The organism is Enterobacter chinensis, from assembly GCF_034008295.1.
In the GTDB taxonomy this organism is placed as follows: Bacteria; Pseudomonadota; Gammaproteobacteria; order Enterobacterales; family Enterobacteriaceae; genus Enterobacter; species Enterobacter chinensis.
This window is the reverse complement of the sequence record NZ_JARDVI010000003.1, coordinates 402,489-460,159: the sequence shown is the minus strand read 5'-3', so window position 1 is coordinate 460,159 and position 57,671 is coordinate 402,489. Positions and strand designations below refer to the sequence as shown.

The 57,671-nt window shown below is 53.9% G+C and carries 51 protein-coding genes and 1 tRNA gene (2 of these 52 cut by a window edge); 19 read left to right on the top strand and 33 right to left on the bottom strand.

Going from position 1 to position 57,671, the window contains the following annotated elements; all coding sequences use genetic code 11:
• The 9 genes from recC to rppH form a co-directional block, all read right to left on the bottom strand.
• On the bottom strand, window positions 1–3,233 hold the 5' portion of the coding sequence (gene recC, locus PYW49_RS11525; RefSeq protein WP_320386476.1) for an exodeoxyribonuclease V subunit gamma. The gene continues 142 nt to the left of window position 1, outside the view; the window shows 3,233 of its 3,375 coding nt (coding positions 1–3,233); its start codon is at window positions 3,231–3,233; its stop codon lies off the left edge, out of view.
• A gap of 12 nt (window positions 3,234–3,245) precedes the next feature.
• Entirely contained in the window at window positions 3,246–3,569 is a 324-nt protein-coding gene (locus tag PYW49_RS11520; protein WP_320386475.1) for a prepilin-type N-terminal cleavage/methylation domain-containing protein, read from the bottom strand.
• A complete protein-coding gene (locus PYW49_RS11515; RefSeq protein ID WP_320386474.1) occupies window positions 3,554–3,955 on the bottom strand; it encodes a DUF2509 family protein in 402 nt (133 codons plus the stop codon). Before PYW49_RS11515 ends, PYW49_RS11520 begins: the two co-directional genes overlap by 16 nt.
• A complete protein-coding gene (locus tag PYW49_RS11510; protein ID WP_320386473.1) occupies window positions 3,952–4,512 on the bottom strand; it encodes a prepilin peptidase-dependent protein in 561 nt (186 codons plus the stop codon). The genes PYW49_RS11515 and PYW49_RS11510 overlap by 4 nt, the downstream gene beginning before the upstream one ends.
• On the bottom strand, window positions 4,506–4,967 hold the full coding sequence (locus PYW49_RS11505; protein ID WP_320386472.1) for a prepilin peptidase-dependent protein: 462 nt from the start codon (window positions 4,965–4,967) through the stop codon (window positions 4,506–4,508). Before PYW49_RS11505 ends, PYW49_RS11510 begins: the two co-directional genes overlap by 7 nt.
• Before the next feature lie 184 nt (window positions 4,968–5,151).
• Window positions 5,152–5,946, bottom strand: a complete 795-nt coding sequence (gene thyA, locus PYW49_RS11500; RefSeq protein ID WP_320386471.1) for a thymidylate synthase — start codon at window positions 5,944–5,946, stop codon at window positions 5,152–5,154.
• A 6-nt stretch (window positions 5,947–5,952) separates the two neighbouring features.
• Entirely contained in the window at window positions 5,953–6,828 is an 876-nt protein-coding gene (lgt, locus tag PYW49_RS11495; RefSeq protein ID WP_047347987.1) for a prolipoprotein diacylglyceryl transferase, read from the bottom strand.
• A gap of 193 nt (window positions 6,829–7,021) precedes the next feature.
• Window positions 7,022–9,268, bottom strand: a complete 2,247-nt coding sequence (gene ptsP / locus PYW49_RS11490; protein ID WP_320386470.1) for a phosphoenolpyruvate--protein phosphotransferase — start codon at window positions 9,266–9,268, stop codon at window positions 7,022–7,024.
• 12 nt (window positions 9,269–9,280) lie between these two features.
• Window positions 9,281–9,811 carry an RNA pyrophosphohydrolase gene (gene rppH, locus PYW49_RS11485; RefSeq protein ID WP_029883214.1) on the bottom strand — a complete coding sequence of 177 codons (531 nt, stop codon included), beginning with the start codon at window positions 9,809–9,811 and terminating at the stop codon, window positions 9,281–9,283.
• Between the two features lie 683 nt (window positions 9,812–10,494).
• On the opposite strand from rppH, the gene mutH reads away from it, so the two are divergent.
• From mutH to PYW49_RS11470, 3 genes are all read left to right on the top strand, one after another.
• Window positions 10,495–11,187, top strand: coding sequence for a DNA mismatch repair endonuclease MutH (mutH, locus tag PYW49_RS11480; RefSeq protein WP_134348856.1), 693 nt, complete (start codon window positions 10,495–10,497; stop codon window positions 11,185–11,187).
• Between the two features lie 128 nt (window positions 11,188–11,315).
• Window positions 11,316–11,534, top strand: coding sequence for a YgdI/YgdR family lipoprotein (locus PYW49_RS11475; RefSeq protein WP_008499668.1), 219 nt, complete (start codon window positions 11,316–11,318; stop codon window positions 11,532–11,534).
• A 131-nt stretch (window positions 11,535–11,665) separates the two neighbouring features.
• A complete protein-coding gene (locus tag PYW49_RS11470) occupies window positions 11,666–12,706 on the top strand; it encodes an NADP(H)-dependent aldo-keto reductase (RefSeq protein WP_134348855.1) in 1,041 nt (346 codons plus the stop codon).
• A gap of 106 nt (window positions 12,707–12,812) precedes the next feature.
• Here the strand turns inward: PYW49_RS11470 and lplT are convergent, their stop codons facing one another.
• Window positions 12,813–14,006, bottom strand: a complete 1,194-nt coding sequence (lplT, locus tag PYW49_RS11465) for a lysophospholipid transporter LplT (protein ID WP_134348854.1) — start codon at window positions 14,004–14,006, stop codon at window positions 12,813–12,815.
• Window positions 13,999–16,158 carry a bifunctional acyl-ACP--phospholipid O-acyltransferase/long-chain-fatty-acid--ACP ligase gene (gene aas, locus PYW49_RS11460; RefSeq protein WP_134348853.1) on the bottom strand — a complete coding sequence of 720 codons (2,160 nt, stop codon included), beginning with the start codon at window positions 16,156–16,158 and terminating at the stop codon, window positions 13,999–14,001. Before aas ends, lplT begins: the two co-directional genes overlap by 8 nt.
• A 425-nt stretch (window positions 16,159–16,583) precedes the next feature.
• Here aas and galR point away from each other — a divergent pair, with 425 nt between their 5' ends.
• Window positions 16,584–17,600: an HTH-type transcriptional regulator GalR gene (galR, locus tag PYW49_RS11455; protein WP_047347980.1), complete on the top strand. Its 1,017-nt coding sequence runs from the start codon at window positions 16,584–16,586 to the stop codon at window positions 17,598–17,600.
• Here the strand turns inward: galR and PYW49_RS11450 are convergent.
• The 4 genes from PYW49_RS11450 to PYW49_RS11435 form a co-directional block, all read right to left on the bottom strand.
• Window positions 17,561–18,037 (bottom strand): GNAT family N-acetyltransferase, encoded by a 477-nt coding sequence (locus tag PYW49_RS11450; RefSeq protein WP_320386469.1) that lies wholly within the window; start codon window positions 18,035–18,037, stop codon window positions 17,561–17,563. The genes galR and PYW49_RS11450 overlap by 40 nt on opposite strands.
• Window positions 18,034–18,807 carry a GntR family transcriptional regulator gene (locus PYW49_RS11445; protein WP_320386468.1) on the bottom strand — a complete coding sequence of 258 codons (774 nt, stop codon included), beginning with the start codon at window positions 18,805–18,807 and terminating at the stop codon, window positions 18,034–18,036. Before PYW49_RS11445 ends, PYW49_RS11450 begins: the two co-directional genes overlap by 4 nt.
• Before the next feature lie 91 nt (window positions 18,808–18,898).
• Complete coding sequence (locus tag PYW49_RS11440) at window positions 18,899–20,326, bottom strand: glycoside hydrolase family 1 protein (RefSeq protein ID WP_320386467.1); 1,428 nt, start codon at window positions 20,324–20,326, stop codon at window positions 18,899–18,901.
• A 7-nt stretch (window positions 20,327–20,333) separates the two neighbouring features.
• Complete coding sequence (locus tag PYW49_RS11435; RefSeq protein ID WP_134348850.1) at window positions 20,334–21,659, bottom strand: PTS sugar transporter subunit IIC; 1,326 nt, start codon at window positions 21,657–21,659, stop codon at window positions 20,334–20,336.
• 300 nt (window positions 21,660–21,959) lie between these two features.
• Between PYW49_RS11435 and PYW49_RS11430 the strand changes: the two genes are divergently transcribed.
• A complete protein-coding gene (locus tag PYW49_RS11430; protein WP_320386466.1) occupies window positions 21,960–22,997 on the top strand; it encodes a LacI family DNA-binding transcriptional regulator in 1,038 nt (345 codons plus the stop codon).
• Here PYW49_RS11430 and lysA read toward each other — a convergent pair.
• Window positions 22,967–24,229: a diaminopimelate decarboxylase gene (lysA, locus tag PYW49_RS11425; protein WP_045285829.1), complete on the bottom strand. Its 1,263-nt coding sequence runs from the start codon at window positions 24,227–24,229 to the stop codon at window positions 22,967–22,969. The two genes, PYW49_RS11430 and lysA, sit on opposite strands and share 31 nt — an antisense overlap.
• Before the next feature lie 121 nt (window positions 24,230–24,350).
• On the opposite strand from lysA, the gene PYW49_RS11420 reads away from it, so the two are divergent.
• The 5 genes from PYW49_RS11420 to PYW49_RS11400 all read left to right on the top strand — a co-directional run bounded on the left by PYW49_RS11420 (window position 24,351) and on the right by PYW49_RS11400 (window position 30,622).
• Window positions 24,351–25,265, top strand: a complete 915-nt coding sequence (locus tag PYW49_RS11420) for a LysR family transcriptional regulator (protein ID WP_320386464.1) — start codon at window positions 24,351–24,353, stop codon at window positions 25,263–25,265.
• A gap of 237 nt (window positions 25,266–25,502) precedes the next feature.
• Entirely contained in the window at window positions 25,503–26,210 is a 708-nt protein-coding gene (locus PYW49_RS11415) for a fimbria/pilus periplasmic chaperone (RefSeq protein WP_320386463.1), read from the top strand.
• A 28-nt stretch (window positions 26,211–26,238) separates the two neighbouring features.
• Entirely contained in the window at window positions 26,239–26,733 is a 495-nt protein-coding gene (locus PYW49_RS11410; RefSeq protein ID WP_134348847.1) for a CS1 type fimbrial major subunit, read from the top strand.
• A 77-nt stretch (window positions 26,734–26,810) separates the two neighbouring features.
• Window positions 26,811–29,501 carry a TcfC E-set like domain-containing protein gene (locus tag PYW49_RS11405; protein ID WP_320386462.1) on the top strand — a complete coding sequence of 897 codons (2,691 nt, stop codon included), beginning with the start codon at window positions 26,811–26,813 and terminating at the stop codon, window positions 29,499–29,501.
• Complete coding sequence (locus PYW49_RS11400; protein ID WP_320386461.1) at window positions 29,498–30,622, top strand: CfaE/CblD family pilus tip adhesin; 1,125 nt, start codon at window positions 29,498–29,500, stop codon at window positions 30,620–30,622. The genes PYW49_RS11405 and PYW49_RS11400 overlap by 4 nt, the downstream gene beginning before the upstream one ends.
• Window positions 30,623–30,666: 44 nt before the next feature.
• On the opposite strand, the gene PYW49_RS11395 is transcribed toward PYW49_RS11400, so the two are convergent.
• The 7 genes from PYW49_RS11395 to PYW49_RS11365 form a co-directional block, all read right to left on the bottom strand.
• On the bottom strand, window positions 30,667–31,359 hold the full coding sequence (locus PYW49_RS11395; RefSeq protein WP_320386606.1) for an aspartate/glutamate racemase: 693 nt from the start codon (window positions 31,357–31,359) through the stop codon (window positions 30,667–30,669).
• Window positions 31,360–31,449: 90 nt separating this feature from the next.
• Window positions 31,450–32,574 carry an LPS O-antigen length regulator Wzz(fepE) gene (gene wzz(fepE), locus PYW49_RS11390; RefSeq protein ID WP_320386460.1) on the bottom strand — a complete coding sequence of 375 codons (1,125 nt, stop codon included), beginning with the start codon at window positions 32,572–32,574 and terminating at the stop codon, window positions 31,450–31,452.
• 209 nt (window positions 32,575–32,783) lie between these two features.
• On the bottom strand, window positions 32,784–34,217 hold the full coding sequence (gene araE, locus PYW49_RS11385; protein WP_320386605.1) for an arabinose-proton symporter AraE: 1,434 nt from the start codon (window positions 34,215–34,217) through the stop codon (window positions 32,784–32,786).
• A gap of 294 nt (window positions 34,218–34,511) precedes the next feature.
• Window positions 34,512–35,273, bottom strand: coding sequence for a 2-dehydro-3-deoxy-D-gluconate 5-dehydrogenase KduD (gene kduD, locus PYW49_RS11380; RefSeq protein ID WP_320386459.1), 762 nt, complete (start codon window positions 35,271–35,273; stop codon window positions 34,512–34,514).
• A gap of 63 nt (window positions 35,274–35,336) precedes the next feature.
• Window positions 35,337–36,173: a 5-dehydro-4-deoxy-D-glucuronate isomerase gene (kduI, locus tag PYW49_RS11375; protein WP_320386458.1), complete on the bottom strand. Its 837-nt coding sequence runs from the start codon at window positions 36,171–36,173 to the stop codon at window positions 35,337–35,339.
• Between the two features lie 236 nt (window positions 36,174–36,409).
• Entirely contained in the window at window positions 36,410–37,588 is a 1,179-nt protein-coding gene (locus PYW49_RS11370; RefSeq protein WP_134348841.1) for an acetyl-CoA C-acetyltransferase, read from the bottom strand.
• A gap of 93 nt (window positions 37,589–37,681) precedes the next feature.
• Window positions 37,682–38,548, bottom strand: coding sequence for a LysR family transcriptional regulator (locus PYW49_RS11365; RefSeq protein WP_320386457.1), 867 nt, complete (start codon window positions 38,546–38,548; stop codon window positions 37,682–37,684).
• A 105-nt stretch (window positions 38,549–38,653) separates the two neighbouring features.
• Between PYW49_RS11365 and PYW49_RS11360 the strand changes: the two genes are divergently transcribed.
• Window positions 38,654–39,115, top strand: coding sequence for a multidrug/biocide efflux PACE transporter (locus PYW49_RS11360; protein ID WP_320386604.1), 462 nt, complete (start codon window positions 38,654–38,656; stop codon window positions 39,113–39,115).
• 119 nt (window positions 39,116–39,234) lie between these two features.
• Window positions 39,235–40,464, top strand: coding sequence for an amino acid permease (locus PYW49_RS11355; protein ID WP_134348839.1), 1,230 nt, complete (start codon window positions 39,235–39,237; stop codon window positions 40,462–40,464).
• A 55-nt stretch (window positions 40,465–40,519) separates the two neighbouring features.
• Here the strand turns inward: PYW49_RS11355 and PYW49_RS11350 are convergent, their stop codons facing one another.
• The gene (locus PYW49_RS11350) at window positions 40,520–40,972 is read right to left on the bottom strand and encodes an Lrp/AsnC family transcriptional regulator (protein WP_021242030.1); all 453 of its coding nucleotides are present in this window, start codon (window positions 40,970–40,972) and stop codon (window positions 40,520–40,522) included.
• Between the two features lie 115 nt (window positions 40,973–41,087).
• Here PYW49_RS11350 and PYW49_RS11345 point away from each other — a divergent pair, with 115 nt between their 5' ends.
• The gene (locus PYW49_RS11345) at window positions 41,088–41,699 is read left to right on the top strand and encodes a LysE family translocator (protein ID WP_320386456.1); all 612 of its coding nucleotides are present in this window, start codon (window positions 41,088–41,090) and stop codon (window positions 41,697–41,699) included.
• A gap of 27 nt (window positions 41,700–41,726) precedes the next feature.
• On the opposite strand, the gene PYW49_RS11340 is transcribed toward PYW49_RS11345, so the two are convergent.
• Window positions 41,727–41,999, bottom strand: a complete 273-nt coding sequence (locus tag PYW49_RS11340; protein WP_008499687.1) for a GNAT family N-acetyltransferase — start codon at window positions 41,997–41,999, stop codon at window positions 41,727–41,729.
• 10 nt (window positions 42,000–42,009) lie between these two features.
• Window positions 42,010–42,240: a 4Fe-4S mono-cluster protein YjdI gene (yjdI, locus tag PYW49_RS11335; protein ID WP_008499689.1), complete on the bottom strand. Its 231-nt coding sequence runs from the start codon at window positions 42,238–42,240 to the stop codon at window positions 42,010–42,012.
• 368 nt (window positions 42,241–42,608) lie between these two features.
• On the opposite strand from yjdI, the gene PYW49_RS11330 reads away from it, so the two are divergent.
• The 5 genes from PYW49_RS11330 (at window position 42,609) to PYW49_RS11310 (ending at window position 49,098) form a co-directional block, all read left to right on the top strand.
• Entirely contained in the window at window positions 42,609–44,249 is a 1,641-nt protein-coding gene (locus PYW49_RS11330) for an ATP-binding protein (RefSeq protein WP_134348837.1), read from the top strand.
• Entirely contained in the window at window positions 44,233–44,928 is a 696-nt protein-coding gene (locus PYW49_RS11325) for a response regulator (protein ID WP_320386455.1), read from the top strand. The genes PYW49_RS11330 and PYW49_RS11325 overlap by 17 nt, the downstream gene beginning before the upstream one ends.
• 168 nt (window positions 44,929–45,096) lie before the next feature.
• A complete protein-coding gene (locus PYW49_RS11320) occupies window positions 45,097–46,185 on the top strand; it encodes an ABC transporter substrate-binding protein (RefSeq protein WP_320386454.1) in 1,089 nt (362 codons plus the stop codon).
• Between the two features lie 80 nt (window positions 46,186–46,265).
• Window positions 46,266–48,035, top strand: a complete 1,770-nt coding sequence (locus tag PYW49_RS11315; protein WP_134348834.1) for an ABC transporter permease — start codon at window positions 46,266–46,268, stop codon at window positions 48,033–48,035.
• On the top strand, window positions 48,028–49,098 hold the full coding sequence (locus PYW49_RS11310) for an ABC transporter ATP-binding protein (protein WP_134348833.1): 1,071 nt from the start codon (window positions 48,028–48,030) through the stop codon (window positions 49,096–49,098). The genes PYW49_RS11315 and PYW49_RS11310 overlap by 8 nt, the downstream gene beginning before the upstream one ends.
• Before the next feature lie 799 nt (window positions 49,099–49,897).
• Here the strand turns inward: PYW49_RS11310 and PYW49_RS11305 are convergent.
• The 4 genes from PYW49_RS11305 to actS all read right to left on the bottom strand — a co-directional run bounded on the left by PYW49_RS11305 (window position 49,898) and on the right by actS (window position 53,106).
• A complete protein-coding gene (locus tag PYW49_RS11305; protein ID WP_320386453.1) occupies window positions 49,898–50,713 on the bottom strand; it encodes a hypothetical protein in 816 nt (271 codons plus the stop codon).
• 35 nt (window positions 50,714–50,748) lie between these two features.
• Window positions 50,749–51,660, bottom strand: coding sequence for a restriction endonuclease (locus tag PYW49_RS11300; protein WP_094317794.1), 912 nt, complete (start codon window positions 51,658–51,660; stop codon window positions 50,749–50,751).
• A 548-nt stretch (window positions 51,661–52,208) separates the two neighbouring features.
• Window positions 52,209–52,282 (bottom strand) — tRNA-Gly (locus PYW49_RS11295).
• 80 nt (window positions 52,283–52,362) lie between these two features.
• The gene (gene actS / locus PYW49_RS11290) at window positions 52,363–53,106 is read right to left on the bottom strand and encodes an amidase activator ActS (RefSeq protein WP_320386452.1); all 744 of its coding nucleotides are present in this window, start codon (window positions 53,104–53,106) and stop codon (window positions 52,363–52,365) included.
• Window positions 53,107–53,270: 164 nt separating this feature from the next.
• On the opposite strand from actS, the gene idi reads away from it, so the two are divergent.
• A complete protein-coding gene (gene idi, locus PYW49_RS11285) occupies window positions 53,271–53,813 on the top strand; it encodes an isopentenyl-diphosphate Delta-isomerase (RefSeq protein ID WP_320386451.1) in 543 nt (180 codons plus the stop codon).
• A gap of 38 nt (window positions 53,814–53,851) precedes the next feature.
• On the opposite strand, the gene lysS is transcribed toward idi, so the two are convergent.
• From lysS to recJ, 3 genes are all read right to left on the bottom strand, one after another.
• Window positions 53,852–55,369 (bottom strand): lysine--tRNA ligase, encoded by a 1,518-nt coding sequence (lysS, locus tag PYW49_RS11280; RefSeq protein ID WP_023333300.1) that lies wholly within the window; start codon window positions 55,367–55,369, stop codon window positions 53,852–53,854.
• A 9-nt stretch (window positions 55,370–55,378) separates the two neighbouring features.
• A protein-coding gene (gene prfB / locus PYW49_RS11275; RefSeq protein WP_014071648.1) for a peptide chain release factor 2 occupies window positions 55,379–56,477 on the bottom strand; the annotation gives its coding sequence in 2 pieces (ribosomal slippage) (window positions 55,379–56,401 and window positions 56,403–56,477; 1,098 coding nt in all).
• Window positions 56,478–56,567: 90 nt separating this feature from the next.
• Window positions 56,568–57,671, bottom strand: the 3' portion of a protein-coding gene (gene recJ / locus PYW49_RS11270; protein ID WP_134348822.1) for a single-stranded-DNA-specific exonuclease RecJ. 630 nt of this gene lie beyond the right edge of the window; the window shows 1,104 of its 1,734 coding nt (coding positions 631–1,734); its start codon lies beyond the right edge, outside the window; the stop codon is at window positions 56,568–56,570.

The window sequence follows — 57,671 nt, the reverse complement described above, 5'->3', positions numbered from 1 at the left end:
TCGTAGGCCTGCATAAATTTACTGCGCGCTTTCTGCAGTGACGCCTCGTCCGTTAACATCGCATCATTCTGCGCGTCATAACAGGCTTTTATCCAGGCACCGCCGCTTTCCGGCAGCAGCAGGAGCGGTTTGTTCATTCCCTGACGGTAGCCCTCAATGTACAAAGACAGGTAACTTAACGCTTGCTCCGCCTCCATCGGCGGGAAGCGCCATTCGCCCTCTTTGCGCACGAAAATCCGGCTTTCGCCTTTATGACCACCCGCACTGTAGACAAGATGTTCCAGCCAGAGTTGCAACCCCTGAGACACGCTCAGCATAGAAGGCCGCCAGCGCAGCAGCCCATCTGGCTGAACCTGAGTTAACCAGCCCGTGAGCTGTACGCCGCTGCACCTGAGATCGATTTCAATACTTTTTCCGGGCTGTCGGCACTCTCTCACGCGCTCTGCCAGAGCGGTCATCTCAAGGCACTGCGCCTCCCAGACAATCTCCCCGAATGCTCCATAGGGCAGTTGCCCTGCCGCACGGTAGCGGCGGTAGAGTTTGTCAGCATCTTCCTCTTCAACCAGCGCATTCAGCAGCTGCAGATTTAACTGATAGCGCTCCAGCCCTTCCAGGGTGAAGGGTTCTGCATCAGGAATTTCGCTCTCTTCAGAACGGAAGTTAACCTGTAATCGTTGCTGGAAGAAAGCGCGCACCGGATGCGCCCAAAAACGCTGAAGCTGTTCGAAGGTCAGGGTATCAATCGGCCGCGGGTCAAGTTCCTGAATGAAATCGGTATGCGCGCTCCCCTCTTTTTTCGCCGCCGGTAGCCACTCCTGCGCATAGCTCTGGCGCTCGCTGGCAACGTAGTTCACCGGGTCAAACGGCATGCGGCTGTGTAAACAGGTGATATGGGCTTTCACCCTCTGCTCGCTTTCATCACAGTTGCGCTCTTCATCCCCCGGCAGGTAGTGGCTCTGGCCGATATAATCCACCAGTTCCTGCACCAGAACGGAAGGGAAACGCTCGCTGTTGTCCTGAATGGAGCGACCGATGTAGCTGATATAAAGCGTGTTCTGTGCGGAAATGAGCGCTTCAAGGAAGAGGTAGCGGTCATCATCGCGGCGGCTACGGTCGCCGCGCTTTGGATCTGCGCTCATCAAGTCGAACCCCAGCGGCGCCAGGGCACGTGGATAAACGCCATCATTCATGCCCAGCAGACAAACTACTTTAAACGGGATAGAACGCATTGGCATTAGGGTGCAAATATTGATGGGGCCGGCCAGGAAACGCTGGCTGATTCGCTCCTGGTCAAGCCGCTGCGTCAGCTCATCTCTCAGCAGTGATAAAGGAATCGCCTCGTGATAGTGGGAATTTACGCCCTCGTCGGCGATAGCCTGCCACTGCGTTTCAATGAGCGCCATCGCCGCTTCGGTGTCGCTGTCCGGCAGGAAGAAATCAGTGAGTAACGCCCTGCAAACCGGGAGCCACTCTTCAAGCGCACGCGGCTGCATCAGCTCGCGACGCCAGCGGTTAAGCTGCATCAGTAGCGACGCTAAATGCCCCACCAGTTCAGCAATTAACCCACTGGATTCATCGTAAGGCAGTACCTCATTCCACTCGCCCTGGCTGCTTTCCATGGCGTAGCCCAATAACATACGCGTCAGGCCAAACCGCCACGTGTGTTGACCAGTTGGGGGAAGCTCAAACTCCTGGACGTTATCGTCGTCAATACCCCAACGCACGCCAGACTCGTTCACCCACTGGCGAAGGTAACGTAACCCCTCTTCATTGATGTTGAAGCGTGCGGCCAGCACGGGCACATCCAGTAACGCCAGGACATCTTCGGAGATAAACCGGCTATCCGGAAGGGACAGCAAAGTGATAAATGCCTGTAATACCGGATGAGATTGACGGGCGCGGCGGTCCGAGATGGCGTAAGGCAGGTATCGCTCGCCCGTCGCACTACCAAAGACGGCCTGAATGAAGGGGCTGTAGCTGTCGATATCCGACACCATCACCACGATGTCGCGCGGCGTCAGTTCGGGATCCTCCTGCAGCATCGCCAGTAGCTGGTCGTGAAGCACTTCGACCTCACGCTGTGGGCTATGGCAAACGTGAAGACTGATACTGCGATCGTCAGCCTCCAGCTTCCGTTTCTTGTCGCTGCGTTCGAACTCGTTCGCCGTCACGCCCATGACGGCACGGTTTTCCAGATCCAGAATATCTAGCTGAATATTGTGCAGCAGGCTATCCGGAGCGATCTCGACAAAGGCATCCACGTCCCCTTCACCTGAGGACGTGATGTCGGACAACATATGAATATAATCACGCCCCAGTTTCCCCCATGAGGCAAGCAGTGGATTCGGCAGGTTCTGAATACCGTTTTCATCGAAAAGCTGCGCGGCAGAGGCTCCGTCTTTAAACAGGGGCACGGTACGCTCTTCAAAAAGGCGTCGCCTCTGGCGGGTCACAAGCCGGGAAAGCCAGCGACCATCCTGAATATCCCCCCAGTAGTGGCGACATGGATTCGTAAATAAAATATGAATGTCGATATGTTTACCCAGCGCGTTCAACGCCTGCAGGTAAACCGGTGGCAATGCCGAAATACCGCAGATAAACACGCGAGAAGGCAGTCGTGCCGGTCGTTCAGCGCTGTTTTGCAGAATGGAGATAAACCGTTGGTAGAGGTTGGCACGGTGCCACTTAGGCTGGCCAAGTTTCTCCGTATGTTCCACCAGTGCTTTCCACAGGGGAGCCTGCCAGATCTGCGCCTCCGGTAAACCTTCCACAAGCTCGCCGGCTTCCCAGTGAGTCAGCCATTCCGGACGGTATACCAGATACTGGTCATAAAGATCGGCGGTGCGCGACGCCAGCTGGAACAGCTTGCGTTTATCGGCATCGTCATTGAGGTAGTGGCGCAGCATGGCGAATTCATCGTGCTGCAGCATTTCTGGCAGCAGCGCCATCAGCTTCCAGCTCATGCCTTGCTTGTTGAAGGCGCTTTGCTCCGGAATGTCCGGCAACACACGGACAAACATCTCCCAGATAAAACTCGCGGGTAGCGGGAAATCAATATTCGCGGCTATACCAAATTTACGGGAGAGCGACATTTGCAGCCACTGTGCCATACCGGTGCTCTGCACCAGCACCATCTCAGGCTCAAAAGGATCGTCAAGCCGCTCATGCTCAACGATAAATTCCATCAGTGCTTCCAGCACATCCAGACGATTTGAGTGGTAGACCCTTAACATAGACGCTCCCGACTACTGGCTAACCGGGCAATGCAGACGCGTTATCTCACCGCGCCGCCCCAGAGGAGAAATAAGTGTAGCCGTGATGCTGACACATCCGGCGAGCGTTGTCTGCCCCCGACTGGCCTGCCAGTCTTCGGGGAGAACATTTGTTGAGAGCTGTGACTGGTTCCAGGCATGGTGCCAGAGCTGGCGATACTGATTAAACACGGTAAACCGCGCCGCCAGCACCCGGTGATAACCCGACAGTGCCGTTACGACAATCACCAGCAACATCATCGCCAACAGGACCTCAACCATGCTAAACCCTTTTTCTCGGCTCACGGCAACTGACATAACGCGCTCTCCTTTAGTGGACAAAAATCACTCCAGCCGTGAGGCGAAAAGCGAACCTCTCCGTTCATTATTTCTCCTGCGCGCCAGAGCAGCAGGTCGTTGCCGCCCGCAATCAGTAACACATGCGTCTCGCTAAGTCGCCGCAGACACACTCGCCAGGTTGATGCTTTTTTGCACTGAACCCGTGGTTCTGATGACCAGCTCTGAACACGTCCCCACTCAAGCGCAGACTGCACAGATGCCTGTTGCTGAAGTGAGTAGCTCTCACCGCCAACGAGCGCACTAAACGTTGTAAGCTGCTGATTGAGACCGGCGAGGATCAGGCTGCCAAGCACCAGTAAAAGCAGAACCAGTGCCAGCGAAGACATCCCGCGTTGTCGGTTCACAGGTTGTACCCCGTGACCGTATGCCAGGCCTGCCAGGGCTCCCCCTGTTCGCCTTTACGAATGGCAGCCAGTTCGATATTCAGTTCTGGCGCAAAAGCGGCATGCTCAACTTTACTCACCACAAAGTGCGTGATGACAAGCCTGTCCGGGTCTGTCAGCTTTTCCCATCCTTTTCCTTCACACGAGGTTGCGCCACGCAGGGTTTCCAGCGCGCCCGATTCCAGACGAAAACCGGTGCTGTCATTTTCTGATGCTGTGCTATCCCATTTGCCGTTACTGTTGGCGTCCCACCGCACAATGACACAACTGCCCTGCCTTGCCGTCACCAGCGCTTGTCCCTGACAGTTACCCGCGCAGTATCCCGCGCGCTGAAGCTGTTTTCCGAGGGTAAACAGGCGTTGCCAGACCTCTTCTTCCAGCTCTCGCTGGCCGGATTGCAGTAATACAGCCCGCTGTAGCCCTGGCAAAAATCGCGATGCGCTTATCAGCAAAAGGCTGCTTATCGCCGTGGCAATCAGCACTTCAGTCAGTGAGAAACCGCGCTGTCTCATCAACATAAACCGCCCTCTGAGACCTTACACATCCTGATGCGCCCTCCATTTGAGACAATAATCAGCCATTCTCCTGCCCGGCTTTGAACCCGTATCCGTCCTGCCCATGCAGTATCCCTTAATCCATAGAACCCTAAAGACGGCGTTAACTCGCTCACAGTGACGTCAGGCCAGAGTGGAATCAGTGCAAAGGGGTTGCCTTTCTCACAGCTTTGCAAAGCAGAACTCACCAGACAGTCTCTTTCTCCACCCCGCTGAAGGGTAATTTGATGATCGCGGTTATGCTGGTTGGCATGGTTGCGCAGGAACAGCAGGTAATCTCGCACCTGACAGGCGGTTTGCCACAGCTGCTGCTGCCGTTGCCAGCTGTCCCAGCCGTACAGTCCTGAGACGCTGAGGATAACGACAAGCGAAATGGCGACCAGCGTTTCGACAAGCGTAAAGCCGTTCTCTTTTTTCATACCGGGAGTGTGGCGAAGCGCCGTGGACATGACGAGCGACGAATTATCGTTTTACGAGGCGTTATCCGCAGAATTGGGAGAGTTGCAGCGCATTGCACGCTTTCTGGATAGCGTATCGGGAAACGGGATGAAGACGAAAAAAAACCGGCGCTAAACAGCACCGGTTGTGTCACGCTTTATCGCATCAGATAGCAACAGGTGCTTTGATGCCAGGGTGCGGGTCGTAACCTTCAATCTCAAAATCATCAAAGCGGTAATCGAAGATTGACGCCGGTTTGCGTTTGATAATCAGCTTCGGCAGCGCGCGCGGTTCGCGCGTCAGCTGGAGATGCGTCTGCTCCATATGGTTACTGTAGAGATGGGTGTCCCCACCGGTCCAGACGAAATCACCCACTTCCAGGTCGCACTGCTGCGCCATCATGTGGACTAACAGCGCATAGCTGGCAATGTTAAACGGCAGGCCGAGGAACACGTCGCAAGAACGCTGGTAGAGCTGACAGGAAAGCTTGCCATCCGCCACGTAGAACTGGAAGAAGGCGTGACACGGCGCCAGCGCCATTTTATCCAGCTCGCCCACGTTCCAGGCAGAAACAATGATTCGACGCGAGTCCGGATCGTTTTTCAACTGGTTCATGACGGTCGTGATCTGGTCAACATGGCGCCCGTCAGGCGTTGGCCACGCGCGCCACTGCTTGCCGTAAACCGGGCCAAGGTTACCGTTTTCATCTGCCCATTCGTCCCAGATTGAGACGTTATTTTCGTGCAGATACGCAACGTTGGTATCGCCTTGCAGGAACCAGAGCAGTTCATGAATGATCGAGCGCAGGTGGCAGCGCTTTGTCGTCACCAGCGGGAAGCCTTCTTGCAGATTGAAGCGCATCTGGTGGCCAAAAATGGAGAGCGTACCGGTACCGGTGCGGTCGTTTTTTGGCGTGCCCTCATCGAGCACTTTTTTCATCAATTCAAGATACTGTTTCATGGTTCCTCAGGAAAGCTGTTGCTGTGGACGACGACGATACGCCCAAATCATCATAATGGCACCCGCGACAATCATCGGAATGGAGAGGATCTGCCCCATGCTGATGTACTGTACCCATTCGCCGGTAAACTGCGCATCCGGCTGACGGAAGAACTCGACGATAATACGGAATGCGCCATAGCCAATCAGGAACAGGCCGGACACAGCTCCCATTGGACGAGGTTTGCGGATAAACAGGTTCAGAATGATAAACAGCACCACGCCTTCCAGCGCCAGCTCGTACAGCTGAGACATATGGCGCGGCAGAACGCCGTAGGTGTCGAAAAGGGACTGCCACTCCGGATGCGACGGCAGCAGCGCGATATCTTCTGCTCGGGAGCCCGGGAAGAGCATCGTGTACGGCACGCTCGGGTCGACGCGGCCCCACAGCTCACCGTTGATGAAGTTACCCAGACGACCAGCGCCGAGACCAAACGGGATCAGCGGTGCGATAAAATCTGACACCTGGAAGAAGTTGCGTTTGGTGCGTTTGGCAAAAATCACCATCACCAGGATCACACCAATCAGGCCGCCATGGAAGGACATGCCGCCGTCCCACACGCGGAACAGATAGAGCGGATCGTTCAGGAATACCGGGAAGTTATAGAACAGCACATACCCAATACGGCCACCGAGGAACACGCCGAGGAAGCCCGCATACAGCAGGTTTTCAACTTCGTTTTTGGTCCAGCCGCTGCCAGGACGGCTGGCGCGACGGCCAGCAAGCCACATGGCAAAAATGAAGCCCACCAGGTACATCAGACCGTACCAGTGAAGCGAAACAGGTCCTACTGAGAAAATGACCGGATCAAATTCCGGAAAATGCAGATAACCACTGTTCATCTGTCACCACAAGATGTTGTTATTCCGCTGAAAGTGGACAGCGGTAGAAATGCGATTCTGCCGTAAGCAGAGGCTCCAAAGTTGCGAATCATAGCATAAGGCGGGCGCGGAGGATGCGCCAGAGATGTAAAAGATGTGTATAGGGTTTTATGCGCGCTGGTGCCCCCTCCCACAGGGAGAGGGCGAAAGACGATTAGCGGCCGCCGCGGATCAGGCCGCCCATACCGCGCCGTTCCATAAACGCAGCGACCTGATGACGGACCTCAGCGGCCAGCTGCGCATCAAGGCTGCGTTCAGCCAGCTCGCGGGCGTCGTCGATATCGATATGCCGCAACAGATACTTCACGCGTGCAACGGCGCGGCCGTTCATCGACAGGTGGCGATACCCCAAACCAATCAGGATCGCGACGCACATTGAATCCCCCGCCATTTCACCGCACAGGCGTAAATCAATGTCGTGCTGCTCCGCTTCTCGGGCAATCATCGCCAGCGCGCGAATGATCGCCGGATGCAGGCTATCGTAGATACTGGCGACGCGGGTATTGTTACGGTCAACGGCCAGAATATATTGCGTCAGGTCGTTCGTGCCGACGGAGATAAAATCGACACGGTTTGCCAGCTGCGGCAGCATGAAGACCATGGAAGGCACTTCGAGCATCACCCCAATTCGCGGTTTCGGGATCGCATAGCCAATCATCTCTTCCACTTCACGGCCCGCACGTTCGATCAGTCGACGTGACTCGTCGATCTCATCAATGCTGGTGACCATCGGCAGTAAGATGCTGAGATTGCCCGTCGCCGCGTTGGCGCGCAGCATGGCGCGCACCTGGATCAGGAAGATCTCAGGCTGATCGAGCGTAATGCGGATCCCACGCCAGCCCAGACACGGGTTTTCTTCGCTGATCGGCATATAGGGCAGCTGTTTATCTGCCCCGACGTCAAGGGTACGCAAGGTGACAGGTTTGTCGTTAAACATCTGCAGCATTCCCTGATACTGCGCCACCTGCTCCTCTTCGGAGGGAAAACCGCTCTGCAGCATGAACGGGATTTCTGTACGGTATAAGCCTATACCGTCAATGCGGCTGCCGAGCTTTTCTTCGTGCTCGGGGCTTAAACCGGCATTGAGCATGACTTTGATCCGCTCACCGCTCTTAAGCTGTGCGGGCAGGTTAACGTCATCTTCTGCCAGCTTGCTTAATTCATTCTCTTCGCTGATAAGACGCTGGTATTCCTGGAGCAGAACCGGCTCAGGATCGACCAACAGCTCACCGCGGTAGCCGTCGACCACCAGCGTACGGCGATGCAGTACCGACGGCTGGATATCCGCCCCCATAACGGTGGGAATACCCAGCGCGCGCACCATAATGGCGGCATGTGAGTTGGCTGCACCATCGCGCACCACGACACCGGCCAGCCTGTCCTGAGGCAGTTCAGCCAGCGTCGTTGCTGAGAGTTCGTCTGCGACCAGAACAAACCGTTTTGGCCAGGCATTCGCCCCCTGAATGGTGTCATCAAGGTGGAACAGCAGGCGTTGTCCGAGGGCCCGCAGGTCCCCTGCCCGCTCTTTCAGGTAACCATCGGTCAGCGCCGCGAATTGGTCGGCAAATTTTTCGATAACCTTCTTAACCGCCCACTCCGCGACCGAGCCTTTATCCACTTCTGCAAAAAGCTCACGGCGCAGACGCGCATCAGAGAGCAGGTGCGAATAAAGGTCGAAGATGGCCGCCGTCTCTTTTTGCGCGCCTGCGGCAAAACGCTTGCTGTAACGACGAAATTCATTCGCCGCCTCTTCCAGCGCGGCGGTAAGGCGCTCGCGCTCAAGCGCTTCATCAAGCGTAGAGGCTTCGTAAACCTGCTCCATTAACGGCAGCGTGGCGTCCATCCAGCCTTCGGCAATCGCCACGCCTGGCGATGCCGGAAGGGCACGAATGCGCGTATGGCGGTACTGGCCAAAAAGCGCGGCAAGCTGAGACTGGGAGAGGATCGCCGCCATCTGCGTGGCCAGCGTCACGAGGAAAGACTCTTCGCTTTCATCGTACTGACGTAGCTCACGCTGCTGGACAACCAACACGCCGAGCAACTGGCGACGCTGGATAATCGGCACGCCAAGGAAAGCGCGGAAGCGCTCTTCTTTTACGGAAGGGATGTATTTAAAGCTGGGATGTTTTTGCGCGTCAGCAAGGTTGATAGGTTCAGCCAGCCGTCCAACCAGGCCCACAATACCTTCGTCAAATGCGAGCGTGACGGTGCGTCCACGTGGTTTTTTCAACCCACGGGTTGCCATCAGGTAATAGCAGCGCCGATCGTGGTCGGCCAGATATACCGAACAGACCTCGGTCTCCATAGCAAGACAGATGTCAGTGACCAGAATATTCAGCGCCTCGTTCAGACGCGGAGCACTGGCCACCTTCTCGACTATTTCTCGCAAGCGGGTGAGCATGATTTGCGTAGCTTAACCTCTTTTACGTCGCCAGGCAGGTGTGCTCTGCGGCTTAGGCGGGATCTCCTGAAGCTGCATCACCACACTTGCAAACTCTTTCATCACCCTACGGTAAACATCGCGTTTAAATGACACGACCTGACGAACAGGATACCAATAGCTAACCCAGCGCCAGCCATCAAACTCCGGCGTACTGCTGGTTTGCATATTGATGTCTGAATCGTTGCCCACCAACTGCAACAGAAACCACTTCTGTTTCTGGCCGATACAAACCGGCTTTGTGTCCCAACGCACCAAACGTTTCGGTAACTTGTAACGCAACCAGTTGCGGGTCGAAGCCAGGATGCGAACATCTTTACGGCTTAAACCGACCTCTTCAAAAAGCTCCCGGTACATCGCTTGTTCTGGGGACTCTCCCGGATTGATCCCGCCTTGCGGGAACTGCCAGGAGTGCTGACCATATCGCCGGGCCCACATTACCTGGCCCTGACGATTACAAATTACTATTCCTACGTTCGGGCGGTAGCCATCGTCATCAATCACCGGACTACCCCAAACTAAACCTTATATATGAATGATTGTTTCACACTACAGGGAGGCGGTAAACCACTCTCTTACAGGGCTGCAACCTAATAACATTTGAATAACTCACAAATAAGTGCTGAGTTATGAACAGATGAGCGACAGTGAAGGGAATTTTATTCACCTTTTCTGTGGATATAGTTGTGAAGAAGTGTCTAATTACCGATGAACAACCTTCATCACCGCCTGACTCCCTCTTAAATCATATTTATGTAAAACCATTATTTTCATATAGTTATACACGTTTTCATCTACAAAAATCAGAATAGCGTGACGATCATCACATCAGGGATCGTCGTGCTGATGAAAGATCGAACAGCGTCGGTTTTATCCACAGATTGTGCCAATAAGTTAGTCACAATTTGTCTGAAAATTCGATTTTCATCGCACGTCAAGGCTGTAAATTGAAACAGTAGTCAGGGTTATACCCAGTTATCCCATTTTTCTGTGGATAACATGGTGTAAGATCCTGTTCATTGTCAGTGACCAGATTTGAACAACCCGTTTTCTGACGCGAGTGAAACGATTTCAAGCCGATAAAAAATCCTATAAATCATAGAGATGTCATATTGGTACAGAAAAAGTTAAACTCCATCCACAGGGGACAAATTCTTCGTTTATTTTTTAATCAAAAGGTTACCTCCATGCATCCGCTTACACCCTTGCTCTTACCTCCCTCTAGCGAGAACCTGTTGCTACAGCAGGCACAGCGCCTGGCAGGCTTTTCGCTTGGCGAGCTGGCGGCAATAGCGGGGCTTCAGATCCCGAAGGATCTGAAACGGGATAAAGGCTGGATCGGCATGCTGCTTGAGTTGTGGCTGGGTGCCAGCGCAGGGAGCAAACCTGAGCAAGATTTTGCCGCTCTTGGCGTAGAGTTAAAAACCATTCCTGTAGACCGCCAGGGGAAGCCCCTTGAAACCACCTTCGTCTGTGTTGCGCCATTAACCGGCAATACTGGCGTGACCTGGGAAACCAGCCACGTTCGCCACAAGCTAAAGCGCGTCCTGTGGGTACCGGTTGAAGGTGAGCGTCAGATCCCGCTGGCTGACCGCCGCGTTGGCGCACCGCTGCTTTGGAGTCCGAACGACGATGAGGAACATCAGCTGCGTCTGGACTGGGAAGAACTGATGGACATGATTGTTCTTGGGCAGGTTGAGCGCATCACCGCCCGACACGGAGAAGTGTTACAGCTGCGCCCAAAAGCGGCCAATAGCAAAGCGCTCACCGAGGCAATCGGTGCACAGGGCGAGCCAATACTGACCTTGCCGCGCGGTTTTTATCTCAAAAAGAATTTCACCGGCGCGCTTCTTGCCCGCCATTTTCTCTTAAAAACATAGTTTTTTACTTATTTTGCGAGCTCTCAAACATAATCACCTGGTTTTTAAGATTTTACCGCTTTCTCCTCTTGCTATATCGGGTTAAAACTAGACTATGATTTGATACGAGCCAGATGAGGACGATAACGATGAAAAAATGGGCAGTGTTAGTTTCAGCAGTCGGTTTAGCATTTGCCGTATCGGGCTGTAGTAGCGATTACGTCATGGCGACAAAAGATGGTCGAATGATCCTGACTGACGGTAAACCCGAAGTCGATGATGATACCGGTCTGGTCAGCTACCGCGACCAGGAAGGCAATAAAATGCAGATCAATCGCGACGAAGTGTCGCAAATTATCGAGCGATAATCAGAGAGAGGTCAGTAGCTTGCTGGCCTTTTTGATTTTTTTCTTCCCCTTTTGCTTCCCCTCTGCCATGTTTATATTCCTTTGTCGGGTACACCCTGACGCGGTCTATATGTCTTATGAGGAAGCCGGCTATGCATTATCACCGTATCCCCCACAGCGCACTGGAAATAAGCCAACTGGGGTTGGGCACGATGACATTTGGTGAACAAAACAGCGAAGCCGATGCCCATGCTCAACTCGATTATGCCGTCAGCCAGGGCATTAACCTGATTGATGTCGCAGAGATGTACCCTGTTCCGCCACGTCCGGAAACGCAGGGACTTACCGAAACCTACGTCGGTAACTGGCTGGCAAAACACGGTAACCGTGAAAAGCTGGTGATTGCCTCAAAAGTCAGTGGTCCCGCGCGCAACAACGATACCGGGATCCGTCCGAACCAAGTCCTCGATCGCAAGAATATCCGCGCCGCGCTGGATGCAAGCCTGAAGCGTCTGCAAACCGACTACCTCGATCTCTACCAGGTGCACTGGCCACAGCGCCCAACCAACTGCTTCGGTAAGCTCGGCTACAGCTGGAATGAGAGTGCCCCCGCCGTTACGCTACTGGAAACGCTGGAAGCGCTGACCGAGTGCCAGCGCGCGGGAAAAATTCGCTATATTGGCGTGTCTAACGAAACGGCCTTTGGGGTAATGCGCTATCTGCACCTGGCGGATAAACACGATCTGCCTCGCATCGTCACCATCCAGAACCCGTACAGCCTGCTTAACCGCAGCTATGAGGTAGGCCTGGCCGAAGTGACGCAATATGAAGAAGTGGAACTGCTCGCCTATTCCTGTCTCGGCTTTGGCACGCTGACGGGGAAATACCTGAACGGCGCAAAACCGGCCGGAGCGCGTAACACCCTCTTTAGCCGCTTTACCCGCTACAGCGGCGAGCAGACGCAGAAAGCCGTTGCAGCCTATGTGGATATCGCAAAGCGTCACGGTCTTGACCCTGCGCAGATGGCGCTTGCCTTCGTGCGTCGTCAACCGTTTGTTGCCAGCACCCTGCTGGGCGCGACCACCCTGGAACAGCTGAAAACCAATATTGAGAGTTTCCATCTGAACCTGAGTGAAGAGGTGTTAGCGGAGATTGAAGCGGTGCATCAGGTATACACATACCCGGCACCATAGCTGGACGCTTTTGCCGGGTGGCAGCTTCGCCTGACCCGGCCTACGTTTCGTGATGTTTGCTGATTTTGCAGGCCCGGTAAGGCGAAGCTGCCACCGGGCATAGAGATCAACGGCGACGCTGCCAAAGCCATAATCCGGCAATCGCCAGTGCGAACAGCCCACCAAATCCGACGCCAATCCCCACAACCGGCACACCGACTTTTACCGCCAGTGAATAGAGCCCCAGCATCAACAGCATCGCCAGGTTTTCACCCAGGTTTTGTACCGCAATAGCATTCCCCGCCCCAACGGTCTGCTTGCCACGTTCCTGCAGTAACGCGTTCAGCGGTACCACAAAGAAGCCCCCCAGAATACCAATCAGGACAAGGAGGACATACGCAGGCAATAAAGCATGCTGCAGCGAGAAAATAAGCACCACGACGCCAATCAGGATCCCTGCCGGCATGCAGCGCGCTACCGTTTCTAGCGTCACCAACTTCGCCGCAGCACCTGCCCCAACCACAATGCCGATAGCCACCATTGCATTGAGATAGGTCGGCGTCGCGTTGTCAGTGATCCCCAGCGCCACCGGCACCCACAGGACCAGCAGGAAGCGCAGCGTAACGCCCGCGCCCCAGAACATACTGGTTCCCATCAGGGAGAAACGCGTTTCACCGTTACGCCACAGCACACGGCAGGCATTAAAGAAACTGCCGGTCATCGGTTTAAAGCGCCAGGATTGCCCCGGGCGAGCCACCGGGAGTTTCGGAATGAACAGGTTAGCGACGACCGCGCCGCCATATACCACCGCACACACGCCCAGTGCCGCCAGGACATGCCAGTCGGCCAGTACGCCGCCCGCAACGGAGCCGAGCAGGATAGCGGCAATAGTTGACGACTCCATCAGGCCATTGGCTTTCACCAGCTTATCGCCCGTGGTCAGTTCTCCGAGGATGCCATACTTCGCCGGGGAGTAGGCGGCGGCGCCAATGCCCACCAGCGTGTAGCCAATAAACGGATTGAAACCAAAGCAAATACTGGCGGCGCCCAGCAGTTTGAGACCGTTGGCAAACATCATTACCCGGCCTTTAGGGAAACTGTCCGCCACCTGCCCCACAAACGGAGCAAAGACAATGTAAGCGCCCACAAACACCATCTGCAGGATCGGCTGACTCCAGTCGGGGTAAAACTCAGCTTTCAGCAGCGCCAGAGTGGCAAACAACAGCGCGTTATCGCCGAATGCAGAGAGAAACTGTGCGGCAATAACGGCCATCATGCCTTTTGACCGGAGCGATGTGTTAGTGTGTACTGACTCACGCATTTTGCTGTTCCGCCTCTTCAACCATGCCTTTCAGGGTCACGAAATCGGGCTTCCCGCTCCCCAGCACCGGGAGCTGCTTCAGGTAGCGAATATCGCGCGGCACTGCCAGTTCAGGAATACCATGTTCACGCGCATAGCTAAGTAACCTGTCGCGCTTAAGCTCGCTGTCTGTCGTGAACAGCACCAGCGCCTCACCTTTGCTGATATCACTCTTCACCACGGTTGCATGCATCTTATCGGCGGATACAGCTGTCGCCAGTTGCTCAACCATTTCCAGAGAGACCATTTCGCCGGCAATTTTGGCGAAGCGTTTTGCGCGTCCCTGAATCTGAACAAAGCCTTGTTCATCAAAACGGACAATATCACCGGTGTCGTACCAGCCGGTTTCAATCTCGCCGTTGACGTTTTCCGCTGTCGGCACCTCCAGCCGGCCTGGGTTTTCCACGCGCAGATAACCGTTCATCACGTTTGGCCCCTTCAGCTGCAGACGGCCACCGTCCTCAATGCCCGGCACGGCCAGCAAACGCGCGTCCATCCCCGGCAGAATTCGGCCAACCGTACCCGGTTTCGCCGCCATCGGTACGTTAATCGAGACCACGGGCGCACACTCGGTAACGCCATAGCCTTCAAGAATGCGCAGGCCAAACTTGTCCTGCCAGATCTGACGCGTGCTCTCCTGCAGTTTTTCCGCGCCAGCCACCACATACCGCACGCGATAGAAATCATACGGATTGGCAAAACGCGCATAGTTACCCAGGAAGGTTGAGGTCCCGAACAGGACGGTGCAGTTACGGTCATACACCAGCTCAGGCACAATGCGGTAATGCAGCGGGCTTGGATAGAGGAACACTTCTGCGCCGGTTAGCAGCGGCGTAAACAGCCCCACCGTCAGGCCAAAGGAGTGGAACAGCGGCAGCGCCGACATAAAACGGTCATCCGCAGTAAAGTCGGCAATGCTTTTGATCTGCTCAACGTTAGCCAGAATACTCTTGTGGCTATGGACAACGCCCTTCGGGTTGCCCTCTGAACCCGACGTGAAGAGAATAATCGCGTCATCTTCCGGCTGCTGTTTGACCTGGGCCAGACGCGGCATCAGCAGGTGAGCAAAAATCCACAGCTTGTCGCCGGTGGTCACGTCCGCTTTCAGATCTTCCAGGAAGACCCAGCGCACCTGGGTGAGCTGCTCGGGAAGATGCCACAGTTTGCCTTTGTCCAGGAACTGACGGGAGGTAAAGACGGTATTAATCTGAGCGGCGGTAATGGCGCTGGTCAGCCCTTTAACACCCGCCGTATAGTTCATCATTGCCGGAATACGGCCCCGTGAAACCGCACCAAAAATCACCGCCGCGCTGATGCCCGCGTTAGGCAGCATCAGGCCAATCTTTTCGCCCTGCTTGCTGTACTTCTCAAGAATACGGCCCACAAACAGGGTTTTGGTCAGCAGTTTGCGATAGGTATCCGGGGTAAAGTTGATGTCTTCGATACAGTTTTTCTTCGCGCCATAGCGGTGCTGCGCGGAAAGCAGAGATTCGTACAGCGTTTCGCGCGGGCGAACAGCCATACGCGCTTCCATCATAATCTGATGCAGCATTTCCCCGGCGATTTTACGGCGATCGCGGGCACGCGGCGCATCGGGCATCGGTAGCGACGTTGGCGGCAGAAGATGCAGCGTGATTTTTGGGAACAGACGCTGTTTCACCAGCCCCTTCAGACGGCTGAAATGGGTCAGCTCTGCCCCTTCAATACGCAGCGGCACCACGGTCGCTTTTGACTTCGCCGCGACAAACCCCGCGCCATCGTAGATTTTCATCAGCGAACCGGTCACTGAAATGCGCCCTTCCGGGAAAATGACCACCGGACGCCCCTGCTCTACCAGACGCACCAGATGCTTAATCATCATCGGTTTTGTCGGGTCGAGCGGCACAAAATCAATCAACGGCGTGAGCCAGCGCATGTACCACTGCTGGCTAATGGAGGTATACACCGCAAACACCGGACGCACGGGCAAAAACAACGCCAGCAGGATGCCATCGATAAAGGAAACATGATTTGGAGTGATTAAAACGCGTTCGCCACGAAGCGCCTGGGCATCGCCAGTGACGCGGATGCGAAAGAGAATACGGAAAAGTGTACGGAAGAACCCAAATAGCATCTCAACTCCCTTTGCCAGCCAGTGTGGAGGGTTGATAGTAAATGGTGGCAGATTACACGAGAAGTGATACGGGAGCGACAGCAAAAATGGAGGCGAAAAAAAACCTGCGCATCCGCGCAGGTTGGTGCAAGAGATGAGTACGAAACCGTACTAAGAATTCTCACCAATCAATACCTCTGGGATCTCGACTGTATCAATCTCGTTAACATCCTCGCTATCGGATAATCGCAACAGCCTGAGGCAAAGTGTAACTAAAGGTTCAGAATGACATTTTCCAGACATGACTACGCGTGTAACGATTACACTATCAGGGTTGTCCTGCGTCACGTTTGTGGAGAACGGAAATCCACTCCCCTTGAATGCGCGCCACTTTTCCGCAACACTATTTGGTGTGTAAACGCTTACCCCCAATAAGAAGGTAATGAATGGCGACAATAAAGGATGTGGCCCGTCTGGCAGGTGTGTCGGTGGCAACCGTCTCGCGTGTGATTAACAACTCCCCAAAAGCCAGTGACGCATCACGCCAGGCGGTACAAAGCGCCATGGAATCCCTGAACTATCATCCCAATGCCAACGCCCGCGCACTCGCCCAGCAGTCCACAGAAACCATTGGGCTGGTGGTGGGCGATGTTTCTGACCCCTTTTTCGGCGCGATGGTAAAAGCGGTTGAGCAGGTTTCTTATCAGACAGGTAATTTTTTGCTGATCGGCAATGGCTATCATAATGAACAAAAAGAACGCCAGGCCATCGAGCAACTGATCCGCCACCGCTGCGCGGCGCTGGTTGTTCACGCCAAAATGATCCCGGATGCCGAACTGATTCATCTGATGAAGCAGATCCCCGGGATGGTAATCATCAACCGTATTATTCCCGGGTTTGAAAAACGCTGCGTAGCGCTCGACGACCGCTACGGCGCGTGGCTTGCTACCCGTCATCTGATTCAGCAGGGGCATACCCGGATTGGTTATCTCTGTTCAAATCACCCAATTTCTGATGCGGAAGACCGCCTGCAGGGCTACTACGATGCCCTGCGTGAAAACGGTCTGCCGTGCAATGACCGTCTGGTGGCCTACGGTGAGCCAGATGAGAGCGGTGGTGAACAGGCCATGACCGAGCTGCTGGGCCGCGGACGGAATTTCACGGCGGTGGCAAGCTATAACGACTCCATGGCCGCTGGGGCAATGGGGGTGCTGAATGACAATGGGGTCGAGGTGCCGGCAGAAATCTCGCTGATTGGCTTTGATGATGTGCTGGTCTCCCGCTACGTACGCCCTCGCCTGACCACCGTACGCTACCCTATCATCACGATGGCGACACAGGCCGCAGAGCTGGCGTTAGCGCTGGCAGAGCAACGCCAGCCGCCGGATATTACCCATCTCTTCAGCCCAACCCTGGTGCGCCGTCACTCCGTTGCGTCGCCTGCAGAAGCGCAGAGCGAATAGCGGTAAAGGTGTACCGTCTTGTTCGGGTATTCGAGCGCATCGCCAATGTACTGCCAGCCGTAACGTTCATAGAAGTCACGGCAGGCAGACCACAGGTAGAGCTCCTCGTACCCGGCCTGCCCGGCGCAGGTCATAACATGCTGCTGAAGCTGCCCCGCCAGCCCTTTTCCGCGCGCCGCGTCGTCGACGTACAGCGCCGCCAGCCACGGAAAGAGATCCTGTCGGGTGATTAAATCGCAGCGCCAGAGCCCCACAGTGCCGAGAAGTTGTTCGTCTTCTATGGCAATAAATGTCAAAGGTAATGCCCCCGGCGTCTGGCTGTGCTCTATGATGCTGTGGAAAAATTCCCGAGGAAGCCCCTCGCCAAAGGCCTGCCAGATCCAGTCTGTCACCTGCTCCGCATACTGAGGCGCGGCGTAAAGAGGCACAATCGTCATACCAGTTTCCCCTGGAAAATCGGTACGGACTCAAACAGATAGCCGTCAAAATCTGGCGCATCTTCATCCGAGAGTTCAAGTAAGCTCTTTTTGACATTTTCGAGATGCTGGAACATCGCCTGCCAGGCCCCCATCACGTCACGACGACGGAGCGCCGCAAGGATAGTTTGCCTGTCGCCCAGCCATTTCAGACGGTATGCACGGCTGGCGATGTGTACATTAAACTGCTGCCATAGCGGGCTGCTGTCCATGTGGTGCCAGATGCTTTCCACCGTCGCCAGCAGCATCTGGTTTTGCGTTGCGCCCGCCAGCACCAGGTGGAACATCTTGTTGTTATCCTGGCTGTTATCGTCGGCGGCTATCGCGCGCTGCTCCTGCTCGATGATTCGGCGCAGGTTGTCGATATCGGCGCGCGTCGCCATTTTGGCGGCAAACGCGGCAATGTTGCTCTCAAGAAGCTGGCGCGCCTGCAGGATCTCAAACGGCCCCACGTCGCTGTTAAGAAAACGCTCTTCTTCGTCTTCGTGTTCTTCCGGGATGCGCATGACATACACGCCAGACCCCTGACGGATATCTACCGTACCCTGTAACTCCAGCATCAGCAGCGCCTCGCGCACGATGGTGCGGCTCACGCCATACGTCTCAGCGATATTTCGCTCCGGCGGCAGACGGGAACCAACGGGGTAGTGCCCCTGGATAATCTGCGCCCGCAAATCCTCGCCAATTTCCTGGTACTGTTTTTTTTCCGGCAGGATGACAGCCTTATCCACGTTACCACCTGTTTTTTTCAGTTAATGCGCAGGCCGGGCGTCCTCCCGGCCAGTTTGTGCACTATTTTACCAGAACCCGCATGGTTTTCGCTTACTTCGATTCATCGTCAACGCTGAGCGTGAGGACGCGCGTATCGCGCAGCTGACGAAACCAGGTTGCCGATTTTTTCGCGCGCCGGGCGCGGTTGTTCCCGAGGTCGATCTCAATCAGCCCGTAGCGGTTTTTAAAAGCATTCATCGGTGAGACGTTATCCGTGAACGCCCACAGCATATAGCCGTGGCAGTTCGCCCCCTCCTCCCGCGCCAGCAGCGCGTAGTAAAGGTGCTCGCTGATAAACACAATGCGGTAGCTGTCGTCGATGATGCCGTCATCGTTGCGAAACTGCGCTTCGTTTTCCACGCCCATCCCGCTCTCCGCCACGAACCAGTCGATGTTGCGGTATTCCTGTTTAATCCGCATCGCCATGTCGTAGATAATGCGCGGGTAAATTTCCCAGCCGCGGGAGGAGTTCATCCGCCGCCCCGGCAGCTCAAACGGCTCGTAGTAGTAGGCCGGGTGGAACGGGGTTTCCGGGTGCCAGGCACGGGAAGGCGCTTTCACGCGGTGCGGGTAATACAGGTTGATTCCCAGCTCATCAACGGTGTTTTCCGCTATTAGCGCCAGCTCGTCTGCCGTGTAGTCCCACTGAACCTGATGCTGTTCCAGCAGGATAAAAAGCGCCGATGGATAATGCCCGTGCACCAGAGGATCGAGAAAAACGCGGTTGTAGAACAGATCGTACATTTCTGCCGCCCGCACGTCATGCGGCGCGCGGGAGCGCGGATAGGTCACTTCCGGATTAAGGATACAGCCCACCGAGCCGCGGTAGCCTTTGGCGCGAAACAGCTTCACAACTTTCGCCGTCGCCAGCACCTTGTGGTGATTCCACTGCATCCAGGTGCTGGTGTTCTGCTCATACGGCCAGCGCAGCGCGTCAAGATAAACACGGGTCTGGACCACAATCGGCTCGTTGAAGGTAAACCAGCGGGTCACTTTGCCGTGGAAGCGTTCAAACACCTTCTCCGCATAGTGGACAAACAGCTCAACCACATGCTTCGACGCCCAGCCGCCGTATTTTTCAAGCAGCACGCCGGGAAGTTCGTAATGCTCCAGGCAGATCATCGGCTCAATGCCCTGACGGTGCATTTCATCGAACAGGGCGGCGTAATACGCGGCGTACTCCTCATCTACCGTCACGTTTTCATAATCGGTCAAAAAACGGGACCAGTTTATCGAGGTCCGGTAGTGCGTCAGCCCTGCCTGTTTCATCAGCGCCACATCTTCGCGAAAGCGGTTAATAAAATCGGTTGCCACCGCCGGGCCATAACCGTTGTGCCAGACGTGACGATCGTTCTTGTACCAGAGGTCTATCCACGAATCCTGGCCCGGTTTTTTGCCGCTCCAGCCTTCGGTTTGCCAGGCTGACGCCGCCGCGCCGAGAATAAAGTCCTGCGGAAGAGTTATCTTTTTTATGCTCATTGCATCCTCACACGTTATCGGTGGCTTGCTGCAGCGCGGCCTGTTCTGCGCGGCGTGAGGCAATCTTCACAAACGGCAGATAGATAATGACGGCAGTGACGATGCAAATAAGCTGGGTGATCACCGCCCCCATCGACCCTGCGGTGGAAAGCCAGGCGTTAATCAGCGGCGGTGTAGTCCACGGCACCATCACCACGGCTTTACCGGCAAAACCGGTTACCGTCGCAAAGTAGCCAATAGATCCGGTCACCAGTGGGGTGATAATGAAGGGAATAGCGAGGATCGGGTTAAGCATGATTGGCATGCCGAAGATCACCGGCTCGTTGATGTTAAAGATGCCGGGGCCGATAGAGAGTTTGGCAATCTCCTTCATCTCTTTACGTTTGGTGCCGATCATGACCGCAATCAGCAAACCGATAGTGAGCCCCGAGCCACCGATGCTCATATACACGTCCCAGAACGGCATGGTGATGATGTTAGGGACCTCTTTACCCTGCTCAAAGGCGCTCATGTTGACGGTGATCGCCCCCAGCAGCAGCGGCTCGCGAATAGGCTTAATCATCTGGTTGCCATGGATCCCAATCACCCAGAACAGCTGAGCCACAAACATCAGCAGCAGAATGCCCGGCAGACTTTGCACCACGCGCTCCAGCGGCTGTTGCACCACCTGATAGACCGCATCGTAAAGATACATGCCCGTGATTTGATGGAATACGAAACCAAATGTGGCAATGGCAGTGGTCGTGATGATCGCCGGGATCAACGCGGAGAACGACGCGGCCACGTTAGGCGGCACGGTATCCGGCATTCTGATCTTTAGCCCTTTGCGGTTTTCCAGCCAGCAGTAGATTTCTACAGAAAGAATGGCGATAAACATGCCGAGGAACAGGCTGCGGGTATCGGAGAACTGACGCAGAAGGACATCCTTCACCACGTGCATTTCGCCATCCACCAGCATTTCTACCGTAGTCGGCGTCACGCAGATAAAGCAGATCACCGCCAGGAGACCGGGGAACAATGATTTTATGCCGTTAATACGTCCCAGTTCGATGCCAATTAAAAACACCGCGCCAATATTGAGGAAATTCAGGGTCGCGTAATTAAGCGCACTGGTTATGGGTTTTAGCACCGCGAGGAATGACAGGGACTGGAAGCTCGCCAGGCCGTTTTTCGGATCCAGTACCATGTTGGAGATCAGCACAGAAAATGCGCCAACGATGATGACCGGCATTAAGGTAATGAAGGCAGACTTGATCGCCATAATGTAGCGATAGCTGTTGAACCTGGTGGCGAAACTGCCCAGAGCGTCGATCAGTTTTTCCTGTAATGCCATAGGGTAATACCTCAGTAAAAGGGCTTTTATGGAATAAGAGGGTCAGCCGGATACTATTGGCATACCAAAAATAGCTTTAAGGGGCTTTACGTTCTGTGATTAAGCTCTCAACGAGGCAAGAGGTATTCCAGATGAATATTTTTGACCATTTTGGCATACCACTTAAAGACGTTTATCCCGCGCTGAACGATCCTTACCAAAAAGCGTGATCGTGGCAGAATTTTTGCGCCTCCCGCGTCGCTTATACGCCGTGAGGTCTGTGTTAAACTGCAGACCATTACGTGGAATCAGGAATGTAGAATGGCAACAATGCTGGATGTCTCACTGCGTGCGGGCGTGTCAAAGGCCACGGTATCGCGCGTGCTGAACGGCACAGGTCAGGTTAAAGAGAGTACGCGCCAGCAGGTGTTTGCTGCGATGGAAGAGCTGGGCTACCGCCCAAACTTTCTCGCGCGCTCGCTGGCCAACCAGACCAGCAACAGCATTGGTCTGGTCGTCTCCACCTTCGATGGCTTTTATTTTGGTCGCCTTCTGCAACAGGCGTCGCGGCAGACCGAAACCCACGGGAAGCAGCTTATCGTCACCGACGGCCACGACGCGCCGGAACAGGAAGAGCAGGCGGTGCAGATGCTGGCCGATCGCCAGTGCGATGCCATCGTGCTTTACACGCGCTATATGAGCGAAAAAGCGATCATCAAACTCATGAACACCGTGCAAACGCCGCTGGTGGTCATTAACCGTGAAGTCAGCCTGGCACCGGATCGCTGCGTGTTCTTCGAACAGCAGGATGCCGCGTTTAAGGCCGTGGATTACCTGATCAATCAGGGCCACCGGGAGATCGCCTGTATCACCGTCCCCATCCACACCCCCACCGGGAAAGCGAGGCTGATGGGCTATCGCAAGGCGCTGGAAAAGCACGGCATACGTCTTGACGAACGTCGGATAAAGTACGGCGATGCGGGAATGACGCGGGGATATGAGCTATGCAAAGAGTTGATTGCCGACGGCGTTTCGTTCAGCGCCCTGTTTGCCTGTAACGATGATATGGCGCTGGGTGCGTCCAAAGCGTTGCACCAGGCGGGGCTGAAAATCCCGCAGGATATTTCACTGTTCGGCTTTGACGATGCCCCAAGCGCGAAATGGCTGGAGCCTGCGCTCTCATCGGTGTATCTGCCTATCGACAATATGATTGTCACAGCCATCGATCAGGCGATCCGGCTGGCAAAAAACCAGCCGGTCGATGCCATCCCGCCGTTTACCGGTACGCTGGTATTACGCGATTCGGTCACCATCGGGCCCTACTTTACTCAAACAAGCTCCAGCGCCAGCAGCTCCTGAATGGTCTGGCGACGTCGGATCAGCCGTGCCTTGCCGTTATCAAACAGCACTTCAGGCAGCAGCGGGCGGCTATTGTAGTTAGATGACATAGACGCCCCGTAGGCTCCGGTATCATGCAGCACAAGATAATCACCCGGTTTGACCTCTGGCAGCGCGCGGGTTTCTACCTTGCCGCCTTCCTGCTGGGTAAACACGTCGCCCGACTCACACAGTGGCCCCGCAACGACCGTCTCAACGCGCGGCGCCTGCGTTAAATCGCGGCCGTCGGCAGCCAGCGCGGTAATGTGATGATAGCTGCCGTACATCGACGGACGCATCAGATCGTTAAAACCTGCATCAATCAATACGAAGTGGCGAGACCCCATCTCTTTCACGCTGCGCACCTGCGAAACCAGTACGCCGGCCTCGGCCACCAGGAAACGACCCGGTTCAATTTCCAGCTTCACCGCGTGGCCCAGATGCGCGGCGATTTGGTCACGCGCGGCGCTCCACAGGCCGTAATAGTGATCGGTATCGATCGCCTCTTCCCCTTCGCGATAAGGAATAGAGAGACCGCCGCCGGCAGAGATCGCCTCCAGATCCTGACCAAAATCAACCACCTGGCGTACCATCGCACCGCAGACCTGCTCAAGGTGGCCATAATCCACGCCTGACCCGATGTGCATATGAATGCCCACCAGCTTCAGGTTGTAACGCTGGAGCACCTCCAGCGCGGCAGGCATATCGGCATACCAGATCCCATGCTTGCTGTTTTCACCGCCGGTGTTGGTTTTTTGGCTGTGGCCATGGCCAAAGCCCGGGTTCACGCGCAGCCAGACGCGGTGGCCAGGGGAAACCTGTCCAAGCTGCTCCAGCATATCCACAGAACCCGCATTCACCGGGATCTGCAGTTCGTGGACGCGTGCCAGGGTGGCATCGTCGATGACGTCGGCGGTAAAGACGATCGCATCGCTGTCGGCTTTCGGATCGAATCCGGCCGCCAGCGCGCGCTCGATTTCGCCGAGCGAAACAGAGTCAACCTTTACCCCCTGCTCACGCATCAGGCGCAGAATATGAATATTGGAGCATGCCTTCTGGGCAAAACGCACCACGTCAAACTGATGCAGTGCCGCAATCTTCTCGCGAACGATCTGCGCGTCGTAGACCCATACGGGGCAGCCAAACTCGGCAGGCAGGCGCAGCAGGTTATCGGCGTTCAAATCTGTATCAGTCTGGTTCAGCGGGCGTGGCATGGTCTTCTCCGGGTAAATGCGTTTTGATGATTACGCCACAGTGCGAAGAGAATAAAAAATATCGTTTTATCTCGAGTCTATGCAAAAATGATATGGATGTAATTACATTTTCAGGTGCCCTATGCCCGCCGTCAACTTACGCCATATCGAGATTTTTCATGCCGTCATGACCACCGGCAATCTCACGGAAGCCGCGCAGATGCTGCATACCTCGCAGCCGACGGTCAGCCGCGAGCTGGCGCGCTTCGAGAAGGTGCTGGGGCTGAAGCTGTTCGAACGTACCCGTGGCAGGCTTCACCCGACTGTACAGGGGTTGCGCCTGTTCGAAGAAGTGCAGCGTTCGTGGTACGGGCTGGACAGAATAGTGAGTGCAGCGGAAAGCCTGCGCGAATTTCGCCAGGGCGAGTTGTCCATCGTCTGCCTGCCCGTCTTTTCGCAATCGTTCCTGCCCATGCTGCTGCAGCCTTTTCTGGCGCGATATCCGGAGGTCAGCCTCACCATCGTGCCGCAGGAACCTCCCCTGCTGGAAGAGTGGCTTTCGGCACAGCGTCATGATTTAGGCCTGACGGAAACGCTCGCGACGCCTGCAGGTACGGAGCGCACGGAGCTACTCTCTTTAGATGAAGTCTGCGTGTTACCCGTCGGACATCCGCTTGCCAGTAAAAGCGTGCTGTCACCGGCAGATTTCCATGGTGAAAACTACATTAGCCTTTCGCAGACCGACAGCTATCGACAGCTTCTGGATACGCTATTTGCCGAGCATCAGGTGAAGCGCCGGATGGTGGTAGAGACGCACAGCGCGGCGTCGATTTGCGCCATGGTGCGTGCAGGCGTTGGAATATCGATCGTCAACCCGCTGACGGCTCTGGACTATGCACAGAATGGAATTATTCTTCGCCGCTTCAGTATATCCGTCCCGTTTAACGTCAGTCTTATCAGACCATTACATCGCCCTTACTCGGCGCTGGTGGCTACATTTTCAGATTTTATGATTAAGGAAATCCCTAAACTAATCTCACCCTTAATCAAAATATAATTCATATTGAGTGTTTTACGGTTACATTTAGTTATCCTGTTGAAATTATTATAACAACATGTAATTCAAAACATCTTGCATTAAATTATCTTAAACATAATATTATTTTAATTAAACCCATCCTTGTTTTTTATCTATATACTTCCTCTATCGAACTTACCGGGTGAGCATATAATATTATTCACCCTATTATTCATCATGGATATGAATAATAAGCAGCATCTACAGGGAGCGTTTATGAAACTTTACTATCTATTCGGGTGGATTCTGGCTGCGACTATCGTGCCAGCCGCTCACGCCAATATGTCTGTCTACCCTATGGCTGTGGATATGAACGACCAGGGCGAAGGCAGTGTCCGAGTTATTTCCAGAACAAATGAAGTTCAATATATTAAATCGACTGTACTCAGCATCTCCGGCCGCAATACACCGCAGGAAAAAGAGATTGAAGCCCCTGTTGGCGGTGCTACAGGTCTTGTAGTCATGCCACCAAAGTTCGCGCTTCCAGCAGGCTCCAGCAAAATGGTTCGTCTGGTATCAATGGAACCCGTACAGGAAGAAACCACCTGGCGCGTAAAATTTGAAGCGGTACCACAATTGGATGATGAAGCAGTTGCGGATAAGAGTGTTAAAACGCAACTGACGTTAAATTTGATTTGGGGTGTATTAGTTAGTGTGCCCCCTGCACACCCTCAACTTAAAATGAGTTTGCAATCTGCGGGGCAGATCAGAAACGACGGTAATCAACGTTTTAAAATATTAAAAATCGGTTTGTGTAAAAAGTCACAAACTGAAAAAGATTGTGTATGGCAAGAAGTTAATCAGAATATTTATCCTCGTGCCAGTTTTACACCAAAGAACATATTGAATTATGACAAGGTCGTTATTCAATATTGGGACTGGATTGGCAAGTCAACCAATAAAAAAGACTTTGCAATTCGTTAATTTGTTTTATTAAATGGAATATTAGTAAATGAATCGTGTTATTACCAAATCCTTACTCGCGCTGGCAATGTTTTCTGTGATGGGCTCTGCAATGGCGGTCCAGAAAGATATCACCGTTACAGCTACAGTTGATGCGGCGCTGGACATGACCCAGTCAGACGGAACTGCACTGCCAAAAAATATCGACATGCAGTACTTCCCAGGAACAGGTCTGGCACCCGTTTCACTACAGACTAAAATCTGGGCAAACGATGTTGCTAAAGACGTGAAAATGCGTCTGGCAAATGACTTCACTCTGGTGAATAACCTGGGCGGCGCAACTGTACCGATGTCGGTGAAATGGGGCAACCAGGTTCTGACTACGACTGATGCGACAATGAAAGCAACCGATCTGTTCCCTAATACCAGCACAGCGCTGAAAACTGGCTCAGTAGCCAAACCACTGCTGATTTCTCAGGCTACACAAGAAGCCCTTGAAACCGGTACATATCAGGGTGTTGTCAGCATCTATCTCTATCAGTAATCCGTGAAGCAGTACCCTAATGAATCGAAGGGCTACCTTCGATTCATTTTTTTTCACATCAGGGACGATGACTAGCCATGAAAAAGACAATTTTGGGTTTATTAATTTGTTCTATTATCAGTAGCGCAAATGCCCGCACAGATAAAATACCACCAGGGTTTGAAGTTATCGTTCTGGGTCAGAAAGAGTACGTCGACGTGTATTTAGCCGGTCGCAATCTGGGTAAATACTACGCAACAGTGAATCTTGATACTGTAAAATTCGACCAGCCTGAAAAGATCCTTGATGCGATGGATCTTAGCGAAGATAACGCTACCAAAAAACAGATCGCCGCTAAGCTAATGCTGCCGCTGGAAAGACATGGTGAACTTTCATGTTCAGCTGTAAATACCAGTGCAGGTTGCGACTATCTCAAAACAAACGATGTCGCCCTCATTTATAATGATGAAAAGAATGCAGTGAATCTGTTCCTGAATGAACAGTGGTACCCCAATAAAGCAGACTCTTCTCTTTATCTCAAACCAGGCAATGACGAAAACGTCGTCAACGCATTTATCCACCAGCAAGACATTAACGTTGCGGTCGATCAAGACTTTAAATCAGCCTATTTGCAAGGAACCGGCGCACTGGGTGTGACGGAAAATAGCTACATCGGGGCTTACTGGAACCTTAACGGTTATGAAAGCGACGGTGAAACCCAGACTGACGCCGAGGTTAATGAACTTTATTACCGCCATGACATTCTCAGCCGATTTTATGTCCAGGGCGGACGCATGGACAGTCGAAGCCTGTTCAGCGCAGATGGTGGCAACTTCAATTTTTCATTCCTGCCACTTAGCGCGATGAACGGCGTGCGTGCAGGTTCAACGTTAAGCTATTTGAACAAGGAGCAAGCCAGCCAGGGTACGCCGGTTAGCATTTTGCTCTCTCGTAGCTCGCGGGTTGATGCGTATCGCGATAATCAACTACTGGGCTCTTTCTATTTGTCAGGTGGCAACCAGTCGCTGGACACCTCATCTTTTCCGTCAGGGAGCTACTCCCTGCAGTTAAAAATTTATGAGAGCAACCAACTCTCCCGTACCGAAGTGGTTCCGTTTACTAAAACGGGCAGCTTAAATGATGGTCACATTCAGTGGTTTATCCAGATGGGTCAACTTGCAGATGATTCATCCTCAATGGCTGATGATAAAAATGCGTCATCGGCGCAGGCCGGGGTTCGCGTCCCGGTAACCGCTCAAAGCGAAATAACGCTCGGCGCTGCCTCTGTGGATAACCATTTTTCCTCGGAAGTCGGTGGACGCCTTGTACCAACCCTCGGGAAGTTTGGCAATGCCGAATTGCAGACTGGTCTCTTCTATAACGATCAGGGCGGTCGCGGTAATCTTCAACAGGTAAACTGGAACGCAGAAAACTGGCCGTCTTTGAGTTTCTATCGCAAAGACACCCAAGGGGGGCAGTGTTCAGGTGACACCGATTCGAACGACTACGATCTCAACTGCTTTGAAAGCATAAGTGCAGGGATATCGCAAAACATCCTGAGCTGGAACCTCTCGCTGAACTGGAACCGAACCCGCAATCATGCGGATTACCATACCCGCTGGGATGAAGAAGAAAACTTTGCCGACAACTTTTTTAGCCAAACTGATGCAAACACGACATCAGATAACATTCAACTCAGTGCTACCCGTGCGTTTAGCCTGACAAACTGGATGGTAAACACCAGTATTGGCCTCTTTACCCGTGACGACAACAGCAGTAGCGGGAACGACCACGGTGCCTATGTGATGCTCACATTCAGTGAAACACCACGGTTGGATTCTGATGCGCGTAGCCGGACAACGACTTTGAGTGCAGATTATCGTACCAGCAAAGACGCAGCCGATCAGACCGCCTGGAACCTCTCCCGTACCTGGTACGATGACAACGTTAATCACCGTGAAATGGGTATCAACCTTGGTGGAATTAACACCGATACGCTGGACAGCGGTATCAATGGTCGTATAAACGGTCTGTATGGCAATCTCAGCGCCAACCTTACTGATAGCTATGACCGCAGAAATCAGGAGCATTCAACCGCCTTTACGGGGAGTTACAGCTCAACGTTGGCAGTAAGCCGTTACGGCGTGCAGATCGGCCAGCCAGGTTACGGTGACCCTTCGGCCGCAGTTCTGGTTGCGGTGAAAAATATTGATGATGAATCAACCGAACCGCTTTCTGTCGACGCAACCGCGAATGGAAATAGAGCCAATCTCACCGGGAATGAATCCGTACTCTTCCCGTATACAGGCTATGAAATGGGCTATGTCGAAATCAGCGACAGTGCCCGTAAACACCAGAGTGGTACAACCAACCTGATCGCCGGTTCGGGTAAAAATAGCCTGATGCTGTTGCCAGGCAAGCTGCGTTATCGCGAAGTGTCAGCGACATTTAGCTACAACTACATTGGCAAATTGATATTGCCAGGGGACGTGAAGCGATTCCCGGTCATTGGGCTGAACAGCACCATGCTGCTTTTGGCAGAAAATGGTGGATTCACGCTGGAAATGCCAGGTTCATCGCGCGATCTCTACGTACTTGCCGGGCAAACATTCCTGAAATGCCCGCTGAAAGTTCTGAAGAAACGCGCAAGTATTCGTTACACCGGAGATATCCAGTGTTCGACCGTTGCCTATAACCAATTACCTGCGCCAATACAGGTTCAGGCCCAGCTAAAACAATCGCTGCGTAAACAGGCGCTAGAAACCGCACAAAGGGAGAGTGTGCAATGAAATTAAAGACTTTTTTGCTCATGTGTGCGTTAACCGCGAGCAGCCATGTACAATCACAAACCCTTGTGGGTCCTACGCCTTCGGTAACCACCTCTCAGGACTATGAGCTCCCTTCAGGCGCGCCGGCCGACTATTACTTATGGACTGAGGATTATCCTGGCCAGCAAGGTTACGGTCCTTCTTACGGATATTATGTCTGTTCATACCCAAATGATGGCCAAACATGTACGCATCAAAATTCAGGCTCGACAATATCGCTGACGTTGACTGAAAAACGTAGTGGAATGAAACATCAAATTAAAATTCAGGGTTATCAGGAAGCTTTTTATAATGATCCTAACAACCCTGATGCCGCAAAGAGTTGTGCAGGAAAAAAACCGCTTAATAACCAGAACAGTTGGGCTTGCGGCGGTAGTAGTAGTTCATTTTCAACAAACACGAAAGCATTGACCGTCTGGATACCTCAGAGCGAAATGAACAATCTTCCCGTTGGTGGTGTATGGGAAGGGAAACTCAAATTAAAATTTACTTCATATTCTGGCGGGACCCCTGTGAATTACACAGCCAATATTACCCTCAAAGGCAAAACCATTGGCAAACAGGATATCTACTTCCCGGAATTTAACGGCGCTAACCCGCTAGTCCAGCTTGATCTGCACCCAACCGGTTCGGTTACCGGCAACAGCTTTGTCGAAGATGTAACAACGCTGGATATGTGCCTGTATGACGGTTTTAACTCTAACAGCGACAGCATGCGGCTGTCGTTTAAAGATGAAGGGCGCGCGGGCGCGGGTCGCAAAGAGGGGTATTTCTCTATTTATAATACTGCCTCAGCTGCGACAGAAGATAGCGAACGTATTGATTACCGTCTGGAGATGTTTGATCCTCACAGTAAAGGCTGGATGTCGGTTAAAAATAACGATGCCTTCACCTTATCCGCAGGGACAAATGGTCAGGATCAGATACGCCCGGTACGGTTACCCTCCATTAATTATCCTGTGCTTTGTGCCCCGGCACCGCTGCGGCTGATTGTGGATAAATTCCGCGTCGCGGACAAAACCGCCGGGTACTATAAAGGAATACTGACCGTTGAATTCAGTCCGAGTCTGAACAGCCTCTAAGAATACAGGCCGGATAAGTGCGCGCGCTATCCGGCCTGTATTCCTCAGGAGAGCATAAACGCCACGGCATCCGCTGCATGGATCGCTGTGGTATCAAACACAGGAATTGGGCTTCGCTCAACCGGCACGAGTAAGCCAATTTCCGTACAGCCGAAGATCACCGCTTCAGCCCCTTGTTGTGCGAGTTTTTCAATCACGCTGACGTAATACGCCCGGGAAGATTCGCTGAAGGTGCCGAGGCAGAGTTCGTCAAAAATAATCTGGTTGATGCACGCCCGGTCAGCTTCCTCCGGGATCAGGCTTTCGATACCAAACTCATCCTGCAAACGCCCGCGATAAAAATCCTGTTCCATGGTGTAGCGTGTGCCCAGCAGCGCTACGCGGCGCATCCCGGATGCCGCAATCGCACGTCCGGTCGCGTCAGCGATATGCAGGAACGGCAGCGAGCAGCGGTCCTCAATATGCGACGCCACTTTGTGCATGGTATTGGTACAGAGCAAAATGCCCTCGGCACCGGCACGCTCCAGTCCCAGCGCCGCCTGGGCCAGTATCTCCCCGGCTTTATCCCACTCGCCGCTCGACTGGCAGGCTTCTATTTCATGAAAATCAACGCTGTGCAGCAGCAGGCTCGCGGAATGCAGACCACCCAGGCGCTGCTTTACCCCTTCGTTAATCAGACGGTAATACGGGATTGTTGATTCCCAGCTCATTCCACCTAACAGGCCAATCGTTTTCATCATCCCTCCTTATCTCTGGTCTCTCTTTCTAGCACAACCAACGCCAATAAAAAAAGGCGCTGTATTCAGCGCCTTTTTTAAACTGAGAGTTTATTCCGTCACCGGCTCCGGCAGAGGATTACGGGTGAGCATCGCTTCACGCAGTAAAACGCTACCGCAGGCAAACAGCCCACCCAGGAGCGCCGCCAGAAGGACAATCAGGGCTTTGCCCGGGCCATCTTTTTTCACCGGCATGGAAGGAGAAAGCTGGTACCTGAATGGCTCAATTTTGACGTCGGCAAAGGAGAGTTTTTTCAGCTGCGCCAGATAGTATTCCCGGTTCTGGAACTCCGCATTCAGCTCGGTCACGTCCTTCAGGTTTTTTTCAATCTGCAGTTTTTGCGCGATCCCGTCAGCGCCGAGCGAAACAGAGTAGTCCGGGTCATCTTTTACCGCCTGTCCGTTGCTGTAGACCGGCTTCTTGATGCCAGCGGCATTCGCCACTTCCAGAGAATAATTCAGTCGTTGCAGGTTGGTATTGTGAATATTGGTCAGACGGACGCGATCCAGTTCCAGCTGCTGCTCAACAACGTTCGTTTTCAGGGCGATCTGGTTGCGGATATTCTGCACCGTCTCTTTCTCGACAAGAGCCGCGATATAGTTGATATATCCCTCCAGGACGGTTTGCGCATCGCCTGCAGTCGGCGCGGTAAAGCTTAATGTCCAGGAGACAAAAGGCGCTTTATCCGCGTCTTTTCCCTGGGCGTCATTCACCGCTTTCATTCTTTCTGAGATGTTGACTATCGCCCGATGCAGTTCAAGCGGATCCACCTCGGCGTCTTTAAGCTGCCCCATCACGTAAGGAGAGGATTGCAGATACTCTTCGAGCAATGACTGCGACTGAAACTTTTTAATAAACAGGTCAAAAACTTCCGGGCGGGTAATCTGCGCGTCCACGTCAAGCACCTGTAGGGCAACCATCATCTGGCGCAGCGGGTTCCACTGCGACTGTTCCGCCTGGGTAATCACCGCTTTACTGGTCCACTTCTGCGGCAGTAAAAATGAAATGGCCACCCCCACCAGTGCAAACGCAAGGGTAACGGCGACGATGCGCTTTTTCGCCGCCATAATAACCGCTAATAGACCCAAAAGATCTATCTCTTTAGCGTGTACAGCCGGGGGGTCATAACGGGGAAAATCAAGATCGGTGCTTTTTTTGATATCCATCTCAGACATATGAATTATTTTTAGGATGCAGTGCATCTTTGCTCAAGCGTTAGCGGTGGAACGATGATACAGCACCTTAAGAATTATCCTAAGTTCAAATCTCTTGATTTATCTTTCCCCTGCCAAAATTAGTAGTTAATTTCACCACACGATTATTGTGATTAAGCGCCACCTTTGCCCTTCCGGCATACTTTGTAAGCGCTTAAACAGGCAAACAATCACACGCCGATATTTCGCAGTTTCTCCCCTGCCATCAGCTTGCGCTCGATATGTTCCAGCGTCACGCCTTTGGTTTCTGGGATCAGCCAGAACGTAACGCCAATAAACGCCACGTTCAGCACCGTATAGAGCCAGAACGTTCCCGCAGCGCCAATCGCGTCCAGCAGCGTCAGGAAAGTCGCGCCGATGATCATGTTGGACACCCAGTTGGTGGTCGTGGAACAGGTAATGCCAAAGTCACGGCATTTGAGCGGCTGAATTTCGGAGCACAGGATCCACACCACGGGCGCGGCGCTCATCGCATATCCTGCAATACACATCATAGTCATCCCAACAGAAAGCCAGGAGAGTCCGCTTGAGGCCGTGCCGTTATCAAACTGCATCAGACAGTAGCCAAGGATCAGCGTGCCGAGCGCCATCACGCTGAAGCCAATTTTCAGAGCCGGTTTACGTCCGGCTTTATCCACGGTGAATACGGCGATAAAGGTGGCGAACATGAAGGTCAGCCCCACCACCAGGGTGGCTATCATCTGCTGTTCAGTGGTGGTGAACCCGGCCATTTTGAAAATGCGTGGCGCGTAGTACATGATGATGTTCATGCCGGTGAATTGCTGCATCGCCTGTAGCAGCATGCCGAGGAAGACCGCGCGGCGTACGTTGGGGTTGATCTTAAACAACGCCCAGCCCCCCTGCTTCAGCTTCAGGCTTTCGCGGATCTCATTCAGTTCTTCACGCGCTTTTTCCGAGGTATCGCGCAGCATGCGCAGTACCTCTTCCGCCTCCACATGGCGCCCTTTTTGCGCCAGCCAGCGCGGGCTGTTTGGCAGGAAAACCACCAGCACAATCAGCACCAGCGCCGGTAACGCCAGCACGCCCAGCATTGCGCGCCAGTTGCCGCTGTAGCTGAAGTACGTGTCGGACAGGAACGCCAGCACAATACCCAGCGTGACCATCAGCTGATACATGCTGATCATCTTCCCGCGCACGTTCTCACTCGCCATTTCGGAGAGATAAAGCGGCGCCGTGTAAGAGGCAATCCCCACCGCCACGCCCAGCAGCACGCGGGAGAGCAGCAGCACTTCAATGCTGGAGGCAAAGGCGGAGCCAATAGAGCCCGCAACAAACAGAACCGCCCCGACCATCAGGCTGTATTTGCGCCCCAGGCGAAACGAGAGCCAGCCGTTGAACAGCGCGCCGATAGCCGCGCCGAGCATCATGCTGCTCACCACCCATTCCTGCAGGCGGCTGCTCAGGGCAAAGTGATCGGTAATAAACGGTAATGCACCGGCAATCACACCGATATCCAGTCCGAATAACAGGCCCGCCACGGCGGCGGCAATGGAGACAAACTGGTTCATGCGGCGCGTATCACGCAGCGCAGCGGGCATAAGGGTAGAGTCATTTATAGATGTCATGCTTTCCTGCCTGAACAGTGAAATTCGTTATGTGAAATTACGAGATAGCGAGAAAAAGTGTCAGGTGGGAAAAGGTGAAGATATGGATTATTTCGCTGCGACATAGCGATCTGTGATGGACATTACAATTTCAACTAATGCTGAATAATCACATTCTTTTACTAATTCCTTAATTTTTCAGCATTAAAAGTGTGATGGCAGTCATTCATGATATTTCAATATGGATTTTTCGTGTTTATCGATATGGACTTTGACAATTTTTGAGCAAAAAAAACCTCCGCCCGAAAGCAGAGGTATTTGCCCTGAAACGGGTTACCGCGCCAGCCAGCCGCCATCGACCGCCACGGTGTAGCCGTTGATATAGTCCGATGCCGACGAGGCCAGAAAGACCACTGGCCCCATCAGATCGCGCGGTAGGCCCCAGCGCCCTGCCGGAATGCGGTCGAGGATTTCCGCGCTGCGCTGCTCGTCTGCGCGCAGCTGCTGCGTGTTGTTGGTCGCCATGTAACCCGGCGCAATGGCATTCACATTGATATTATGTTTCGCCCATTCGTTTGCCAGCAGACGGGTCACGCCCATCACAGCGCTTTTGGACGCGGTGTAAGACGGCACGCGGATGCCGCCCTGGAACGAGAGCATGGAGGCAATATTAACGATCTTGCCGCCTTTCCCCTGCGCAATAAAATGCTTTGCCGCCGCCTGGGACATAAAAAATACGCTCTTGATGTTCAAATCCATCACGTCGTCCCAGTCACGCTCGCTGAAGCTGATCGCATCTTCGCGGCGAATCAGTCCGGCATTGTTCACCAGAATGTCGATATGACCGAATTCAACCACCGCGCGATCCAGCAGTTCAGGAATGGCGTCGATTTTACGCAGGTCTGCGGTCAGGCTCAGGAAACGGCGGCCAAGGGCCGTCACGCGCTCGATGGTTTCCGTCGGCTCAACGATATTAATCCCGACGATATCGCAGCCCGCTTCCGCCAGGCCTAACGCCATCCCCTGACCCAGCCCGGTGTCACATCCGGAAACCACGGCCACTTTACCCTGCAGAGAGAATGCATCCAGAATCATGTTTGTTCCTTACTCTTTGAGAGCCTGTCACTCACAGGCAGGTTTTTACTTCACCGCCCGCGACTAGCGCAGATCGCTGACCGCAACATGGTCCATGTCATCAAAGACCTGGTTTTCACCCACCATTCCCCAGATAAAGGTATAGGCTTTCGTCCCTACGCCGGAGTGAATGGACCAGCTCGGCGATATGACCGCCTGCTCGTTGTGCATCACGATATGGCGCGTTTCCTGAGGCTGTCCCATCATGTGGAACACGCAGGCGTCTTCATCCATATTGAAGTAGAAGTAGACTTCCATCCGGCGCTCGTGGGTATGGCACGGCATGGTATTCCACAAGTTGCCCGGCGCAAGCTCGGTCAACCCCATGCTGAGCTGGCAGGTCTCCAGCACGTCCGGCACGAAGTACTTATTGATGGTGCGGCGGTTGCTGGTGAGGTTGTCGCCAAGCGTCACGGGCGCGACGTCTGCCGGGGTCACTTTTTTGGTTGGACAGGTGACGTGGGCCGGCGCGCAGTTGTAGTAAAACTTCGCAGGCCTGCTGCCGTCGATGCTGGCAAAGACCACGTCTTTCGCGCCTTTACCCACGTACAACGCCTCGCGATGGCCAATCTCATAGCACTGGCCGTCTACGATGATGGTGCCCGGCCCGCCGATGTTAATCACCCCAAGCTCGCGGCGCTCAAGGAAATAACTCACGCCCAGCTGTTTACCGACTTCACCGCCCACGGAGACGGCTTTCGCGACGGGCATAATCCCGCCCACAATAATGCGGTCGATATGGCTATAAACCATGGTGTACTTATCGGCCTCGAACACCTGTTCGACTAAAAACGCATTGCGCAGCCCCTGAGTATCCAGCGTTTTGGCGTGCGCACTGTGGATGCTTTCTCTGACGTCCACGGTAACCTCCAGATGTGGTCATGCCCTAAGGCAGAAATAAACGAAACAGCGTTCCGTTTTTCGTAATAAACACATACTATCGGCATAAAGTGGGCTTTTCAATTATATTTAAAACAACGTTTCATTTTTATTTTTGTTTATAACGAAAATGATGTCCGGATCACGATAAAACCGCCGGAAGAAAAACAGCACGATAAAAAAAACCTCCCGGAGGAGGTTTTTTCAATGAGGAAAGATTAGCGTTCGATGGCCAACGCCACCCCTTGCCCACCGCCTATACAGAGGGTGGCAATCCCTTTACGGGCGTTGCGTTTTTTCATTTCGTGGACCAGCGAAACCAGGATTCGGCATCCGGACGCGCCGATAGGATGTCCCAGCGCGATCGCCCCACCGTTAACGTTGACCCGCAGCGGATCCCACTCCAGCATTTTGCCGACCGAAATCGCCTGCGCGGCAAAGGCTTCGTTCACCTCGATCAGATCCACATCAGCAAGCTGCCACCCCGCGCGATCCAGGCAGCGGCGCGTCGCGTAGACCGGCGCGATCCCCATTAAGGCAGGATCAACCCCCACGCTGGCGAAGGCCTTAATGCGCGCTAACACGGGAAGATCGAGTTCGAGGGCTTTGCTTTCGCTCATCATCATGACGGCCGCAGCGCCGTCGTTAATGGAAGAGGCGTTTCCCGCCGTGACCGAGCCCTGCGTTTCAAACGCAGGATTCAGCCTCGCCAGGCCTTCAGCACTGGCGTCGGTGCGCGGTTGTTCATCGGTGTCCACGACCATAACCTCGCCGCTCTGACGCCGGGTGCTGACCGGGACAATTTCGTCGCGAAAACGACCGGAATCAATCGCCGCACGCGCTTTTTGCTGTGAGCTTAGCGCATATGCATCCTGCAATTCACGGCTGATGCCGTACTCGCGCGCCAGGTTTTCCGCCGTCACGCCCATATGGTAGTCGTTGAACGCATCCCACAGCCCGTCATGCACCAGGCTGTCGAGCAGCTGGCTGTTGCCCAACTGTGCGCCGGTACGGCTGTCGGTCAACACGTGCGGCGCGCGGCTCATATTCTCCTGTCCGCCAGCAATGACCACATCCGCTTCGCCGCACTGAATGGCTTGCGTGGCAAGATGCAGCGCTTTTAATCCCGATCCACAGACGTCGTTGATGGTAATAGCGGAGACGGTATTGGGCAGCCCGCCTTTCAGCGCCGCCTGGCGCGCAGGGTTTTGCCCGGCGCCGGCCGTGAGAACCTGTCCCAGGATCACCTCATCCACTTCATGTGCTGCGATCCCGCTGCGTTCCACCAGCGCTTTCACCACCACGCTTCCCAGGTCAACCGCCGAGTGACGCGCAAGCGCTCCCTGAAAACAGCCGATAGCTGTACGCAACGCACCCACTATTACGACATCTTTCATCACGACCTCTGTGTTAAATGACATGACGATAGTAGAGGATTGTTACTGGCAATTATCTTAATTGTTTAAAAATAGTGAGTTTAATCACAAGGTTCAGCGCGCATCCTGCAGATACTGCCGCAGCCAGCTTCCGGCCACGCCGGGAGGGGATCGTTTATTCCACAGCAGATCGATACCGATCGCCCGCGGCCAGCCTGGAACATTGAGCCGTACCAGAGATTTCGCGGCAGCAAATTCATTCACCAGCGCGCACGGTAACACGCACCAGCCAAATCCCTGTACCGCCATACTCAAGAGTAACAGGTAATTCGGTGCTGACCAGACGGGCCCGCGCGCGATCTCAGCCTCGCGCTCAAGATAGGTGCTAAGCCGCAGCTCCCGCCAGCCGTGCAGCTCGTCATGCTGAACGTCATCTTGCTCGGCCAGCGGGTGCGTAGTCGCGACATAGATCGCCATGCGGGTCTGCACCGGCAGCCGGGTGACGCCGATATCGGTGGGGTAGCTGTCTCGCGCTTCCGTCAGACCAATCTGCGCTCGCTCCTTTTGCAGCAGGTCGATCACGTCCTCTTCCTCGCCAATCAGGCATTCGAATTCCGTATGGGGAAAGCGCGCGTCAAACTGTTTCATCATCTCTTCCAGCACGTCCGGGTTGAGGGTATCGGAAAGGACAAACGTCAGACGCGCCTCCGTTTGCGCCGTTAACGACACCGCCAGCTCATCCAGCCGCGTGCTGGCGGCAAGGATGGCCTGCACATAGCCCAGTACTTGTTCCCCCTGGGCCGTTAATACCGGCTGGCGCGCCGAGCGGTCAAACAGCTCGAATCCCAGATCGGCTTCAAGATTTGCAATGGACGTGCTGATCGTCGACTGGCTTTTACGCAGTCGGCGTGCGGCAGCCGAAAAAGAACCCGCCGCAACGGTCTCAACAAAGGCGGTAAGGGCTTCGGGTGAATAGCGCATGACCTATCTACTTTAACGATGGATACCATCTTTAATATATCACCTTTAGCGATGAAAATAGGCTGCATCAACGCCCATACCGGCGAATTAATGAGGTCTATGACTATGCAACATCAGGATGCACTCCAACGTAAACTGCCGGAGCGGATCTTTCACGCTGTCTGTTTCGAAGGGATCGCGACGGCTATCCTCGCCCCCACGGCGGCGTGGCTTATGCAGCGTTCCGTGGTTGAAATGGGTGGGTTGACCATTATTCTGGCCACCACGGCCATGGTCTGGAACATCATTTATAACTTCGGCTTCGACCGTTTCTGGCCCGTTCAGCGCGTAAAACGAACGGCAAAAGTGCGTGCGCTGCATGCCCTGGGGTTCGAATGCGGGTTCATTGTGATTGGCGTGTCGATTGTCGCCGCCGTGCTGGGCGTCACGCTGCTCCAGGCATTCACACTGGAAATAGGTTTCTTCCTTTTCTTCCTGCCGTACACCATGTTCTACAACTGGGCGTACGATAACCTGCGCGAAAGATTTCTTAAGCGTCGCCAGCAACGACGCGCCCTGGCAGGCTAAATCCCCTCTGGCCGGACGCCCGTTCCGGCCAGAGGCTTTCGAAGCAACTGCGCTCTCCACGCATAACTATGGTAAATTGCACTCCATTCCGATGGTTTGATAGTTGATACGTTGCTCTAATGTCGAAAATTTGGTCAAAAGATGAGACTCTCTGGAGTTTCGCTCTCTACGGCACGGCCGTGGGCGCAGGAACGCTTTTCCTGCCCATTCAGCTGGGCTCTGCAGGCGCTATCGTCCTGTTTATTACCGCCCTTGTGGCTTACCCATTAACCTATTGGCCGCACCGGGCGCTGGCGCAATTTATCCTGTCGTCGAAAACAAAAGGCAATGAAGGGATCACCGGCGCCGTCTCGCACTATTACGGTAGGAAGATTGGCAATCTGATCACCACGCTCTATTTCATCGCCTTCTTTGTGGTGGTGCAGATTTATGCGGTGGCCATCACTAACTCGTTGACGGAACAACTGGCGAAACACCTGACGGTGGATACCACCGTTCGCGTGCTGGTCAGCCTGGGCGTGGTGCTGGTCCTGAATCTGATCTTCCTGATGGGGCGGCATATCACGATAAAAGTGATGGGCTTCCTGGTATTTCCGCTGATTGCCTATTTCCTGTTTGTTTCGCTCTATCTGACCGGCAGCTGGCAACCCTCGCTGCTCACCAGCCAGATGGCCGTTGATCGCCATACGCTGCATCAGGTATGGATTTCAATTCCGGTGATGGTGTTCGCGTTTAGCCACACGCCGATTATCTCAACGTTTGCCGTTGACCGTCGCGAGAAGTTTGCCGACGCCGCCATGGATAAATGCAAGAAAATCATGAAGGTGGCATACCTGATTATCTGCCTGAGCGTGCTGTTCTTTGTCTTCAGCTGCCTGCTCTCTATCCCGCCGTCGTATATTGTGGCTGCCAAAGAGCAAGGGGTAACAATCCTGTCAGCGCTGTCGATGATGCCTTCTTCTCCGGCATGGCTGGGCATTTCCGGGATTATCGTGGCGATTATTGCGATGTCGAAATCGTTCCTCGGCACCTATTTTGGGGTGATTGAAGGGGCAACGGAGATCGTGAAGTCGTCGCTCAATCAGGTGGGCGTGAAAAAAAGCCGCGCCTTTAACCGCGCGATTTCCATTATGGGGGTGTCGTTAATCACCTTTGCCGTCTGCTGCATTAACCCGAACGCCATTTCGATGATTTACGCTATCAGCGGCCCGCTTATCGCCATGATCCTGTTTATCATGCCGACGCTGTCGACGTATCTGATCCCCTCGCTGAAACAGTACCGCTCCATTGGCAACCTGCTGACGCTGATCGTCGGCGTGCTCTGCGTGTCGGTTATGTTTGTAGGCTAATTCCCTTTCCTGCCCGGCGTTCTGCCGGGCAGGCCATTCAGTCCCGGCCTGCTGCTTACAGCGGAAAAGGCCTGTCCTGCACCACCGTTTTCATGACAAGCGTTGAGCGAAGATGCTGCACGCCGGGCATGGCGGAGAGCTTCTCGTCGTAGAGTTTCTGGAAAGCGGAAAGGTCGCGGGTCACGACGTGCATCAGATAATCAGGATCGCCAAATAAACGCTGGGCCAGCACGATCTGCGGGATCTCTTCCACTGCCTCTTCAAACGCGCTAACCGCCTTGCGGTCACCCTCTTTCAGCGTCGCGAACACTATCGCGAGGAAGTTAAACCCCATTTTGGCGGGGTCGAGGCTGGCCCGGTATCCCGTTATGGCCCCGCTTTGCTCCAGCGCCCGCACGCGACGATGGCACGGCGAGAGGCTCAGATTCACCCGCTCAGCCAGTTCGGTAAGCGACAGGCGGCCGTCAGACTGCAGTTCAGCAAGAATTTTTCGATCGATGCTATCCATGTGGAAGATTTTCTCATTTTTACCGTGTTATGAGCATAACATTGAAAGCCTATTTCGCAGGGTTAGCGATATTCTTTTTCGCAACGTTTGACGCACTGCGGGAGTATTCAGGACGATGGAAATGAGTATTGTGGCCGGCTTTTGGGTGGTTTCCTTTCTGCTCATCATGACCCCGGGGGCCGACTGGGCCTACGCCATTAGCGCCGGGATTAACGGCCGCCGCGTGGTCCCGGCGGTTATGGGGCTGATGTCCGGGCATCTGTTAGCCACGTTGATTGTGGTGGCAGGCGTAGGGGTATTGATTGCTCAGCATCCGCTGGCGTTAGCCGGGCTGACCGTAGCGGGAGCCCTGTATCTTCTGTGGCTTGGCATCACGTTGCTGCGTCACCCGGCCGCACCGGAAAAGGCTACCCGCCATACGGGAAACTGGACGCAGTGGGCGGTGAAAGGGCTCTGTATTAGCGGCCTAAACCCGAAAGTTTTTTTGCTGTTCCTGGCCCTGCTTCCGCAATTTACAGACCCAACAGGGAGCTGGTCGCTAGCGATGCAGATGTCTGCGCTTGGGATGATGCATCTTATCACCTGTACCCTGGTGTACCTGCTGGTGGGGTATGGTTCGAAAGCGGTGCTGGCGACCCGGCCACAGGCGGCGCGTCTGGTGAGCAGGGCCTCGGGAGAGTTGATGGTGGTGATAGCGTTGGTATTGCTGTTTGAGCAGGTGAGATAAAAAAACACCGGCCATCGCCGGTGTTAGTTACGCCCGAATATCGTCATATTCCCGCGTTTTATCAAATTCATGTTTCGCGAACGGACACAGCGGGATAATTTTACGGTTCTCACCGCGCATCTTCTCCACCACTTTCGCCACCAGCTGTTTACCGACGCCCTGCCCTTTCAGGCTCTCATCCACATCGGTATGCTCAATGATGCTCAGGTGCTCGCCGGTAGGCACGAAGACAATCTCCGCGACCTGGTTGCCGTTCGCATCATTCACGTAAAACTTATTATGGCCTTCCAGAATATCCATGGTTCCTCGCTTATTTTTGGCGATACTTCAGCGCACCGCTCGGGCAAGTATCAATCACGCGTACTACCGTTTCAACGTCCACTTCATCGGGAATAATCCACGGCTTACGTTTCAGATTAAACAGCTTTGCGCTCCCACGCACGCAGTTACCTGAGTGTTTGCAGATCCCGGTGTTGAAGTAAACGTCAATTTTCTCGCCGGTATAGGCCCGGTAACCCGCATCCAGTAGTTCTTTATCCATGACATTGCCTCTGTAATTATTATCGTGCTGAATGAAGCATAGCCTTACGGGATCCTGATGGCTATATACCCGTCATACTTCAAGCTGCAGGTGCGTTGGCTGCACTCACTCACCCCAGTCACGTACTTATGTACGCTCCCGGGGATTCGTTCCCTTGCCGCGTTACTCGGCCTGTGGCCTCGCCCCTTCGGGGCCAGCGCAAGCGCTGTTCAAAACGGCAAGCCGTTTTGTCCTGCAACTCGAATTATTTAGGCTATAACACCGAAAACGAAAAGCCAGGTCACAACTCTTTTCTCGCCAGATTGCGTCCGCTATGAGCCCATGTCAGGCTCCGAAAATGTCTCACTTATATGGCTACCGCAGGTTGAATGAAACGCAGACTCTCTTTTCAGGTAAAGCTGTTTTTAGCGCTGGTGTGCTTCTCCTGCCTGCTGTTAGTTCTGCTGGGAACGATCCTGTTTCATTTTATTGACCGGCAGCTTCATCACGATCTCGGCCAGCGCGCCCGGGTTCAGGCCAGCCAGATCGCGCTGATGCCGGGCCTGGCGGCAATGGTAGCGGCCAGAGATATTCCGGGGATAGCCCGGTTAATTCAGCCGCTGCGCGCCGAAAGCGATGCCAGCTATATCGTAATTGGCGATACGCAGGAGCAGCACCTTTATCATTCAGAATCACCAGAGCGCATTAATTTACCGATGATCGGTGGGGATAATGCGGAGGTGTTAAAAGGCAAAACCATTATTTCCGTACGTCAGGGCGGGATCGGCGTGTCGCTGCGCAGCAAAGCGCCCATCTTCAACGCACAGCATCAGGTGATTGGCATTGTCTCGGTCGGCTATCTGACGTCGTATATTGCCAATATTAACGCCCGCATACTTTGGCAGTCCGGGCTGTACGGCGTTGCGCTTCTGCTGCTGCTGTTTATTTTCTCCTGGCTGTTTACCCGCAATTTAAAAAAACAGATGTTCCGACTTGAGCCGAAAGATATCGCTCAGCTGGTTTTGCAGCAAAGAGCGCTACTGGAAGCCATGTATGAAGGGGTATTTGCCGTCAATCAAGAGAAGCAGCTGATTTTAATTAACCGCGCCGCACGCGAGATGCTGGATATTCGGCAAAGTGAGAAAGACCTTATCGGCAAACCGCTGGAAGACGTTCTGCAGACGTCGCCGGGGTTTTTATCCCAGCGCTACGCCTCGGTGAGCGCTGGCAGCCACGATCAGATTGCCGTGCTGAACCAGCGGGAGGTGATCGTCAACCGCGTCGCGATTGAGGTCGAGCCCGGCGTTGAAAGCGGTTGGGTGTATAGCTTTCGCGACAAAAATGACATTAACACGCTCAGCAGCCAGCTTAGTCAGATCAAACGCTATGCGGATAACCTGCGCATTATGCGCCACGAACAGCTGAACTGGACCGCCACGCTGGTGGGGTTGCTGCAGATGAAACACTATGACGAGGCCATCCGCTACATCCAGGTACAGTCAGAAGGCGCGCAGCGCGTGCTGGACTTTGTCTCTGCCCGTTTTGTCTCCCCGGCGCTGTGCGGGCTGCTGCTCGGAAAATACGTCAGCGCGCGTGAAAAAGGTATTGAGCTGCTGTTTGATCCCGCCTGCCAGCTCACCCGCATGCCAGCCGCGCTGAATGAAACGGAGCTGATGTCCGTGATCGGTAATTTGCTGGATAACGCCGTGGATGCGACCCTCAACGCACCGGTCCCCGCGCCGGTAGAACTCTACATTTCTGACCGTAACCAGGAGCTGTTGATAGAGGTGGCCGACAGAGGCTGCGGTGTGGACGATGCGATGAAGCCGCATATTTTTCGTCAGGGGTTCAGCAGCAAGCCGGAACGTGAAAACGACATTGTGGGTACAGAGCACGGTATTGGCCTGTTTCTGGTGGCAGGATATATCGATAAGGCCGGCGGCAGTATTGAGATTGCCGACAACACGCCACAAGGGACTATTTTTTCTGTGTTTATTCCGAATGGGCTAAAGCATGACCCAAGCACTTGATGTTGTGATCGTTGAGGATGAGCCGCACCTGGCGGAGCTGCATCGCGAGTATATCGAGCAGAATTTTCATTTGCGCGTGGTGGGCATCGCCGCGTCAATCGAACAGGCGCACAGCCTGATCCGCCAATATCAGCCGCGGCTTATCCTGCTGGATAACTATCTCCCGGACGGCAAGGGAGTGGAGTTAATAGATAATCCACTGCTGAAAAGCTATGAATGCTCGGTGATCTTCATCACCGCCGCCAGCGATATGCAAACCTGCAGCCATGCCATGCGCAGCGGCGCGTTTGACTACCTGATTAAGCCCGTCTTTTTCCAGCGTCTGCACGCCTCGCTGGAGCGGTTTATGCGCTTCATCCACACCGTGCAGCAGGTGAAGGTGGTCGATCAGCATGCGCTGGATCGCTTGTTTAACCTGCCTGCCGCGGAATCCTCGCTTACGCCGTCGACGAAGGGCATTGAGCCCCAGACGCTGGAGCGGATTAAACGCCTGTTCGCCGACCGTCCAGACAGTGCGATGTCGGTTGAAGAGGTAGTGGAAAGCGTGGGGATTAGCAAAACCACGGGGCGTCGCTATCTTGAGTACTGCGTGGAGAGCGGGTTAATCAGCATCGAAATGCTGTATGGCAATATTGGTCATCCGCGAAGGTTATACCGCAAAGCCCCCGATAAACCGTAATCCGAAACCGTTCACAGGCTAACGTTCGCGGATTTTATGGTGTTAATTGCTGAAACGACGGCGACAATCACACTTCGGAACCATTACCCGCTCCCCCCTATTGTGGGTGGAGCCCACTGCGCTATGTTGACAATTAGTTCCTCAAATGTAACTAAAAGGTTAACTATAATGTCGAACACATTCCGAATTTCTCTGATTACCGCTACTGTACTGTTCTCTGCTTCTGCACTGTCTGCCTTGCCGCAGGGCTATCCTGCTGAGTATCAAAAAGTTGTCGATGCTGCGACAAAAGAGGGCAAGGTTGTTATTTACTCTACCACCGACATCAAAGCGGCCGGACCGCTGATCCAGGGCTTCGAAAAAACCTACCCGGGCATTAAAGTTGAATACAACGACATGAACAGCACCGAGCTGTACAACCGTTTCATCAGCGAACAGGCCTCCGGTGGCGTGAGCGGCGACGTGGTCTGGAGTTCCTCTATGGACACCGGGCTGAAGCTCGCCACCGACTATGCCATGGAGTACAAATCTCCGGAGCAAAGCCAGCTGCCGAAATGGGCGGTCTGGAAAGATAAGGCCTACGGCACCACCTATGAGCCGGTGGTCTTTATCTACAACAAGCGTCTGATCCCGGCCGGCGATGTACCGGATTCTCACGCCGCGCTGGCAAAACTGATTGCCAGCCAGACGGACAAATTCAAGGGTAAAGTCACCACCTACGATATCGAAAAATCGGGTCTGGGCTTTATGCTCTCGGTCCAGGATCACAACGCCGATCCTCATTACTTTAAAACCCTGGCCGACGTCGCCAAAGGTGGCTTATCGGTGCAGTCGTCTACCGGCACCATGATGGAGCGCGTCTCCTCCGGGGAGAACCTGATCGGCTTCAATATCCTCGGATCCTATGCTGAGGCGCGTGCGAAGAACGATCCGTCACTCGGCATCTCCTATCCAAAAGATTACACCCTGGTGCTGTCGCGCGTGTCGTTCATCAGCCAGCAATCGCAAAACAGCAATGCGGCAAAACTGTGGCTGGACTATGTGCTGTCTGAACAAGGGCAAAACATTCTGGCCAATCAGGCGGACATTCCGTCCATTCGTAACGATATCGAAGGGAAAAATGATATCGACGGCCTGACCAAAATCCTCGGCAACGCACTGAAGCCGATCCCGGTTGATGAAACGCTGCTGGAATACCTGCAGCCGAAAAAACGCCTGGAGTACATCAAAGAATGGCGTACCGCCGCCGGCAAATAAGCGTCTGAGCGCGGCGCAGGCCGCCGCGCTCCCTTATCGACTGAGTTCGTTTTTCTGGGCTGCAATACCAGGGATACCCCATGAATACATTACGCAGAAAGTGGCAAAGCCTGCCGCGAGGCATCGTCGTGCTGATAACCGCCCTGGTTATCTACACGCCGCTGTCGTTTATCGTGATACAGAGCTTCCTGTCCGCCCCGTTCTTTTCTCCGTCAAAAGAGTGGAGCTTTGAATCATTTGATTTTATTTTCACCGACCCTGACTTTTATAAGGCCCTGAAAAGCGGCTTTATTCTGGCCTTCGGACTGGTGTTTATCTCTATCCCGCTGGGCGGCGTGCTGGCGTTTCTGATGGTGCGTACCGACCTGCCCGGTCGCCGGTTGATTGAGCCGCTGATCCTGGTCCCGATTTTCGTTTCACCGATGGTGTTAGGCTTCGGCTACGTGGTAGCCGCCGGTCCGGTGGGCTTTCTCTCCCAGTGGGCTGAGGCGCTGATTGGCTTTGTGCCGTGGAATATCTACGACATGTCGAGCATTGTGGTCATTGCCGGCCTGACGCACGTCCCGCACGCCTATCTGTATATCTCGTCAGCGCTGCGCAGCGTAGGCTCCGATGTGGAAGAGGCCGCGCGCACCGCGGGAGCGTCTCCCTGGCAGGTGATGACCTCCGTCAGCCTGCCGATGGTGCGCCCGTCAATTTTGTACGCCACCGTGCTGCTGTTCTTCCTCGGGCTGGAAGTGTTCGGCCTGATGCTTGTGCTCGGCGACCCGGAAGGCAACATGGTGCTGGCGACCTATCTCTATAAGCTGACGAACAAGATGGGTACCCCATCCTATAACCTGATGGCGGCGGTTGCCGTGGTGCTGATCTGCATCACCATCCCGCTGGTGATGCTCCAGCGTCGCCTGATGCGCACCGCCAACCGCTTCGTCACCATGAAAGGGAAGGCCTCTCAGGCTCGCGCGTTACCGCTGGGCAAATGGCGCTGGGTGGCTGGCGGAGTGATTGCCTTCTGGCTCACCGTGACTATCGGCGTTCCGCTGCTCGGGGTGGTGTTGCGCGCGTTTATCTCCAACTGGGGCGTGGGCGTTTCGCTGTGGGATGAACTTTCGCTGAATACCTTCCGCACCATCTGGTCCCAGCCCAACCTGCTGCGCGCCATCGTCAACTCCATGGCGATTGGGGTGATTGGCGGTGCGCTGGCGGTGGCCTGCTACCTGTTTGTCGGCATTGCCATGCACCGCAAGCCGGACAACACCACGCGTTTCCTGGACTACAGCGTGCTGGTGCCCCGTGCCGTGCCTGGCCTGCTGGCGGGTCTGGCATTCCTGTGGGTGTTCCTGTTCCTGCCGATGTGGCTCGATAACTCGCTGAAATCAGGCTGGCTTTCCGGGTTCGCCTGGACCGACTGGATGCGCGAAAACGTCATCGTCTGGCTGCGCTCGCTTCGCAGCACCATTTTCAGCGTCTGGCTGGCCTATACCGTGGTGTGGATGGCCTACGGATTGAGGCTCATCTCTTCCACGCTGTTACAGGTGGGGCCGGAGCTTGAAGAGGCAGCGCGCAGCACCGGGGCGACGCGCGGGCAGATCACCCGCCACGTCACCATTCCGCTCTCCCGCTACGGTCTTATCGGTTCGTGGCTGCTGATGTTCCTGATCTTTGAACGCGAATACTCAACGGGTGTGTACCTGCTTTCACCCGGCACGGAGACCATCGGCTCGATGCTGGTTTCCCTCTGGGCCGCGGGTGCCATCGATATTGTGGCGGCGCTCTCTTTCATTAACATCCTGCTGGTCGTGGTAGGTCTGGGCATTGCCCTTCGTTTCGGAGTGAAAATACATGATTGAATTAGCGGTTGACGATCTGCACTTAACCTACGGCGACAATCCTGTTTTAAAAGGTGTCTCCATGAACCTGAAGCGCGGCGAAGTGGTCTCTCTGTTAGGCCCCTCCGGCAGCGGCAAAACCACCCTGCTGCGCGCGGTAGCAGGGCTGGAAAAACCAACCCAGGGCTCGATTGTCATTGGTAAAAATAAAGTTTTCGACGGCACGCCACGCAGCGAGATCCCGGCGGAAGAGCGCAACCTGGGGCTGGTGTTCCAGTCCTATGCCCTGTGGCCGCACAAAACCGTTTTTGAAAATGTGGCCTATCCGCTCAAGCTGCGCAAAGTGCCGGCCAAAGAGCTCCAGCAGCGCGTGCAGGACGTGCTGGACCAGCTTGGTCTGGGCCATCTTGGCAAACGCCATCCGCACCAGCTCTCCGGTGGACAGCAGCAGCGCGTGGCGATTGGCCGTGCGCTGGTGTACAACCCGCCGGTGATTTTACTGGACGAGCCGCTTTCAAACCTCGATGCCAAGCTGCGCGAAGAGGCCCGCGTGTTCCTGCGCGAGCTGATTATCAAACTCGGGTTATCTGCACTGATGGTGACGCACGACCAGAACGAAGCGATGTCCATTTCCGACCGCATCCTGCTGCTTAACAACGGCAAAATTGAGCAACAGGGCACGCCGCAGGAGATGTACGGCTCGCCGAAAACGCTGTTTACCGCCGAGTTTATGGGCAGTAACAACCGCCTGCACGGCAAGGTCACCGAAGTACGCGACGGCAAAGCGCGCATCGAGGGGAAAGGCTGGGTGCTGTGGGGCCAGGCCGGTGAAGGGGTGCAGAGCGGAGATGAAGCCACGGCGGTGATCCGCGTCGAGCGCGTGGCGGTGGTTGAGGGGCCAGGGGAAAATCAGCTTGAGCTGCCGCTGCTCACCAGCATGTATCTCGGCGACCGCTGGGAATACCTGTTCCGCACGGCGGGGGATGATTTTGTCATCCGCGCGTATGGGCATGAGGTTCGCGACCCGCAGCATTGCCATCTTTCGCTGCCTGAGAAATATGTGTGGGTGTTCCCTAAAAACTGATAGCAAAGGCTGCGTAATGCAGCCTTTTTTACGTTAGAAAACAAGAACACTGAATCAAAGCTCAGCGCTATTTTATAATATATTTAGCGATAAGGTTGTGGAGCAACGCTCTCTTATTCCTGGAAGTATACAATTTCAGCAGTAACCAGGTGTGACGCTGAATTCTCAGATTGAACATCATAGGCGAAAAAATACCGCTCTCCAGGCGTAAATTTGCACCCGAACACAGATAGACTTATTGCCTGTTGGTGAGAAGAACACTTCAACAAAATTCTATCGCTCGGTTTTAAGAGATAGTCAAATGAGACTGCGTTTCTAAGTATTTCACAGTTATACCCAAACGAGACAGATACAAGCGCAGGCAAGAGCAACACCCAGCATCAACGCAAAGTGCTTTAACAGTGGGGATTCAGGAGTGATTTAGCGTTTAAAGAGAAGAGTAACCCTAACCCACAGCCTCACGCTCAGAACGCGAAACAGGGTCATAAACGCCACAGAGGAAGGCCAATAGATATACAGCCCGCCCAGCCTTCGGCTGGGAGAGGCGTACGGGGGAAGTTGAAGCCTTAACAGTTGAGGGAGGGGCAACCATAAGCGTGCAATTTTTTAAGCCGGGGTTTCAGCTATAGGCTAACGGTAGAATGCGGCTTGAGAGTAGCAGTGCGCACATACCCAGTACAACCGCATTACTTCATGCGCACAAGCCCCTGAGAGCCGCTTGCGATGGGGGGTTTTAGAGGCGCAAGTTCAAACATGCGGCAGATACTACATATACCGAATAAGATGTTACGAAAACTTGTTACTCCTCAAGCGGGATGAGCTTTTTGCCCGTGTCTTCGAAGAATGAAAATGAAGCCCAACGACATGTATATAACAACGCAAACTTGCCAGCATGCGTCTCAATAATTTCTTTTAAATATGATTTGCGTTTATTTCCCTCTGGAAATTGAGCCGCAAAGTTTACTATTGCTCTTGATGACAGCCCACCTCCGTTTCGCATAAAGAGAATAAAATCGCTCCCTCTAAGCACATTAAACTCTGCACAATTCGTTGAGTCATTATCAAACTTGGCAACTACATCTTTTATCTTGTCATACAGTTCAATCATACCCATAAAAATCTTGCCATCGGCCAGTTGTATATTTCTTTTGTTTAATTCGGATATATAACTTGTATCATCAACTTTGCCAATCGGATATCTGGCCTGAAGCACAATATCTTGCGACGCAATTTTTAATAATTTTAATTCGTCAACAGTTAACGCCAATTCTAAATCAATAGCCATCCTATCCAGTTTATGACCGTAATCGCGAAACTTAATGTCTATAGTATCTTTTTGCGCACCAAGATTCATTAAAAGAATCGCGGATTTTAATAACATTTCGAAAGCATACCCCAGCAGCAACCTGCTAGTTTTATCAGTTGAAGATGCTATGTCGATATATTCATGCACAACGGGAGATTTCTTATCTGTAATCTTAAAAAGGTTTTTATTTCGCTCACCTTCACTTCTCAATAGCTTTGCTGATAAATACAGTTTTTTGGACTCAGCTAACCAAGCCTTGCGGTCAAAGATACCTTTTCCATTTTTCTGTGTGATAATTTCACTCTGCATTTCCAGCCCTTATATTGTCAAATAAAATCCGTAGCTCATCCGGGACCAATACCGTAGCAGTTATAGCCAACAACTTTCAGGAGGGGTTCAAATTCAATTGTGCCCATATCCTCGATCCGTTGCCAGTCTCGTTCGACCTCATCAGGGTTGAGACCACCCAGCGTAAAAGCATTAGTAACAATGTGTCCGGTATGCTCATCTTGTAATCCGTTGATATCTTCAACAGGTAAATGGCCGAGATATAGATTTTGTTTTACAAAAAGCCGAAGAGTTAAGGTGACTTCCACCTTATCACCGTATCCATTATCAATTTGAGTTTTAACCCCCTCAAATATCAATAACTCATCATGTTCTCCCGGTTCACTCGGTAAAGCACCACTATCCCACCGAGACTGAGCAAGCCCTAACGCCGTACCCAATAGCTCGTTCTCCGGGCTGTAGACTGGCAACTTGTAAAACTCATTCGGAATTAGCAGAGGTTTAGGAGCAGAACATCTAATGCCAAAACTCATGAAACTGTTTCTGAAATCACACAATACAGGGGCAGTCACTTCCGCCCGCCATTTATGGTCGCCTGTAGAAACTGGGCGGTAAAGCGCAATTTGTAATTTCTGTGCACGCCGCAAAGCTGATTTAGTAAAACCAGCAGGACAAACCAACGCTCCCTGATGCGCACATACGTCCTGTACTAATCCGTGAAACTCTTCAACGCCTTTGACATCCACCGGATTTGCGTAGTCTTTGCAATCAATAACAATACGCATCTTGTACTGACCAATGGACTGTTCCACCAGAACATCCACCTGCCTTTTAGTTTCGCTCTGGATACCATCAAGCATCACATTGTGTTGCACTACAGCATCAGGAGAAAGCTGCTTTTGAATCATGGCAACAAGTTGTTCGAGAGCTTTCCAATCGGGAATCTTATTTTTATCTTGACCAGCCATTGTACCGCTCCGTTTGGGTCTTATATGTAAAGATACCACTGGAACAAATTGAAGTAGAAACTCATTCCGCCACGTTGATATACAAGATAGCCATAAAGCCCCGTTGGTGGTAAGACAACAAGCGGAGCCTCTGGCGACTTCATCAGGGTTATGTCAGTTAGTAAGGCTTATCAGGATGACCATGTACCCAGGGGGAGCGAGGCCGAACCGCTGGCAGAGCTTGCATATGGTCTGCAAGTACCATGACCACCATAAACCTGTTTATCCCCTGCGGCGTCTCGCGACGGCGACAGAACGGGGGCATCGGGCTAAAATGCGCGTCACTAAAAGTCTTCGGGATTATGCCGGATAGGCGGCTTTTGTTCGTTGTTGGGCTGTCGCAGTAAGAACGTTGAAACCACTGCCAGCGCGGTGATATGCTCCCGACTACCACACACCAACCACGCGACAGGCGCGGCGATTGTGCAATGTGTAGTTACGACTGTACCTGCATTAGCGGGGCTAAGTAACTAGCTGATAAATAAAAATATGCTTATTTATCAGTAAACTGGAGCGGGCGAAGGGAATCGAACCCTCGTATAGAGCTTGGGAAGCTCTCGTTCTACCATTGAACTACGCCCGCTTTGAGGTGCGTAGGGCATTATAGACCTTACACACCTTCATACAAGCCTCTTCACAACTAACTGGCGATTAAATAATCACTTAGCACTTTGGTTTGCTGCCGGGCGCAGGAAGATAGCGCTGCGGATCGATGGCCGTCGCCTTATAGCGAATCTGGAAATGCAGCTTCACTGAGTCCGTGCCGGTGCTGCCCATAGTGGCAATCTTCTGCCCGGCTTTTACGTTCTGCCCGTTGTTGACCAGCATCGTATCGTTGTGCGCATAGGCCGTGATGTAGTCTTCGCCATGTTTAATCATGATCAGGTTACCGTAGCCGCGCAGCTGGTTACCGACGTAAACCACCTTCCCGGCACCGGATGCATAAACCGGCGTACCGCGCGCGGCAGCGATATCGATGCCTTTGTTACCGCCCTCGGACAGAGAGTACGGCAGCACCACTTTGCCGCTGGCAGGCCAGATCCAGCAGCGTTGACCGACCGGCGGCCAGGATGACTGCGGCACCGCGTAAGACGGCGTTACCTTAGCTGTTTTGCCCTTCGAGGAAGATTTTTTGCCTGAGGACGATCCGCCGCTAACCTTCAGCTGCTGCCCCACCTCGATGGTGTAGGGCGGAGAGAGATTATTCAGCCGCGCCAGATCCTTCACGCTGGTCCCCGTTGCGCGCGAAATTCGATAAAGCGTATCCCCGCGCTTAACGGTATAGACCGAACCGGAATAGCTGCCCATATCCGACGATTTGCTTCCTGAACAGCCAGCCAGTAAAAGCGTCAGCGTCAGGAAAAAAATGGCGGTGATGGGGTTTCTCGTCAGGCTTCCTGCAAACAAAACAGATCCTCGGTCAGCGTGAATGGCGCTCTATGATACCAGCCCGGAGAGATTAGGGTCAGCCCTTTTCCGCTCCTGGAGACAAACCGTTCGTATAAGAATGCCGTATAATGCTGCTCTGCTGATGGTGCAGAACCATCCGCATCGTTGGCACTGGAGCAGGAATGAGTATTCAAGAACACGTTATTTTGGTAAATGACCAGGGAATGGTGATTGGCACTCAGGAAAAGTACGCCGCGCACACGACCCAAACCCCTCTGCATCTGGCGTTCTCCTCCTGGCTGTTTAAAGCCAGCGGTGAATGCCTGGTGACCCGGCGCGCGTTAAGCAAAAAAGCCTGGCCGGGCGTCTGGACGAACTCCGTCTGTGGACATCCGCAATCGGGTGAAGCAACGGAAGAAGCCATTATCCGACGCTGCCGCTTTGAAATCGGCGCTGAAATTACCGATATCACCCCCGTGGCGGCCGAGTTTCGTTACCGCGAAACCGATCCTTCCGGGATCGTTGAAAACGAGATTTGCCCGGTGTTCGCGGCCCGCATCACCAGCGAACTGCGGATTAATCACGATGAAGTGATGGCGTTTGAGTGGGTTACGCTGGAATCGTTATTCCGCGCCCTGGATGCCGCCCCCTGGACCTTTAGCCCGTGGATGGTGCTGGAAGCGACGGCCGCGCGAGACGCCCTCAGGGCGTTCGCCGCGCAATAAAAAAGCCCCTTTCGGGGCTTTTTTCACATCTTAACGTCTTATTTCACCGGGCGCATCGCCGGGAACAGGATCACGTCACGGATGGTGTGGCTGTTGGTGAACAGCATGACCATACGGTCGATACCAATACCCAGACCCGCAGTTGGTGGCAGACCGTGCTCCAGCGCGGTCACGTAGTCTTCGTCGAAGAACATCGCTTCGTCGTCGCCTGCCGCTTTCGCGTCAACCTGATCCTGGAAACGCTGAGCCTGGTCTTCCGCATCGTTCAGCTCGCTAAAGCCGTTGCCGATTTCACGGCCGCCGATAAAGAATTCGAAACGATCGGTAATTTCCGGGTTCTCGTCATTACGACGCGCCAGCGGAGAGACTTCAGCCGGGTATTCGGTGATGAAGGTCGGCTGAATCAGGTGCGCTTCGGCCACTTCTTCGAAGATCTCGGTCACGATACGGCCCAGACCCCAGCTCTTCTCAACCTTGATACCGATGCTTTCCGCGATTGCTTTCGCAGAATCGAAGTTATCCAGATCGGCCATGTTGGTTTCCGGACGGTATTTCTTGATCGCTTCACGCATGGTCAGTTTTTCGAACGGCTTGCCGAAGTCAAAGACTTCTTCACCGTAAGGTACCTGCGTGGTGCCCAGAATATCCTGCGCCAGCGTACGGAACAGGGATTCAGTGAGTTCGATCAGATCTTTGTAATCCGCATAGGCCATATAGAGTTCCATCATGGTGAACTCTGGGTTATGACGAACGGAGATACCTTCGTTACGGAAGTTACGGTTGATTTCGAACACGCGATCGAAACCACCAACCACCAGACGCTTCAGGTACAGTTCCGGCGCGATACGCAGGTACATGTCCAGGTCCAGGGCGTTGTGATGGGTGATGAACGGACGCGCAGACGCGCCGCCAGGGATCACCTGCATCATCGGGGTTTCTACTTCCATAAAGTCGCGGTTAACCATGAACTGGCGAATACCGGCCATGATCTGGGAGCGAATTTTAAAGGTCTTGCGGGAGTCATCGTTAGAGATGAGATCCAGGTAGCGCTGACGATAGCGCGCTTCCTGATCCTGCAGGCCGTGGAATTTGTCCGGCAGCGGGCGCAGGGCTTTGGTCAGCAGACGCAGTTCGGTGCAGTGGATAGACAGTTCACCGGTCTTGGTTTTGAACAGCTTACCTTTCGCGCCAAGGATATCGCCCAGGTCCCACTTCTTGAACTGCTCGTTGTAGATGCCTTCCGGCAGATCGTCACGGGAAACGTACAGCTGAATACGGCCGCCAACGTCCTGCAGAGTCACGAAGGAGGCTTTACCCATAATACGACGGGTCATCATACGGCCTGCAACGGCCACTTCGATGTTCAGCGCTTCCAGCTCTTCGTTCTCTTTAGCGTCGAAGTCTGCGTGCAGTTGGTCTGAGGTGTGGTCACGACGAAAATCGTTCGGGAACGGCACGCCCTGCTCACGCAGCGCTGCCAGCTTCTCGCGGCGGGTTTTCAGTTCGTTGTTAAGATCGACTACCGCGTCAGCGCCCTGTGCTTGTTGTTCAGACATGTTGGTTCCTCATAACCCTGCTTTCAAACTTGCTTCGATAAATTGGTCCAGGCTGCCGTCCAGCACCGCCTGCGTGTTGCGGGTTTCAACCCCGGTACGCAGGTCTTTGATGCGGGAGTCATCAAGGACGTAAGAACGGATCTGGCTGCCCCAACCGATGTCAGACTTGTTATCTTCCATCGCCTGTTTCTCAGCATTTTTCTTCTGCATCTCCAGCTCATAAAGCTTCGCTTTCATCTGCTTCATGGCCTGGTCTTTGTTCTTATGCTGGGAACGGTCGTTCTGGCATTGCGTTACCAGCCCGGTTGGAATGTGGGTAATACGCACCGCAGATTCCGTACGGTTAACGTGCTGACCACCCGCGCCGGATGCGCGATAAACGTCAATACGCAGGTCCGCCGGGTTAATTTCAATATCGATATCGTCTTTCACTTCCGGGTAGACAAACGCGGAGCTGAAAGAGGTATGGCGACGGCCGCCGGAGTCGAACGGGCTCTTACGCACCAGGCGGTGAACGCCGGTTTCGGTACGCAGCCAGCCGTAGGCGTAGTCACCGATGATCTTGATGGTGACGGATTTCAGACCCGCAACTTCACCTTCAGACTCTTCGATAATTTCGGTTTTGAAGCCGCGCGCTTCTGCCCAACGCAGATACATACGCGTCAGCATACTGGCCCAGTCCTGAGCTTCGGTACCGCCAGAACCTGCCTGAATATCGAGATAGCAGTCAGCGCTGTCGTATTCGCCGGAGAACATACGACGGAATTCAAGCTGCGCCAGCTTCTCTTCCAGCACGTCGAGTTCTGCCACGGCTTCGTTAAAGGTTTCTTCGTCGTCAGCTTCTACTGCCAGCTCCAGCAAACCGGAAACATCTTCCAGCCCCTGAGCCATTTGATCCAGCGTATCTACAATCGCTTCGAGAGAGGAACGCTCTTTACCCAGCGCCTGTGCGCGTTCAGGTTCGTTCCAGACGTCCGGCTGTTCCAGCTCGGCGTTTACTTCTTCAAGACGCTCTTTCTTGGCATCGTAGTCAAAGATACCCCCTAAGAACGTCAGAGCGCTCCGTGAGGTCCTGAATACGGTTTTTTACCGGATTAATTTCAAACATGGTCTGTTTTCTTTTATGGACTTGTCAAAATGCGGTGATAAGAGCGGGATTGTACCGAATCCACGCCCTTTTTTATAGAGATTACTGCCGCTAAATTGGCCAGATATTGTCGATGATGATCTGAAGGGTGCGGTTACCGCGAAACTCGTTGATGTCCAGTTTGTACGCCAGCTCGACCTCGCGCACGCCGTTGTCCGGCCATACCGCCGTGTCAACGTTGAAGGCAATGCCGTCCAGCAGCGGTCCACCGCCCACGGGCTCGACCATCACTTTCAGATGACGCTCGCCGACGATACGCTGCTGCAACAGACGGAAACGGCCATCGAACAACGGTTCCGGGAACATTTGCCCCCAGGGGCCGGCATCGCGCAGCATTTGCGCCACGTCCATCGTCATCTCAAGCGGTGAGAGCTCACCATCGGATACCACTTCCCCCTGCAACAGGGCCGGGTCAATCCAGTCGGTAACCAGCTCACCAAACAGACGCTGAAACTCGTCGAATTTCGCCTCTTCCAGCGACAAGCCCGCCGCCATCGCATGGCCGCCGAACTTAATCATCAGACCCGGATACAGCGTATCAAGCCGCTCCAGCGCGTCGCGCATGTGCAGCCCCTGTATCGAACGGCCAGATCCTTTCAACGTGCCGTCGCCTGCGGGGGCGAACGCAATCACCGGACGGTGGAAACGCTCTTTAATGCGCGACGCCAGAATGCCGACCACGCCCTGGTGCCACTCAGGATGGTACATCGCCAGGCCGCCCGGCAGCGTATCGCCGCTGCGCTCCAGCTTTTCGCACAGGGTCAGCGCTTCGGCCTGCATTCCCTGCTCAATCTCTTTACGGGTCTGGTTCAGGGCGTCCAGCTCGTTGGCCAGCACGCGCGCTTCACCAATGTTGTCGCACAGCAGCAGCGCGACCCCAACGGACATATCGTCCAGCCTTCCGGCAGCGTTCAGGCGCGGCCCGAGGGCGAAGCCCAAATCGCTTGCAGCCAGCTTGAGCGGATCGCGGTTGGCAATCTCCAGCAGCGCCTTGATCCCCGGACGGCACTTGCCTGCCCGAATGCGGCTTAAGCCCTGCCAGGTCAAAATACGGTTATTGGTATCGAGCGGCACCACGTCCGCTACGGTACCCAGCGCCACCAGGTCGAGATATTCAGCCAGGTTCGGTACGGCAATACCGCGAGAGTCGAACCA

Coding starts and splice junctions, on each gene's coding strand:
- PYW49_RS11520 (WP_320386475.1), bottom strand. CDS start 3,569: ATGTCAGTTGCCGTGAGCCGAGAAAAAGGGTTTAGCATGGTTGAGGTC.
- PYW49_RS11510 (WP_320386473.1), bottom strand. CDS start 4,512: ATGTTGATGAGACAGCGCGGTTTCTCACTGACTGAAGTGCTGATTGCC.
- PYW49_RS11505 (WP_320386472.1), bottom strand. CDS start 4,967: ATGAAAAAAGAGAACGGCTTTACGCTTGTCGAAACGCTGGTCGCCATT.
- thyA (WP_320386471.1), bottom strand. CDS start 5,946: ATGAAACAGTATCTTGAATTGATGAAAAAAGTGCTCGATGAGGGCACG.
- lgt (WP_047347987.1), bottom strand. CDS start 6,828: ATGAACAGTGGTTATCTGCATTTTCCGGAATTTGATCCGGTCATTTTC.
- ptsP (WP_320386470.1), bottom strand. CDS start 9,268: ATGCTCACCCGCTTGCGAGAAATAGTCGAGAAGGTGGCCAGTGCTCCG.
- mutH (WP_134348856.1), top strand. CDS start 10,495: ATGCATCCGCTTACACCCTTGCTCTTACCTCCCTCTAGCGAGAACCTG.
- PYW49_RS11475 (WP_008499668.1), top strand. CDS start 11,316: ATGAAAAAATGGGCAGTGTTAGTTTCAGCAGTCGGTTTAGCATTTGCC.
- PYW49_RS11470 (WP_134348855.1), top strand. CDS start 11,666: ATGCATTATCACCGTATCCCCCACAGCGCACTGGAAATAAGCCAACTG.
- lplT (WP_134348854.1), bottom strand. CDS start 14,006: ATGCGTGAGTCAGTACACACTAACACATCGCTCCGGTCAAAAGGCATG.
- aas (WP_134348853.1), bottom strand. CDS start 16,158: ATGCTATTTGGGTTCTTCCGTACACTTTTCCGTATTCTCTTTCGCATC.
- galR (WP_047347980.1), top strand. CDS start 16,584: ATGGCGACAATAAAGGATGTGGCCCGTCTGGCAGGTGTGTCGGTGGCA.
- PYW49_RS11450 (WP_320386469.1), bottom strand. CDS start 18,037: ATGACGATTGTGCCTCTTTACGCCGCGCCTCAGTATGCGGAGCAGGTG.
- PYW49_RS11440 (WP_320386467.1), bottom strand. CDS start 20,326: ATGAGCATAAAAAAGATAACTCTTCCGCAGGACTTTATTCTCGGCGCG.
- PYW49_RS11435 (WP_134348850.1), bottom strand. CDS start 21,659: ATGGCATTACAGGAAAAACTGATCGACGCTCTGGGCAGTTTCGCCACC.
- PYW49_RS11430 (WP_320386466.1), top strand. CDS start 21,960: ATGGCAACAATGCTGGATGTCTCACTGCGTGCGGGCGTGTCAAAGGCC.
- lysA (WP_045285829.1), bottom strand. CDS start 24,229: ATGCCACGCCCGCTGAACCAGACTGATACAGATTTGAACGCCGATAAC.
- PYW49_RS11420 (WP_320386464.1), top strand. CDS start 24,351: ATGCCCGCCGTCAACTTACGCCATATCGAGATTTTTCATGCCGTCATG.
- PYW49_RS11415 (WP_320386463.1), top strand. CDS start 25,503: ATGAAACTTTACTATCTATTCGGGTGGATTCTGGCTGCGACTATCGTG.
- PYW49_RS11410 (WP_134348847.1), top strand. CDS start 26,239: ATGAATCGTGTTATTACCAAATCCTTACTCGCGCTGGCAATGTTTTCT.
- PYW49_RS11405 (WP_320386462.1), top strand. CDS start 26,811: ATGAAAAAGACAATTTTGGGTTTATTAATTTGTTCTATTATCAGTAGC.
- PYW49_RS11400 (WP_320386461.1), top strand. CDS start 29,498: ATGAAATTAAAGACTTTTTTGCTCATGTGTGCGTTAACCGCGAGCAGC.
- PYW49_RS11395 (WP_320386606.1), bottom strand. CDS start 31,359: ATGAAAACGATTGGCCTGTTAGGTGGAATGAGCTGGGAATCAACAATC.
- kduD (WP_320386459.1), bottom strand. CDS start 35,273: ATGATTCTGGATGCATTCTCTCTGCAGGGTAAAGTGGCCGTGGTTTCC.
- PYW49_RS11370 (WP_134348841.1), bottom strand. CDS start 37,588: ATGAAAGATGTCGTAATAGTGGGTGCGTTGCGTACAGCTATCGGCTGT.
- PYW49_RS11365 (WP_320386457.1), bottom strand. CDS start 38,548: ATGCGCTATTCACCCGAAGCCCTTACCGCCTTTGTTGAGACCGTTGCG.
- PYW49_RS11360 (WP_320386604.1), top strand. CDS start 38,654: ATGCAACATCAGGATGCACTCCAACGTAAACTGCCGGAGCGGATCTTT.
- PYW49_RS11355 (WP_134348839.1), top strand. CDS start 39,235: ATGTCGAAAATTTGGTCAAAAGATGAGACTCTCTGGAGTTTCGCTCTC.
- PYW49_RS11350 (WP_021242030.1), bottom strand. CDS start 40,972: ATGGATAGCATCGATCGAAAAATTCTTGCTGAACTGCAGTCTGACGGC.
- PYW49_RS11345 (WP_320386456.1), top strand. CDS start 41,088: ATGGAAATGAGTATTGTGGCCGGCTTTTGGGTGGTTTCCTTTCTGCTC.
- PYW49_RS11340 (WP_008499687.1), bottom strand. CDS start 41,999: ATGGATATTCTGGAAGGCCATAATAAGTTTTACGTGAATGATGCGAAC.
- yjdI (WP_008499689.1), bottom strand. CDS start 42,240: ATGGATAAAGAACTACTGGATGCGGGTTACCGGGCCTATACCGGCGAG.
- PYW49_RS11330 (WP_134348837.1), top strand. CDS start 42,609: ATGAAACGCAGACTCTCTTTTCAGGTAAAGCTGTTTTTAGCGCTGGTG.
- PYW49_RS11325 (WP_320386455.1), top strand. CDS start 44,233: ATGACCCAAGCACTTGATGTTGTGATCGTTGAGGATGAGCCGCACCTG.
- PYW49_RS11320 (WP_320386454.1), top strand. CDS start 45,097: ATGTCGAACACATTCCGAATTTCTCTGATTACCGCTACTGTACTGTTC.
- PYW49_RS11315 (WP_134348834.1), top strand. CDS start 46,266: ATGAATACATTACGCAGAAAGTGGCAAAGCCTGCCGCGAGGCATCGTC.
- PYW49_RS11310 (WP_134348833.1), top strand. CDS start 48,028: ATGATTGAATTAGCGGTTGACGATCTGCACTTAACCTACGGCGACAAT.
- PYW49_RS11305 (WP_320386453.1), bottom strand. CDS start 50,713: ATGCAGAGTGAAATTATCACACAGAAAAATGGAAAAGGTATCTTTGAC.
- PYW49_RS11300 (WP_094317794.1), bottom strand. CDS start 51,660: ATGGCTGGTCAAGATAAAAATAAGATTCCCGATTGGAAAGCTCTCGAA.
- idi (WP_320386451.1), top strand. CDS start 53,271: ATGAGTATTCAAGAACACGTTATTTTGGTAAATGACCAGGGAATGGTG.
- lysS (WP_023333300.1), bottom strand. CDS start 55,369: ATGTCTGAACAACAAGCACAGGGCGCTGACGCGGTAGTCGATCTTAAC.